This window comes from Rhodopirellula baltica SH 1, from assembly GCF_000196115.1.
GTDB classification, from domain to species: Bacteria; Planctomycetota; Planctomycetia; order Pirellulales; family Pirellulaceae; genus Rhodopirellula; species Rhodopirellula baltica.
This window is the reverse complement of record NC_005027.1, coordinates 403,701-461,371: the sequence shown is the minus strand read 5'-3', so window position 1 is coordinate 461,371 and position 57,671 is coordinate 403,701. Positions and strand designations below refer to the sequence as shown.

Below are 57,671 nucleotides of genomic sequence, written 5' to 3'. Positions count from 1 at the left end.
TGAAGTTGTTACTGCAACTCATGCGTCGGGCAGCTTCACGTGCAGCTTGGACGGCTGGCAGAAGCAGCCCCACCAAGACGCCAATGATGGCGATCACCACGAGAAGCTCGACCAGCGTAAAGCCGGTACGAGATTTAGAACGATTCGACATAAAACAAGTCTCCGATTCGGAACAAGAAAACAACAAAAAAGTATTGAAGAGTGACAAGGAACGACGCTGGGCGGCTCTAAGCGTCTCGGTTCGAAGAACCGAAACGCAATGATCAATAAATAAAACGATCGATGAACGCCGACGCCATGATCAGCGACTAGTTCCCCATTTGTTGGGCCATCTCTTTGTCATATTCGGCTTGCTCCTCAGGAGTCAGCTCGACAGGTTCCTCAGCCGCGGTCGGTTCAACGACTTCCGCCTTGTCGCAACCAGAAAACGCGAGGGTGAGGCATGCAAACAAAAGAGTGAGCGAAAACAAGTGCTTCATCGGTGGGTAAATCCTTACCGGATAGGGACAGCGATCATGTCGCAAAAATTAACTCCATCTCTCTAGAACGCGTCATGGCAAACCAGAACGCGCACCAGTCATCCATAACATACCAGGTGCGGTGCCCTCGTTCACCGTAAATTATTCGCCTGGGACCCCGATTGCGGCAAATAATTCGCCATCAAAACGATTTCCCTAAGAAATATTTCCCCACCATCAGGGCGTCGACTGAGCGTGCCATGCACGACACAAACGGCGATTTGTTACAGAACGCTACCCAGGACCCGGGATCTGAACCGTCTCAGGCTTCGGGTGATGGTTTTCGCGGATGCAACAAATTGACGTGGATCACCTACGCGAAATTTCTGCAACAATTGAATGGAGCGTGTCGCTTTGAAAGCAGCGTCCGCCCATCAGGTGATCGCGCGGCGATCCGCCTTCCCGATTACCAGCCGACTTGCTGAGAATGCGAGTTTCATCGCCGGCCAAGAGGGGCAGCCGGTAAGAAACCAACTGCCGCTATGAGATCACTATCACCAACCGGCGACGCTGATCAGCATGTCGGTCAGTGCACTGACGGGAGCGGAAGGCTCGGCGTAGCTCCACATGTTGCGAACCAAGTCGGTCATCAACATGCCGCCCAAACTCATCACGCTGAGGATCAGTAGCAATCCGATCGTTTGCAGCAGGGTGAACGGAACCTCGTAACCGCCTCGAACACCAGCCCCCGCCGAAGCGACCGCCGCGTTTTCGTCGATCAAACCGTCGCCGTCCATTGGATCGTCCAGTGCATCGACTTCCGCAACGTCATCATCCATTGCGAAACCGCTGTCGCCAGCTTCATCGAAGGCGTCCACCTGGTCGGCACCGTCGAAATCAACTTCTTCGATGTCGACCGATTCCGAATCGACAACTTCGATCACTTGAGAGGCACTTTCTTCGTTGCCATCGATCTGAATTCCCGAAGCGGACAATTGGAATTCATCGTCACCTTTGAAATCGATTCCCGATCCCATTTCACTGGCGGGAACCAAGCCACTCCCATCGTGACCGCTTCCGGTGCCCGAACCTTCGTTTAGCTCTGCACCCAAGTCGAGGGCGGAGATGCTGCTGCCTGCCAAATCCAGAGGCTCACTTTCCAGGGAAAGGCCACTGTCGGACGGGCTCATCAAGTTGATACCGCTGTCTCCGGCGATTGAGATATCGCTTCCCGCACCGCTGACCACCAAGTCGTCGTCATCGTCCGCAATGATCAAGTCGTCATCGTCGGCCAGTGCATCATCCACTCCGGATGAGCCGCCAGATTCAGCCGACATCAATGAACTGCCCAGCAAGTCACCACTTCCGGAAAGCAATCCGCTTCCCGCCGCGTCACCGGCCAACAAATCGAGTTCACTCAGCACATCGCTGCCCGCGTGACTCTTTGATTCAATCGCTGATGGACTGCTGTCCAGATCCAGATCGCCCATCAATTCCAGGCTGCTGGCTTGCTCGTCCGAGCTGATATCGCCCAAATCCAATTGGCCGTCGCTGTCTTCTCCGCCCAAACCGGACAAATCCGATTGGCTTTTGGCACCTTCGACGGGCGCGGTCCCTTTGACTGGTTCCAGCGTCAGGTCATCTGAATCGCTGTCCAAGCCCAAGGAGCTTCCGAGATTGAACTCGTCGCTGTCGCTGTTCGATTGTGGGCCCGGCGTGGGTGATTCCAATTCCAAATCGCCACTGTCGTGTGAGATTGCCGATCCCGAAAGATTGAGGTCATCCAGGTCAATCTTCAGCGGTGCGTCGCTGTCCGCTTTCGCACCGGGAACGATCGTCACGTCGCTGCCGTCACCGGAGTCGCTGGCGATGAGGTTGACGTCGCTGCCGCCAGTGAGCGAATCAATATCCAAATCCAAACCGCTGTCGTCGCTGGCCGGATTATCGCCGCCGATCACGGATCCGATTTTTGATCCACCGCCATCGGCAGCCAAAATTCCGGAACCCAATCCGGACATATTTGGAAGTTCGTCTTTTAGACGCTCGATCTCTGCCTCAGGAAACTTCCAGCTGGAACCATCACGAAAACCCCGGACCTGACCTTGGCTGCGAAGATCAATCAGTTTGTCGGCGGGAATTCCGAGTTGTTTGGCGGCGTCTTCGAGAGACAAATAAGAGGCCATGGCAACGCTGAGATAAGGATAGAGGGCGTCAGAAGGTGTCGTTATGATGTAGCTTCCCTGCCATCCCCATCTTAATGACCGTTCCGGCGAATCGCCAACAGAAACGGGCCGTTCAGATGCAGAATTGCCGCCTCAACGTGGCTTCGTCTTCCCTTGCATTCGACGAATGTCGTCGGGCAATGGCGCCGTCGCGTTGAGTTCCAATGAAAAATCGGCATCGATAGCGCGGCTGCTCACCAGTCGGATCTCGCCATCGGGACCCACATGATACACAGCCATCCACAGTTTTCCTGTGTTTACCAAACTAATTACTTGCGTTCCTGACTCATCCACATGGGAAAATCCGATTATTTCGCCTGATGCCCCCACGTCTCGGCCCGGTCGAGCCTGTATCAGCGTGGGGGTACCGTCGAGTGAATGCGGGACGCCCGCCAGCGATTCTGGTTGGCGGATGGCGGGTGAGTCTTGTGCAAAAACGTGATCGGCCGAATCCAAAGACAGGCATAGCCCGATCAACACGCCGAATCCAACGCAAACCATTGAGGCGACCAGGTTCGTACGCATGGTGATTTCTCCGGAAAAAAGACGAAAACAAGCGAATCGCCGAGGCATTGGCCAAGATCATGACGATCGACTCCGTCACTCTAGATGAGCAGCTCGGTCCCGGTCCAGATCGCTCCGCCGCAACCCCAGATCGATCTTCCTGGCGAGGCTTCCATCCGCCTACTCTCTGCGGTTCACCACAAGCAGTTCCGCTTCGATCCGGCCGTCGTCACAACCGAATGTCAAAAAGTGCGGATTAGATGAAGTCCGCCGGTTGTAACGGTCGATCCTAGCGATGTGGCGTGTGCGATCGGCTGTGCCTTTCCGCGCCATGAATCGCCGTTCCGTCCGGAAGGAGTCCGATGAAGCCTCACGATTTCAACGCCAACGACACCGTTTCCCCCGCCGATCATTGGGGAGAACCCGTCGAGCCATTGACGAAATTGCAGGCCACCACCCCGGCCAGCACCGGCGAGCCATCCGCATCGACATCTGCGAATCAACCAACTGATCTGGTCGATTCACCTTCCATGTTGTCGAAGATCGTCGCATCCGTCGGTCCGATCGGCTTGGGTTTGGTTTTGTCGGCGGTGTTTTACGGCGTCGTCTTCGGAGTCAATTGGGGTCCGCTGAACCGGTACTTCCTTGGTCACCCGGTCGCTGTCGCCGCGGCAATTTTGTTCTGTGTCGCCATCGCGATTCTTGCTGTCCGTGCGGTGCAAGTCGCTCGCGATCGGCACCAATTGGAATTGCTTCGCGACGAAGACCTGATGGCACATGCGACCGGTGCCACATCAGATTCGCCCGCGCAACGTTGGTTGCAACAAAACGATGCCGGCGCGATCGCTCGCACCTGGCGTAAATCGTTGCGTTCGCTTCCAAGCTCGACAAGAAACTCGCTGCTGGTACGTCGCCTGAACGAAGTGTTGGGACGACAATCACATCGCACCGGAACCGGCGACCTTCCACAAGATTTGCGGGAGATGTCGGAACGCGACGCCGATGCGGCTCACGATTCGTTCGGCTTGATTCGCATCATCGTGTGGGCCATCCCGATGCTTGGTTTCTTAGGCACGGTCATTGGTATCACGCAAACGCTCGGCGGGCTGGACTTCACCGACGGAACCGCAGCGGTCGATCGATTGAAGAGCGGTTTGTACGTCGCCTTCGACACAACCGCTTTGGGTTTGGTGTTGTCGGTGCTAGCGATCTTTTTGCAGTTCCCTGTTGAACGGTCCCAACAGAGTTTGCTGGCAAGCGTTGACCAACGAGTTCGCGACTTGGTTTCAGAAGCTCTGCCGAGTGACGATGCCGGGGACAGCCAAACCGCTTTGGTCACTCAACTGTGCGATGGCATTCGAGTCGCCGTGCAAGAATCATTGGCCACACAAGCAAAGCTGTGGCGGGAGACGATCGAAGAAGCTCAGGCGTCATGGCGAACCCAACACAATGAAGGTTCCGAGCAGTTCCGCAAACTGATGCAAGCATCGTTGCAACCGGCCCTGACCAGTCACGCCGATCGCATCGAAGCGACCGTGTCTCGATTGGACATGATCGGCAGCGGCGTCAGCCAAACGCTGCAAGATCAAACCAAAGCATGGAACGACGCGATGCACACGACCGCCGTCGAAGTGCAAACCCATCGCCGCACATTGATGACTCACACCGAAGCGATGACGGAACTGGCGGCTCAGCAAAGCATGCGAAACCAGACCGAGGCTCCGGTCGTTGAACTGGATCCCGTGATGGGTGAAGCAATGCGAACATTGGCTCGCGCCGTTGATACCTTGTCGCAACGATTGCCGGCCGCAAAAACGACCGGTGGTCGAGATGACTCCACCAGCAAAAGGCGTGCGGCATGAGTCGGCGACGCGCCTCGCTGTCTCCCTCGTTGTTCCCGTTTCTAGCGGTGCTGGTCTGCACGCTGGGTACCTTGATCCTGTTGCTGGCTCTCGTGGCCGAGAAAGCTCAGGATACTTCGGTCCCGCAAGTTGCTCAGCATTCCGAAGCGGTTGCACCGACACCCGATTCATCGGATGACGAAGCACCGTCGACCGACAACCCTGCCGATACGTTGGTGGACACGGACGTGCCGCCGGCGATGACTGCTGCGTCCGCCATCCAGTTGCTAGAAGAAGAACAATTTCGCGTTGAGCAATTGGTTTTGCATCGGGAAAAGCAAACCAGCAAAGTGGAATGTCGCCGCGATGAGCTGACCCTAGTCCAAACCGCCACAAAGAAGTTGCGAGATCGGTTGAAGCAACTCAGCGACGAAGTGGACGCAGCGATCGCTCCTGAAGACGCAACCAAGATCGACGAGCAAGCCATCGTGATGATGCGTGAAGAGATGGAAACGTTGCGTCGCGAAATCGCGGAATTGGAAGAAGTCAAATCAGGCGACAAACCCCGCGTGGTCATTGTCCCTCACCGCGGTCCCAACGGAACGGCTCGTCGCCCCGTGTATGTCGAATGCACTGAGAACGGCGTGACGATTTGGCCGGAGGACACACGCATCACTCACACGCAATTGCTCGCCGGCGTTCAATCCGGATCTCCTAGTCGGAACCCGCTCGATGCTGCCCTTCGAGTCTTTCGACAACACGCAGTTCAAAACTACGGCGATGGCGCTCCGCCCTACCCATTGTTGATCGTCCGTCCCGACGGCATCGAAACGTTCGTGACCGCTCGTGCGGCAATGCAAGATTGGGATGACCAATATGGATACGAGTTGGTCCCCGCGGAGGTCGACCTCGCATTTCCGAAACCGGACCGGGTCTTGAAACCCAAGATGGAATTGGCGGTTCACGAAGCAGCCAGCCGCAACATCCAGCAATATATCGGCGACGCCCGCGGTGGTGCCGGCGGCAACGGAAGCGGAACGCGGAACATGGGCGGCACCATGTTGGGCGGTGCCGCTTCGCTTCCATCCGGCAACGGCTTCGCCAATGCAGACGCATTCAGTGCGAAACCATCAAGCGAAACGCTAGCCAGCGGCGGAACCGGCAACAACGGCGGTCCCACCGACAATCCCTATACCGGGCAAGCCGGTGGTGCCACGTCTCAGCTAGGCGGTGCAACGGGCTCGCCGATGCAACCCGCCGAAAAACCGCTGCCCGTTTTGTCAGCTCGCTCACTCGATCGCCAAGCACGGGCGAACGGTTTCATGCCATCGCGTGACATGGGGCCTCCGCTTCCAGCCGGCGGACTGGCCGAACCCATTCCAGGTTCCAGCCAATCCAGTTTCGGGGCGGTTGAAACACGGTCCGAAGCTTTGAATGACTACTTGGCACAAAAAGACAATCCGTTGCTTGCTGATTCACAAAGTGACACCAACCAGACTCCCTCGGCAAACTCAAATTGGATGAACGATCCATCAGCCGATGGAACGGACGGCGAGTCGGATGCCGACCAAACCGACCCAAACTTTCGTGGTGCCAGCTCCAAGGTCAACGGTGAACAAATTGCTGGCATGCAGCAGGCCAGCGGTGGCCAATCTGCTTCCGCCTCAGTCTCTCAATCGTCGGCCGCTCCACCGTCGTCAAGCCAAGCACCCGACTCGGCCAATCAACCACCGCCGAGCACCAACATGCAGGCTCCACAACAGCCAACCAAGACGGTGCGTCGCGAGGGCCGAGATTGGGCGCTGCCGCGTTCGATGGCTGGCATCAATGGCACCCAAGTGGTCCGTCCGATCGCGATGGTTTGTCATCACGACCGATACGAGTTGGTTCAAAACAACGTCGTTGTTGAGACGTTCCCTTTTGAAAACAATTCGATCTACAACGCAACCATGGAATTGGCCACCGCCGTGCGTGATCGAGTGGACGGCTGGGGAGCCACGCTTCCCGGAGGCCGCTGGCAACCTCGGCTAGATGTGCTCGTCGCACCACACGCTGATCAACGCTTTCATGAATTGCAAACGTTGATGAACGGCAGCGGTGTGGAAATCACGAGGAGGATTCGATGAGTCGACGCCGACGCACGACGCTAGAACTTGGACACGATGCCTTTTTGGACATCGTCGCCAACCTCGTTGGGATCCTCATCATCCTGGTGGTGGTTCTCGGAACGCAAACGCAACGCATCACCCGTGCGCTCACATCGCCTGACGAAATCGCTCAAAAACCCGGCGAGTTGGTTTCACCAGAGGGACTGCCAACGCCCGAACCCAAGCTGGCCACCGATTCACAGTTGTCAGAGCTTGCACAAACAGCCATGCGAGCAGCCGCGGCACAGCGTGAATCAATGCGACTGGAGAATATGGTCAAACGCTACGACATGGAATTGGAACAAGCCAAACGTGAACGTGGTGCATTGCTCGATCTGCTAACGCTCGCCGAAGAAGCTTGGGAGCAGAAGCAAAAACAACTCGATCAGGACAAAGTGCGCGCCGCAAAACTCGGCAGCGAAATGCGTGAAGTCAGCGCGGAGTTGGCGACTCTGGCCGGCACCAAGGAACGGCTCGAAAGCCAAGAGTCACCCGTCGTCGCAGTCGAACACTTGCCCACACCGATGGCCAAAACCGTTTTCGGCGACGAAATTCATTTGCGACTGAAGAGCGATCGATTGTCAGTCGTGCCCATCGAGCCGCTCCTGAAAGCCATCAAAGAAGATTTCGGCCGCGTCATTCGTGGATCACGTGATGGACGTTCATCATCCGCTGTCGGTCCCATTCGAGGATACGTCGCACACTATGCGATGGACAAATCAACCGGCCGAGTCTCTCAAGGCGGCAAGACTTCCATGGGCACCCGGGTTCAACTAGCCGGCATGGTGATCGAACCACTGGAAGAACCTCATGGTCAACCGATCGATCAAGTGCTCACAACCAGCCGTTTGCTGGACGTGGAATTGGCCGGGCGAGATCCATCCAAAACGACCATCACGGTCTGGGTCTATCCCGAAAGCTTTGCAGCATTTCGAATGCTGAAAGAGCATTTGTACAAACGCGGATTCGCGACCGCCGCTCGCCCACTTCCATTCGACCGGCCAATCTCGGGCGGCCCCGGTGGCTCGCGTTCGCAAGCTCAATAGTTTTGGCTGACTGGCTCACTGTCCGGCTTCCATCTCCACCAACGTTTGCTTGACGACCTCGGCCGAGTTGCGAAACGCGGCCTCCTCGTCTTCTGACAAAGTTGGATGCAGAATCCGAGTGACTCCTTCGCGGCCGATGACCGCAGGCAGGGAAAGACAAACGTCTTCGACGCCCAAGTACCCATCAACCAGCACACTGACCGGCATTGTGTGGCGAAGGTCATACGCGATGCTATCCAGAATGGTGATGGTCGCCATCGCAATGCCATACGACGTGTGCCCTTTCAGACGGAACACCTCGTATCCCATCGCTTTGGTTTCTTCGAACATTCGCCGTGACGTGTCGCTGGGATAAAATCGTTCGCCGCCGGTCATCGCAATCGACGAAGCGGCGAACTGCGTGTCACCATGTTCGCCCAGGATATACGCCCGGATGTCTTGCGCGTGAATTTTCAGTTCCGTCGACAACAAAGCTCGGTAGCGAATGCTGTCAACCAAAGTGCCGGTGCCAATCACGCGTTTGGGGTCAAATCCGGTCAAACGGATCGTTTCATACGCGAGCGCATCGACCGGGTTGCTGACCATCACAACAATCGCGTTGGGGCTCGCCTTCGCCAAACCTGGCATCCAGTCGCGCAGGATCGGCATGTTGTCGATCCCCATCTCCAATCGCGTTTGGTTTGGGTATCGAAACGGAACCGACGCGGTGAAAATGATCACGTCGGAGTCTTTTGAATCCGCGATCTCACCCGAGGAGATTTTGATATTGCTGTCAACGAGCGCCGCCGCATGCGTCAGATCCAACGCATCGCCTTCGGCCTTCTCTCGCGAGCGATTGAGCAACAACAACTCGCTGGCCAGAGGATTGATTGTCAATGCAAAAGCAATCGCCGATCCGACTCGTCCGGTTCCGACCAATGTGATCTTCATGCTATCCCTCCGTCGCTGTGTCGGGTTGGTTTCATTCTAACGCTTCCGCTTGGCGTATCCGAACGAAGCGTGACTCATTCAGCAATGCCCCCGATGTGGGTCGCAAAGGAATGGAGTGAATCACAGGATTCGTCACCCACACGGGAAGGTCAACAAACCTTGCAAAACTCCAGCGTATTGAACCAGCAACAACGAGCAGGGGAAAAGTCACAAATAAGAGACACAAATGCACCGATCTTCTGCGAGCCGCTCAGGATCAGCCAACGGAGAGGTCGATCAAAGCGATCGATCAGTCAGCATGAGTTTGTCGCTTCACCGAGAAACGAAAAAAGGCCAGCAACCCGAAGATTGCTGGCCTCATTCGAACTCACGCGAACGTGAGAGATCGTTCTAATTCGACGAGTTGTCGAAAACCGTTATTCAGCAGCCACAGCCCGATGCGACTGGTGCGGCCGAACCGCATCCGCTGCATCCGCCGTTACCAGCAGCCGATCCGCATCCGCTCGAAACGGGAACTTCAACCGTTTGAGGAACCATGATCGTCTTAGTGACTTCGACTTCTTTTTGAACTTGGACAGGCACGCAAACGGTGTAGTCTTCGGTCTTTTCTTCTTCGACTTGATCCATCACGGTGACCGTGTAAGGAACTTCTTCGGTGACGGTATCACACTCGGTGACGGTGTACTCACGAGTCTTGGTTTCAGGAACCATGACGGTGACTTCACGAGTGCGAGCTTCGGTCGTCATAGTCGTTTGAGGAACCATGCGAGTACGAGTTTCGGCAACCATCGTGCAAACTTCTTTCGAACGAGTGCGAGTTTCGCTGGTGTAGCTGGTGCGTTGCTCTTTACGAACGCGTTGCTCAGTGCGGCACTTGGTGACTTGGTACTCTTGCGTGCGTTGCTCTTGACGGCAACGGCGAACAGCAACCTGACGGGTGCGAACTTCACGTGTCATACGAGTCACTGGAACCGTACGAGTACGAGTTTCCATACGGCACTTGGTAACGTTGACCATACGGGTTTTCGTTTCGTTGCGGTACTTGCAAACGGTCACGGGACGAGTGCGAGTTTCAGCGCGGCACTTGGTAACGGTGTAGGTGTAAGGAACTTCCGAACGCTCGCTCACATACTCGGTGTAAGGAACTTCTTCGCTGACCAAGTTTGGAACCCAAACGCGTTTGGTGATCGTTTGAGCACATCCGCCACAGCTGCTGCCACATCCACATGCGTCGGAGCATCCGCCACATGAACCGCATCCGCCACAGCTCGATCCACAACCATTGCTGGCAGGAACTTCTTCTGTCACGCACTGGTAGCTACCCAAGTCTTTGCAGACCGTACGGGTCTTCGTGACTGGAACGCGTTTGCACACGGTACGCGAAGCGGTCAAAGTTTCTGTGTAAGGAACTTGAACGGTGTAGGTTTGCTCGACGGTTTCGGTGTAAGGAACGCGAACCGTGTAGGTTTGAGCAACTTGTTCGGTGTAAGGAACACGAACGGTGTAGCTACGCTCGACGTGCTCAGTCACTGGAACGCAAACGGTGTAGTTCTTCGACACCATTTCGGTGTAAGGAACGTTGACGGTGTAGGTGCGAGTTGCGGTTTCGGTGTAAGGAACCTGAACCGAGTAAGGCACGTCGACTTCCGTCGTGACGGGAACTTGAACCGTGTAGGTTTCTTCGACGGTGCTCTTCTTTGGAACCATGACGGTGTAAGTCTGTTCGACTTCCGTCGTCACGGGAACTTGCACGCTGTACTCTTCCGTCTTGGTCGACGGGACCATCACGGTGTATTCCTCAGTCTTGACAACTTGACGAGGAACTTGCTTGGTGACAGTGCGAGTGCGAGTCTCAGTGCGAGGAACCGACTTCACAACGGTGTAGTTACGCTGACGCGTTTCTTGTTTCATTTCGGTCACGGTGACCGTTTGCATCTCGGTGACCTGTTGAGGCACCATGATCGTTTGAGTCGTCATGGCTGGGCCACAACCTTCAGCAACAGCTGCGGGAGCTGCCGATGCATCAGCAGCAGGAGCACCTTCGGCTGGCGATGCAGAAACAACTGCGCCACATCCGCCACAGGCAGGTGCAGGAACAGGTGCGCCACAACATTGTGCGTTGGCGGTCGTGCCATAAGCCATTGCGGTCAAAGCAATCGCGAAAGAGTAAAACAACTTCTTCACTGGGGTTACCTCAAAGGGTTCGAAAAGAGCGAGGGCCATTGCAATGTTGTGCCCCTCTACCTGGACTGTTGGTTTTGCCGGAGCTCGAGTCGAACTCCACGTCGCAACTTATATAACTCGCACCCGGGGGGATCGAAGTTGTTTCCTTTCGGGTAATTCGAATCAAGTTGGGAAAGCTAGCCGATCGCGTCATCCCTGCCGGTTGTGACGATTGTTCACAAACCAAAGGTGATCATTGAGGTGTACATCACGAAAAAACCCCGTCGGTTTAAACCGACGGGGCTTTCGTCATTTAGTCGTTTGAAATCTAACTCAGCTGTTGCCGAGGATCATATCAATCGCGTCTCGGAAAGCGGGGTATTCGCTTTCAATCAAATCTTCGAGGCTGGCGTCGAAATCGAAATCATCCACGCCGCCGAGCAACTGGACGGATGTGCCGCTTCGGTTCACTCGCAAGTGATCACCGTCGACCTGAGCGGTACGGACGTCGCCGTCTTCTTCGATGATCGTGAGCAAGGCTGCATCATTGTTGCGGTTCATCGCCAATTCAGCGTAAGCCACTCCGTCGAACCCGCTACCGGCCAAGAACATTGTCTGTGCACCGTCGACCAGATTGATGAATCCACCTTCGCCTGGATCAACGCCGCTTGGCAAACCGTTGCCGCCGTTGGTATTGGTCGACAAGATGGAACTGTTGCCTTGCCCGGCATCACCCAATGTCGCAAAGGCGAACGATCCGACGGGTGACGCTCCGCCATCGGAACCGATTTCGATTGGAATGATTCCGTCGGCTGCTTCACCGGCGGCGACAGCATTGTTGGGCAAGTTGTAAATCACTTGGTAGCTGCCCGGTGCAACGTCTTCGAAGGTGTATTCACCGTCCAAATTTGTCAGCACCACTTGATCGATATCGACGCCCAATTCATTTTGCGAAGCGGCCGACACCAAACGGACTGCGACGCCACCAAGAGCGGTCTCACCCGGATCGCGAACACCGTTGCGGACCGGATCGGCACCGTTGTCGATCACATCGCGGATGTTCATGATCCCGTCGACGAACAGCTGACCGGAGATCACCGATGGGCTGAAATCGTTGACGGTGACTTCCACGGTCGCAGTGTCGGTTAAATCACCATCGCTGAGCTGATAAGTGATCGTCGCGGTGCCAACAAAGTCCGTCGCTGGCGTGAAGACCAGTTCGTTGTTGGCATTGACCGTGACCGTTCCGTTGGCCGGTTGAGTAGGCACGGTAACCGTCGCGGTTTGATTCTCGTTGGCTGGTCCAAGTGAATCGTTTGAAAGCACGTCGATCGTAACCGCTCGGTTGCGAACCGTGGTCGCGGTGTCGTTGCCCGCGACTGGAGCATCGTTCACACCAGCCACTGAGATACTGATGGTGCCGGTATCGGTCGCACCTTGCGAGTTGGTGACCGTGTAGACCAGCGAATCACTTCCGAAGTAATCAGCACTTGGCGTGTAGGACAGCGTCGAATTGGTCAAATCGCCTGAAGTGCCACTGACATTCGCTGTGCCGTTGGTGGGTGCTGTGGTGATCGTGACGGTTGCCGAGTCACCCGAGTCCAGGTTGATCAACGTCGACAGATCCAACGTCACGGCTCCCGCATCTTCGGTAGCCGACAACGAACCGTTGTTAGCAACCGGTGGCGATACCACGTCGGTCACATTGACCGTGACCGTCGCGGTCGCGGTCAAGTTGCCATCGGTGACTTGGTAGGTGAACGAATCCTGGCCGTTGAAGTCAGCAACTGGCGTGTAGCGAATCTGGCCGTTGCCGATCGCAGTTGCCGTTCCGTTGCCCGGATTCGACGCAACGGTGATGACCAAACCAGTGCTATCGATGTCAGCGACATTGCCATTCAGGTCAATGTCGATGCTGTTGTCTTCCAACACCGTAACGGTGCGGTTCGTGGCTGTGGGTGCATCGTTGACTGGTGTCACGCTGATCGTGAGAGTGCCCTCATCGGACAACTGCGACCCTTGCGTGCTGGTCGCACGATAAACGATTGTTGCAGTGCCGTTAGCGTTCAGAACAGGATTGAAGGTCAATGTCCCGTTCGCTGCGACAGTCGATGTTCCGATTGCGTCGGTGCCGCTGACTTTGCTGAAGGTGACCGAGTCGGTTCCTTCGAGCGTGACCAAATCGTTCAGGTTGAACGTGAACGTTCCGGAGTCTTCATCGATGGTTTCCGATCCGTTGCCAGCAATCGGAGCATCCAAGACGTCTTGGATGTCGATGTTCACGACGGCCGTTGAGGTGCCACCTTGGCCATCACTGATGGTGTAGGTGAACGAGTCATCGCCATCGGCTGCTGAACCGGTCGAGGTGTAACTGATTCGCGTGCCGTTCTGGGTGATTGTCGCAGTTCCGAAATTCGGAGTGCCCACCGCAGTGATCGTCAAAACGCCCGATTCGCCTGGACCATCGAAATCGTTCGCCAGCACATCCAAAGTAACCGTTGCACCTTCGTTGACACTGAAGTCATCCGCTGTGGCGGTCAGGTCCGTGTTGTCGGCCGTGATGTTGACGGTGATGACGCCTGTGTCACTGCCGCCTTCCGTACCGTCATTGCTGGCGGTGTAAGTGATCGTCGTGGTACCGAAATCGTCTTGAGCCGGAGTGAAGAAGATCTGGTCACCGTCGATCCGGACGCTGCCATTTCCTGATGTGATGACCGCATCGTCCAGGGTGATAGTGGTACCACCGGTATTGATCGTGATCAGATTGTCATCGCTGAGGTCGGCGACCAAAACTTCGCTTGTGACTCCACCACCGTTGTCCTCATCAATGGTGACGGTCTTGTTGGCCGCGTTGATGCCGGTTTGGCTGTTCGTGACCGTGACGACCACGTTCGCGGTTGCCGTCAACGCACCGTCAGCAACGGTGTAAGTGAACGAATCCGAACCAGAGAACCCAGCCGGTGCGGTGTAGCTAATTTGTCCGTTGGCGATGATGGCCGAACCACCATTTGCCGTGGTGATCGCCGTCGCCGGGCTTTGAAGCACCAAGTCAGCGTTGTTTTCGCCTGGGCCAGCACTATCGTTGGCCAGCACATCGATCTGAGCAGTTTCGCCCTGTTCAACGGTTGCGGTGTCGTCGACCAACGTTGGTGGATCATTCACACCCGCGATCGTGACAGCAATCGTGCCGGTGACGGTGTCAGTTCCGTCCGTCGCAGTGTAAACCAGTTGATCGCCATTGCCGAATGCATCGGCATCTGGTGTGTAGGTAACGACGCTGCCATTGAGAGCGAAGTCACCCAAGTTTTCAGTCGTCGATGAGATCGCGTAGGTCGTTCCGGCTGGGTTACCTGAGTTCAGCGTCGCCAAATCGATCGTCGTGGCAGAATCGTCTTCGGTCAAACTCAGCGTGCTATTCGCAGCAGTCAAACCGGTGCTGACACCGGAAACATTCAGAATGAATCGCGATGAAGCGTCCAACTGAATCATGTTGTCAGGCACGCTCTCTTTTCCGACTTCGGTGCCGTAAATCAGAACCTTGTCACCTTCATCGGGAGCATCCAAGCTCACGCTGACGCCAGTCGCCGGCACAACGGCACGGACTGGAATGCTGAAGGCATCATAAGCCAAATTTGGATTGTACTCAGAGCCCAACTCCTGAGCCAAACTTTTGTCGCCAGGGCCGAGCACGCCAATTTCATCGAAGAGATCGACCAAACCGCTTCCCAAGTCCTCGCCGAGCTCAAACGAGCCAAACGAACGGGTCTGCCCATAGACGCCGGCATTTCCTGCATTCCGCGTGTTCAATTCCAACGCACGAAGGATTGGGGTGCTATTGAAAGAACCGTCCGGATTCTGAACGTTGATCTGCGACAGATTGACTGGTTGGGCGGTTCCGTTGACCTCTAAGACAGCCTGCAATTGAGGCATGTTTACGTTGATCAAGTCAGGACCGCTGTAGTTGATCTCCATCGTGTAGGAGCCACCACCACTTGGACCACCCGCACTCGTGTTGATGCTCGATTGCACGTCGACATCATCAGCTGATCCGACCAGAGGACTTAGCTGAGCAATGATCTCTTCGAGATTGTTCGAACCATTGCCAAGGCTGCCGCCAATGAAGTCGTTCAAAGACCGCGTCACGGTAACGGACGGATTGTCCGCAAACGAGAACGTGATATTGCCTTCGAGCGGAGAGTTTAGGACCGTGTTGTCAAAGACGATGCTTTGAACTTCGCCAACGGCTGGCTCGAGCACATCGGATTGATCAATGATGATGTCGGTGACAGCTCGGAAGACACCCGTGGCACTGAACCCACGCAGATCCTTGACGCCGACTTCCAACTTGAAGACTTCGTTGACGTCGACGTTGTAGGTCAGTTCGACATTGTCGTCAGGAAGGACATCGGTTGCGCCGGTCGTGTTGTCGACCAGCGTGTCATCCAGGTTGCGGGCTGCCAGCACAAACTCAACCAACGGCATGTCGGCTTCGCCTTCACCGCGATTCAGAGCATTGATGACACTCAGAGCGTCCAAGGCCGTCACTCGATTGTCACCGGTCACATCGACGAAACCAGTGAACTCATCGGATCCCGACAGGGGCTCGCCTTCGCCATGACTGTTGAGGTGATTGATCACCATCAACGCGTCCAGTGCCGTCACATATTTGTTGTTGTCAACGTCGTAGGCTCGCCAGTAGTTGTGAGCGACAGCGTATGTGGCTTCGCCTTCCGGAGCAGCATCGACCACCGAGGGGACGTCACCAGCCAGCAATTGTCGAGTTTCAAGCGATTCGCTTAGCAGACGACGCTTGTTCGAACGGTTAGAGCGCGACCGGTCTTCGCTTCGCTTTCGTGATGACGACGGGCTCACGCTGCGAAGCAGTTGACGCAGATTTTTCATCTGTTTTCTCGGCAATTCGAATGGTTGGGCTGGGTCGATGTGATGGGTCTTCGCGTTCGTCAAAATGCCCCGATATCGACGGGCATCTCAGCGTCCGCGCAAAGTTAGAACGGGCTCCCGCAAACCGCTTCCACGGCCGGGACCGCCAGCGTAATCCAAAAACTTTGGGCGGGTGCGAAAATTTGAAAAGCAAGGCCATCTTACCTAGACCACCGCCTTTATCAATCTTTGGTTGGTCCGAGCGAACAAAAACGATGGGTTGGTCGCGGTTGGACGGATTGTGAGGGCAAAAAGTTCCAAATGGGCTCATCAAAAACCAAAAAATTGACGACAGCCGGTTCGGTTCACCCTCTTTGCCCAATCCACACAGCTCGAAAATTCGCTTGGAACGCAGCGAAGGTGCACGACTCACTATTCGCCCCCCGGCTCTCGGGTGCCGGCAACGTTCTGTGACCTACCTTTGAAAAACATTTCTGCGCCAGCCAAATCGAACCGACCCACCCGATGTCCAATTCATCTCATTCGCCATCGAATCCAAACTTGACGGATTCTGACGCCCTGGAATTGCCATCGCCGGCAATCCAGCCCTGCGAAGAACGATTGGCTCTCTCTGCGTCTTTGATGGGAGCTTGGTTGGCCGAATGGGCGGATCCGACCCAACCATTGCCAGCTTGCCCAGCCGATGTGCTGCCGATCCCGGCCACCGGAACGGCGGCCCCCGCCTCCATTCCTGTCGCCCCCGCAATCACACCACTGCCCGGCGCAACCGCTGCGGACGCCTTTCCCGTCGGCCCGCTGTTTCCCGGCACTTCAAACGGCGGTTTGCCGAGCCATTCCGACACAGACACCTCCGTCGACGGTCCATCCGGCCTGAATTTCGACAGCATTGTCGACGGGCAATCATCAGGATCACTGTTCGATCAAGCTCAATCGCTGAGGCAAGAAGGCGGGGCACTCGCTGGGGACGCTGAAACGGGAGCACTGGATGGGAGCGGTCAAACCATCGCGGTCATCGACAGCGGCATCGCCTATGACCATGTCGCACTGGGAGGTGGCTACGGGCCCGGCTACCGAGTCGTCGGCGGCTACGACTTCGCTGAAAACGACGACAATCCATACGACGATGCTCCAGCCGGATACCACGGATCACACGTGGCTGGGATAATCGGCGGAGACGGCTACTTGGATTCTGGCCAAGCCTTCCAAGGCCTCGCTCCCGGAGCCGATTTGGTCGGACTGAGGGTTTTTGACGATGCGGGAAACGGCAACCTTCAGTGGATCGAATCCGCTTTACAGTGGGTGATCGAAAACCACGACACGTTCGAAAACCCAATCACGACAGTAAATATGTCGCTGGGAACCGAGCTCACCGACGCCAATCGATTCGACGCGATGGCGATGCTCGAAGACGAACTGCAAACGCTGTATGAAAACAACATCATGGTCTTCGCTGCGGCAGGCAACTCCTACGCGACGATGGATCATCAGAACGCTGACGCGTTGATGTACCCGGCATCCAGCCAATATGTCGTCGGCGTTGGATCAGTGGATCCGAACAATATGCTCAGTGATTTCTCACAACGCGAAGACGGCATTTTGACCACTGGTGGACAGGCCGTTCGCAGCAGCGTTCCCGAACATGTTTACGGCGCAGACGGGTTTGCGAACGACTACGCATTGCTCAGTGGCACGAGCATGGCCAGCCCACAAATCGCTGGGGCTTCTGTGCTGGTTCGCCAAGCCATGACGGATGCGGGAATGTCACCAACCGTCGATTCCATCCTGGCTCGACTCAACGAAACCGCGGATCAACACACCGATCCGGTCACCGGGATTCAGTACAAAACATTGAACTTGGAAGCCGCTCTCGCGTTCAGCGTGTCCGAACCGGATCCTGTCCCCACGCCGGATCCAACGCCGCCAACGAATCCCAGCCCAACTCCGACGCCCGAACCAACTCCGGATCCATCACCCAACCCAACGCCGGATCCCGCCCCGCCCGCCAATTCGCTGGTCAGCGAATACCAGGGCACCTCCGGATCCGACGAAGTTGTCTTGGACCTGCGAGGCCTCACGTCTTCCGTTGGCGGTGGAATCAATGGCGAAACGCTTCTCTCCGATGCGAGCGGCAGTTACACGCTCGACACAACCGAACCGATTGTCATCAACGGTGGCGAGGGCGGTGACGTGCTTCGAATCATGGGATCCGCGGAAGCTGAAAGTCTGCTTCTTCGTCCACCCAGCAGCGGAGACGGAGTCAGTCGCCTGACATTCCTCGGCGGTGTGATCGAAATCCGCGGCTTCGAAAACATCTCCTTCGTTGGAGGAGGCGGACTCGATCATGCAACAATGTACGACAGCACCGGCGACGACGTGCTCACCGCGTCCAGCCAAACGGCTCGCATGTCCGGTGTCGGCTTTGAGTTCCGCGTGGACAACGTTCCCAAACTATTCGCCCACGCAACCTCCGGCGGCGAAGACTCGGCACACCTCAACGATTCAGCCGGCGATGATCGCTTGGTCATCCGGCCACAATTCAGCTCGCTTCGCAGCGACACGCAGACACAAGCCGTGTTCGGGTTCGAACGAGTCTATGCCTACGCTGAAGCCGGCGGCCATGACTCCGCCGACCTTGGTGACTCCGCCGCAGATGACGTGATGTCGATCTCGCAAACGCAAGCAACCATCAGCAGCAGTGGCTACCGAGCCACAGCGGTTGGATTCGACGATGTCACGGCCAAAGCCTCCGCCGGCGGCGAAGACACGGTTCGCATCTATGTCACACAACCTGGCGGCACTTGGCATACGACTGACTCGCTGACCCAGTGGAACGGATCCGACGGGACCTCACGTATCGCCCGTGGCTTCGAACACAGCGAAACGTTCGAGCGATTCGAAACGTCCGGCCAATCCATCGAGACCAAGTCAACCGATTCTCCACAACCGCTGGCCAACCCGTTCGACGAAGAAGCCCACCGCGACGCACTTCGACGGATGTTCGAAGCCCTCTGAGCGGATCGTTTGAATCAGCCAAACGCGCCAACTTTCAAATGGTGAGCCGATTCCTTCCAGGAACACTCTTTGAGCACGCAGATGTTGGTGGATCGACGGACTTGGAAGTCCATCGTACGGTTAGTTATTCAACAAATCTCGCTTCGAAGCGAACCTCTTGGTCATCTCACAATCCACCGCGAACCCGGGCGGCAGCAATTCGCTCCAATCCAGTGACGAGAGCACGAGTGCCCAAAGCCCAGAACCTAGTTCCTAGAACTTGATTCCCGCTGCTTAGTTACCAAAGCCCATCGACCGAGGCTTCAGCGACAATTTGACCAATTGGCGGCTGAGCCAAATCTGCTCGATTGACCGCTTGGGGCTTCTTGCGGCAGTCGGCACGCCCTAAACGCGTGTTCTGTGGCAGCGTCGTGCCTCGATTCAATTCGATACGCAAACAGACTTGAGATCGCGGATGTCTCTTCGCAAAGTGTTTCGCTCATCATTCAGCCAAAACTCGGCCGCGATTTATCTCGATTCAAACACTTGTTTAAAACGCATGTTTGAACCATGATTGCAGGGTAAATCTCGTCCGTCAGCACGATTTGATCCGTTCATGGCAGATCCTCCCGAAACCTCAGTGACCGATCCGACCCAACGATTGTTGGCTGCGGCGGGGCCTGTCTTTGCCGAGCGAGGTTTCGATCGCGCGACCGTCCGAGAGATTGCCAACATCGCCGACGTCAACGTTGCCGCAGTCAGCTACTACTTCGGCGACAAAATGGGTTTGTACCGAGCCGTCATCACCGCGATCCGCGAAAAACGCGAACGTGCCTACCCGACTCCGGTGGTTGGCAAAGAAACGCCGCAACAGGATCTCGAACTGCTGATTCGCACCTTGCTCTCGCGAATGCTTGCTGCCGACGAAACCGGTTGGGAAGCCATGCTGATGATGCGTGAGATGCAACATCCAACGCCCGCATTCGAAGGCATGATTCGCGGCTACTTCCGACCGCTCTACGACGCGTTGTGCAAAACCATCGAATCGCTGCTTCCACCGCTGGACGCAAAATCCAGCTGGCAAACCGACGCCCTTGTGCCTCAGCTAGCACTCGGCGTCGTTGGGCAATGCCTTCACTATCGAATTGGCCGCCCCGTGATGGCTCATTTGATTTCACCGGAAGTGATTGAAACACACTACGGATTGGATTCTTTGTGTCGTCAGATCACCGCGTCCACCTTGGCAGCGTGTGGCGACCAAAACGTGATCGATCAACACAAGCTTCTCAAACCATCGCCGCTCAACGAGCCTCAAGATGTCTCTTGTCAACAATAATGAGCCGACAACCACGATGACCGAAGACGAACAATCCGCGGAGGCCAAAGCGTCCCCGGTGTCGACGACGACCGCGCCATCGTCTGCCGAACCGACTCGATCGCCCTATGAACATGGCATCGAAGTCGATTCGCCCGCGACGGAAACAAACACGGTTCAGTTAATCGATTCGTCCAACGTGTTTTCGTGGCTGATGTTCAACATTGGCGTTCCATTGTTGTTGCTCTGTGCAGCGACTGCGTTGGTTGTCTATCTCGGGGCCGTCCAACCATCCACGCGACCTGCCGCTGATACATCTCTGGCCGGTCGGCTGCAAGCATTGCCCGCCGTCGATGTCGTCCCGACTCAGTCACTCGCGGACAGCGGTAAAACATTGCATCTGAACACCGACGGCACGGTTGTTCCCTTTCGGGAAGTCGTTTTGGCGACTGAAGTTGCCGGACGAATTATCGAGAAGTCACCTCAATGCGAAGCCGGTCAGTATGTCACCGCCGGCACGGTGCTGATGCGAATCGATCCGACCGACTATGAACTCACGGTTCGTCGGCTGGAACAAACCCAGCAATCTGAATACGAATCGATCAACGAGATCGACCAGGAATTGATCAACGCCAGTCGCCTGTTGGAGATCGCCGACGCTGACATTGAACTTCAAAGCCGAGAAGTCAAGCGGCTTGATTCGTTGCCCGAAGACTTCGCCGCACGCCGTGACGTTGACGCCGCCCGCCGCGCTGTCCTGCAAGCCGAACAACAAAAGGTGACGTACCAGAATCAAATCGATTTGCTGAAGAAACGACGTGCCCGATTGGAACTCGCTGAGCAACTTGCCGCGACGCAACTGAAACAAGCTCGAATCGATCTGGAACGCACTGAGATACGAGCTCCGATCGACGGTGTCATCGCCAGCGAACAAGCCGAGCTGAACACGTTCGTCGCTCGCGGAAACCCGGTCGTCACGATGGAAGACACATCCAAAGTCGAAGTCGCGACCAGCTTGCGAACCGATCAACTGTATTGGGTGCTGAACCAGAAGACATCGCAATCGCCCATCGAAGAACTCAACGCACCCGCCAACGGTGCTCACCGCGGTTACAAATTGCCGCCGACCGAAGTGAAGGTCCAGTACCAATTGTCTGGCCGAGACGATGTGACTTATGTCTGGGATGGACAATTGGTCGGTTACGACGGAATCGGATTGGACGAACAAACTCGCACCGTCCCCGTTCGTGTTGTGGTCGATCATCCTCAAATGTTCGAGATCCAGCGTCGTGGCGATGAGGAATCGACGAAGCGTCCCACCGACGAGAGCGTCATCTCGACCGGTCCAACCGCACTGGTTCGCGGCATGTTCGTTCGCTTGCAATTGCAACTTCAACCTGCCGTGCCACTGGTCATCTTGCCTTCCGAAGCCCTCAAACCTGGCAACCGAGTTTGGGAATTCATTCCGGATGATTCGGTGCTGGACGTCGCTGAAGAGGACGCCAAAGCGGAAGACTCAGATGCGGTGGCCAAAACCGACACCGATGACAGCGTCGCAAAAGAAGACGATGCGCAGTCGACCGATAACGAATCCGACACAGAAGCTGAGGCCGAACCGGAAGTTGCCTTCGTTCCGGATGAATGGTCGCCGGGCCGTTTGGTGATTCGCCAAGACATTCGCCCGATCGATTTGCTTTCCTCCATCGGCGGAAGCTCTGATTTTTGGATCTGCGAAGTACCCGATCAATCCATCAACGGTGACAGCTTTGTCGTTGTCTCACCGCTCGGCAGCATCGAAGCGGACACATTCCCGGTCCGTGCAAAGAAGTCGAACTTGACCGATCCGATCGAGATCAATTTGGATTCGCCCTCCCCCGAAGCAATCACTGATTTGTGACAGCAATGAAGTCACAACCATCGTGACTTTCGCGAACAAAGACAACTGAGCCGTTTGGGCGTTGCCCTCAAGTTATCGTGCTCAAACCCTGGCCAGCGATGAACGACACAAACGCGACCAGACGTCGCCGGTTCCGCTTGGCGAACAAACTCAACACGCGAATAAGCTCAACACATTGTTCCTTCCTTTTCAATCAAAGAACCTTCGATGAAACGTGTCCTCGCCTGGGCCATCGAAAACGCACCCGGCATGAACGTGGTCATGCTGGCGTTGGTGATCATCGGTGCTGCCGCATTCGTTGGTATGCGTCGGGAGGTCTTCCCCGAATTCGAACTCGAAGTCGTGATGGTCTCGGTGCCCTATCCAGGTGCCACGCCTCAAGATGCGGAAGAAGCGATCTGTCAAAAGATCGAAGAAGCGATTCGGTCCATCGACGGAATCAAAAAGGTGACCTCCATCGCGATGGAAGGCCGCGGGTATGTCCTTGCCGAGATGCAAAGTGACATCCAAGACGTTCAAAAGGTGATGTCGGAAATCGATCGTGAAGTCAATCGCATCCCAAGTTTTCCCGACTTGGCTGAAGACCCAGAGATCGAACAAATCACGTTCCGCGACACGGCCATTCGCTTGGGAATCATCGGCCCCGATGACCGAACACGTCGAGGCGAGTTGAAACTTCGCGAGGTCGCTGAGTCGGTGCGAGATGATTTGTTGATGCTGCCCAGCGTCACGGTGGCCGAGTTGATGGGCACACGGAACTACCAGATCGACGTGGAAATCCCTGAGGCCACACTGCGATCCTATGGAATGACGCTAGACCAAGTCGCGTCGGAAATCCGACAACACAATGTCGAATTGCCCGGCGGCCAACTCAAATCGTCCGGCCAAGAAATCTTGTTGCGGGCGAAAAACAAAGGTCGCGTCGGCCCCGAGATCGAACGCATCCCGCTGATCACTCGCCAAGACGGTGTGGTGCTGACGGTTGGCGACCTTGGCAACGTTCGCGATGAATTCGAGGACGTCACCGCAACGGCGGAAATCAATGGCGAACCCGCCATGGTCATCAACGTGCAACGAACGAAATCCGAGGACTTGCTGAACCTCGTCGATGACGTCCGCGGTTATGTCGCACGAACAGAAGCTCCACCTGGGTATCGGTTCGTCCTCTGGGGCGACACGTCGGTGGACGTCCGAGACCGGATGGCGTTGCTGCTACGAAATGGCGTCCAAGGTTTGGGATTGGTCTTCCTCGTCCTCGCATTGTTCCTGGAAGTCCGCTTGGCATTCTGGGTCGCGCTCGGAATCCCGATCTCCATCATGGGCGCGGGTGCTGCACTCGCTTGGGGCGACCAAACACTCAACATGCTTTCCTTGTTCTCCTTCCTGATCGCGTTGGGAATCGTCGTTGATGACGCGATCGTGATTGGCGAGAACGTTTACGCTCACCGTCAAATGGGCAAATCGCTGCACGACGCCGCTGTCGACGGTGCAACGGAAGTCCTCCCCAGTGTCGCGGCGTCGATCACCACCACCGTCATCGCATTCGCTCCGATGTTTTTTGTGTCCGGCGTCATGGGCAAATTCATGGCGGTGATTCCGTTCGCCGTGATCGCCATGCTGCTCGTGTCGCTGTGGGAAAGCACGTTCGTGTTGCCTTGTCACTTGGCCCACAGCCATTCGGGATTCTTCCGAGTCGCCACGATTGTGACCTATCCACTTCGCCCCTTCATGCTGTTGTTGTTTTGGCTCAATTCCAAAGCCAGCATCGCGATGGAATGGTTCGCGGAAAAGGTTTATGTGCCGTCGCTTCATTTCTGCTTGCTCAACCCCGTCCTGCCCATCGCCGTGGCAATTGCATTGTTCGTCGGCACGGCCGGTATGATTCGTGGTGGCGTTGTGACCACGGTTCTGTTCCCGAAATCCGACAACAACTACTTGCAAGCATCTGTTGTCTTTCCCAACGGCACCCCTGCCAGTGCGACCGAGGCCGCCACGAAGCGGATGGAACGTGCCCTGCAAAAAGTCAGCCGAGAAATCGCTCTGGAACGCGCCGCCGAAACCCGCCAACCCGTCGAGTCGCTCTACCCACCACCGGAGGCCGACTACCTTGGCCCCGTGCGTTTTGCCTATCGCGAAGTCGGTTCAATCACCAACACCGCTGGCCCCATGGGCGGGCAAGGTTCCAGCGGCAGCAACGCGGGTCAGATCTTTGCCGAACTTCACGGCACCGAAATCCGCGAGGTTCACAGCGATCAACTGATCGCCCGTTGGCGACGCGAAGTGGGTGAGATCGCTGGCGTCGAGCGGATCATTTACGGCAGCATCGGAACCGGCCCAGCAGGAACGCCGATCGAGTTCAAATTGCTCGCCTCCAGCGAACACGTCGACGAACTGCTGGCGGCCACGGAAGTCATGAAACAAAAGGTCGGCACGTTCGCCGGCGTCTTTGACATCAGCGACGACAACACTCCCGGCAAATGGGAATTCCAATTTCGCGTCAAAGACAAAGCCCTCGCGACCGGTGTCACCCCGACGGACCTCGGACAAACCGTTCGCAACACATACTTCGGTGCCGAAGTCATGCGTTTGCAACGTGGACGTCACGAGGTGAAGTTGATGGTTCGCTACCCTCCCGAAGAACGCACGTCTCTCGTCAACTTCCGAGAAATTCGCGTCGGAGGCGCCGATGGCACACAACGACCGATCAATGAACTGGCAGAGATCAATTTGGAACGTGGCTTTTCGGAGATCAACCGCGTCGATCAACAACGCAGCATCACAATCTCCGCCGATTTGGACGAAACGACCGCCAACGCTGATCTGATCATCGCTAGCCTTCAGAAACAAATGGACGGTTTCATAGCCCAGTTCCCAAACGTTTCCATTCGCTGGGAAGGCCAGCAAGAACAAAGCCGTGAATCGGTCGGCAGTTTGATGGTCGGATTCGCGGTCGCGATCCTGTGCATGTTTGTGCTGTTGGTCCTTCAGTTCCGATCCTACATGCAGCCACTCCTCATTCTGGCCATCATCCCCTTTGGCATGATCGGTGCGGTTTGGGGACACGCCTTCCTCGACCTTCCGTTGACCTTGTTCAGCATGTTCGGCTTGGTTGCGTTGGCCGGAGTGGTCGTCAACGACTCGATCGTTCTGATCGATTTCATCAATTCGCGTGTTCGAGCAGGCGACGAACCCATCCAAGCGTTGTTGGAATCGGGCCGACGACGTTTCCGTCCCATCATGTTGACCAGCATGACGACCATCGCAGGTTTGATTCCGTTGTTAACCGAAAAATCCTTCCAAGCTCAATTGCTGATCCCGATGGCCAGCAGTCTTGCGTTTGGTTTGATGCTCGCGACTGCCTTGGTGCTGCTGTTGATTCCCGTCTTGTACATGCTCTATCTGCTCACCCTTCAATCGTTGAACATCCCGTTCGTCGAAGTCGAAGAATAGACGACAAGAACAACGCCTATCACGTAGGCCGGATCAAGCCGCTTCGGCGCAGCTCCGGCAGAACAGCCAAACCGCAACACCAACCCATTGCCGGATGGGCGTCGCGATACGTCATTCACCTTGCGTCCGCAGACGTCACCATCTCACTACCAGAATCGCCATAGATTCTCTTTGAGCCACTCCGTGAAGCTGTCACCGCGGACATAGCCAATGGTCATCCCGAGAACTCCACCCAAAACGCCGCCAGCAAAGAACGCCACGACGGCCCATCCTGTGAAAGCCAGCGAGACCGAGAATCCCAGCCCCGCACCGCCGACGGCCCCCAGCAACCCGCCCGCAATCAAGTTGACGATCGCATCGTTCGCTCTCTCTTCCATCGGTTCGACATCCGCCTTCTGGTCTGGAGCCGCCTGAGTCTGGCGTGAATCGGGTTCAATCATCTTGCGCTCCTTCCACCGCTGGTATTCCGCCGCGACGCAACCGCGACGATCCCACAATCGTCAGCACAGATCCGATCAGCGAACACGCAACAGAAGACATGAACGAAACATTCAATGCTGACCACGGTGAGTCGGATTCCCGCTTCAGAGCCATCAAGTCGCTGCTGACAGAGTCCAACCGATTCCCTAGCTGACGGATTTCTTGGGCTGTCATCGTGTCTGACTCAGCCCGCGCAACGAAGGCTTCCAAGACGTCAATCCGATCTTGGACACTGTCTCTCGCATTCCTGGACTGCTGGCCTTGCCAAGCATTCATCAAGAGCAGAAGCGATCCAAGCATAAACACTCCGATTCCAAACCACTGCAGTCGGTTTCCATGCTTTCTTCGCATTCATCGCACTTTCAATTTGCTGAGCTGCCAATGTTAGCAATCAGAGACTACGACGCAGACGACTCGCGTGCTTCGCTCGGCTTCAAGACGTACACACGATCGTCGATTCTCTGGCTGCTGCCACGCCAATCCTGAACCTCGATCACCACCTCAAAATCTGCATCAGACTCACTCATGCAAATTTGGTAGACCAAGCCTTCACCAGGTTGAACTTGTTTGAAACCCCGATCCTCTGCCCAAACAAAAACCCGATTGGTTCTCACGCCGCCAACAAAATGTCCGATCGCTGATGATGCAAAAGGCTCTGAATTGTCCGGCAACCAAATGGCATGTCCACCAGCGTTCACCACCGAGACTTCGTAAATTTTGGCACCGTGGTAGTAACCGTGATATCGATCTAGATCAACAGGATCGTAAATTCGCACTTGAGGATCAAACGGGCGCAGCACCACGAACGCACCAGCGCACAGCGCAGTGAAAATGAGCAACGTTGAAATCCGAAACCGCTTCACAACCACCTGCAACCTTTATCATCTACGTCACTCATTCGATCAGTTCAGAAACGATTCAGGAGAAATCAGAATATCACCCAAATCATTCTCACCGGGATCAAGCAAAACTGAAAACCGAGCACGCCGCCATTGAACTTCCTGCCCTTCAATGGTTACTTGATCGATTTTGCCCACTTCATGACGAACTCGAAAGACGAGCTCTCGGCCAACAGGCAGGCCTTCGATCTTCAACCGGCCGTCGGAATCACTGGCCGCAACATACGGATGGTCGACAACAACCACGAACCCTCGCATCCACGGATTTCGGATCAACGCATCTTTCGATCACATAGAACGCGAAGTAGTAGGCTCGGCAGAATGACCAGATCGCAACGGCGAGCAACACAATCGTTTGCACGCTCGGAGAATTCGCGATCAGAACCAGCGAAGCCAGCACTCCCGTCACAACGAACAATCCGCCTTTGAACCAAATCCATCTTGGGTCTTTCAAATTTGCCATCTCATCATCCTTCTTGAAGGATTAATCATCGAAGACACACCACTTTACAAACCAAATGATGAGCGGTGCCAGCATGATGGCGGCAATCTTGATCATCGAATTCTTCCTCCTTTAAAATGTTCATGGTGACACAACGTGACCCTCGGACCGCTACGATGGCAACCCTGAGCGTCTCATCATACCAATAATTGCTGGCTAACAATTCCAGCAGTCGCGTAGGCCGGATCAAGCCGCTTCGGCGCCGATCCGGCAGATCAGCCGAACCGAAACCTTCGTGCTCTCTGTGCCCTTCGTGGTGAAGAATATTTACCGGCAAATGCACCACGAAGGACGCGAAGAGCACGAAGGTTCAGTGTGGAGCGAACATGTTGCCAACGAATAAGGAACATCATCCTTCGTGTCCGCTACGTTTCTTCGTGGTGGAAAGAAGATCTGCAATCGACTCTTGTCCCACATGGAGCCGGCAGCATCAGATTCAAAGCACAAAGCGACGGAGCCCGTCTTTGAGCCGTGTCACGTTGAAATTGATTAAGAGCCCCGTCCGGATTCCCGCCAGCTTCATGTAAGTAAGCAATTGAGCCTCGTGAATCCCCTTCAATTTGGTCCATCTGGGAACTCTGTGGGTCGGTATAGGGGTAGGGAAGTCCGGTTGAGCCGGACTCCCCTCCCTCAGAACCGTACGTGCGGTTCTCCCGCATACGGCTCGCCAGTCAGTGGGTCCCGTCGAGGGATTGAACGTAAGCTGAGTGGGCTAAACGCAGACTTCGATAGCCTCGCTCGCTGAAGTAGGCATTGGGCCAACGATGCGTGCGACACAGCCGCTGAGGATTGCGTCGATGACGCTTCAAGAGCTGACGCCGCAGTCGTTTGCGAACCATCCCGTCGTACTTGTCAAAGATGTTCCACGTACAGTGACGAAAGTAACTGAACCAACCCACCGTCACGCGATTGATCTGGACGATCGTCGCTTCCAGCGATTGGCCGCTCTTTCGGGGCGTTAACCGTCGAATCGTGTCGACCATCTTCTGGTGACTTTTCGCTCGCGGAAATCGAAGCTTCCCGCGGAACGAATAGCCTAGAAAGTCAAAACTATTGACCCGACTGTCAACGATGTGCGTCTTCTCGGGGTGCAGCGTCAAACCGGCTTCACAGACGAAACGTTTGACTTCCTCAAGGGCCAACTCCGCTTGCTCCTGACTACGACACAGGATCACAAAGTCGTCGGCGTAGCGAACCATTTCGTAGCCCAGATCGGCCATCCGGTGGTCCAGCTCGTTGAGGTACAGATTGGATAACAGCGGGGAAAGCACAGCCCCTTGCGGTACGCCACTCTCAGGCGTCCACTCGCGAAGTTCCTCCAGGATCGATTGGTCCAAGAATCGCTTCACCAGATCCAATACCCGGCGATCCGAAATCTTCTCGCTGACCAACGCCAGCAAGCGGTCTTTCGGAATCGTGTCGAAGTAACCTTGCAGGTCAGCATCGACCACAAAGACATGATCGGTCTCCAGTAGCTCTTCGACCACTCGCAGTGCATCATGACAGCTGCGGCCATGGCGGAAGCCGAAGCTTCGTTCATGGAACTCGTTGTCGAAGATCGGTTCGATGACGTTGACCAACGCCGTTTGCACGACGCGGTCGCGAACCGTTGGAATTCCCAAAGGCCGCGTTTGTTTGCTGCCCGGTTTGGGAATTTGCACCCGACGTACCGCCTGTGGGCGATAGGTGCCGGTTCGCAGCTGTTCATACAGTTGCTTGATCTCAGCGATTTCCTTTTCACTGAAATCCTCGGTGCTTTGCCGATCCACTCCCGCTGCTCCCTTCTTGCCGACAACCTTGCGGGCCGACACGAACAGGTTCAGCTCACGGTACACCTTGTCAATCAAGGCATGCCATTTACCTCCTCGCACTCCTACTGAGAGTGCGTTCAACATACGATCTGTCCATACGACACGATTCGCCCACGAAGAAATCTCAATTGCTGACTTCTTCTCAGGTTCTCCAGCACGGCTAGCCTTGGCCGACGGGGATTCCGCCGAAAACGGCACTGTCACCGGGATGTAGTCTTTCGATTTACGTTTCGCTGGCATGGTCTTCTCGTATCCACTTCCCTGCCTCCCTTCGCTTGCACCGGGTTTGGTTCCCGGTGGTCGACACTACTATGGAGGCTCTGACTTCTCGGCTGAGCTTCAGTGGTCTGCTGCTCGCCGAGATCTCCCTGCTTCTCTCGATTGAACTTCCGAACATTCCGTCTCCAACCACCGCATCGCCATTTCGCCACGCTCGATTTCTCACGTTACCGAGTTCATTCATCGTCGTGGCTGCTGCACCGACCGCCCGCACAGTCGTCGGGCTGACCTGGATCGGTCATCGCTTGGCCGATTGCGTGCAGTCAAGGGTTCGCTCATTCCTAGGAGGCTCCCCGACAGGCTTGGCCGAATCGAGTTCACAATACAGTTACGGACTGCTCATTCGCTTTTGGTTGCTCTCCACCCTTTCTGTTGAAAACGCAGTGAGGTGGCCTGGGTTTTGGGGGCCACGCGTCCTCTTCTTTTAGCAGGGGACGGTTGATTCGAATCGGGTCGGCGAGAGATAGCCGAGCGATGAATGAAGACGCGATGTGTTGTAGTAGGCAATGAACTCAGTCAGTTCACTCAATGCCTCGCGATAGTTCTCATATTCGGTCATCTGCAGCTCCGTCTTGATCGTTCCAAAGCAAGATTCCATAAACGCGTTGTCGTAGCAGTCACCAGCTCGGCTCATGCTTTGACGCATTGAACTGCGCTGGATGATCGCACGATATTTCTTGCTGGCGTACTGTCCGCCGCGATCAGTGTGGTGGATGAGATTTCTTGAAGGCTGTCGACTTCGAATCGCCTTTTGAAGCGTTTTGATCACCAGGCTCTCGGTCATATCCATTTCCAAGGACCAGCCGATGATCCGCCGGGAAAAGCGATCCATGAGGGTCGCCATGTAAGCGAATCCGGTTCGTACGATAGGAATGTAGGTGATGTCACCTACCCATAAACGATTCACACTCGTTGGCTCAGGCTGTTTGAGCAATAGGTTCTCGTTGTAGCCCAGCGTGTGCCGACTTTCGGTCGTTCGCGGCTTGAACGATTTCGGCTGCAACGCCGATAGCCAAGCGATTCGCAGCAGTTTGGCGACCCTTTCACGTCCGATCGCAACTCCTTGTAGCTTCAGGTCTGCAGCGATCCGTCGGGCACCGTAGCGTCTGCGGTGTCGATGAAACGTGGTGATCACCATTGGCAAGACATCCATGTCGCTCTGTTCTCTTCGGCTTGAAGGTTCGCTTTGAAATCGCTGAAACGCAGACCGTGAGAAACCAAGGATCTCACCGACTGCTCGTTGCGATGCCGTGCCATCGCGAATAATGCTGGCCGCTGCGGAATAGAGCTGGCTCACTCGTTTCGGCCGAAAATGATCAAAGCTTTTTTTAAAACATCGCGTTCACGCTCGACTCGTCGCAGTTCCGCCTCGAGTTCGGCAACGCGGCTATCGAGCACCTCGCCAACCGGTCCGGCCGACTCGACTTGCTGCTTCTTCCAGCGGTAAAGCAGGTTCGTTTCAGAGATTCCCAATCGCTCAACAATCGATGTCGCTGAGTGACCGTCGAGCAGCATAGCAACTGCATCACGTTTGAATTCGTCTGTATAGGTGCGTCGTTCAGGATTAGCTGAAGGCTTGGTCTTTCGTGGCATCTGGGGTTCCTTGAGTTCCTTTCAGTTTAAGGACTCGCGTGGCCCCCAAAACCCAGGCCACCTCACAGTGCGGACCATCGTTCGAGTGTTCAGACATGGTGTCGCCAGGGAATTGGTTCCAGTGACAGTTCTGAATGCGCTCGAGGCATTGAGCTCCAGGGCAGCGTCACTTTATGGTGTTGCGACGAAGTAGAGCCAGCGAACCTTCCGGACAGATGTCCCCGCATCGATCACCAAGGTGTTTCGCGAGCCTACTTGCCCTTCTCCCCTGTCGGCGATCACGGCAGCGTTCCATCGCGTTTAGCTTCCTCACATTCAAATTTTCGAGTAGTGTTTCTAGAACGGCTTGCCTGATTGTCATTGCAGCGACAAACCACAGTCCGTGTTTCTAAGCGAACCATTCAGTTTCCAAAAATTCACGCGGAAGATTCGTTTTCCGATGGAAGCGAAAGAACTATGTTTGCTATCGCTTTGGACTCAAGCTATTCAAGTGTTGGATGGCCAACACCTTTGGGACAGGAAGCCACAACCTCTGTCGGAAGCGAGTGTGCTTTGCTAGGAACCATTGGCGTTCCCTGTATTCTCGGTTTCGCGAAATATTTGGTTTTGTGCGAACCCTCAAGAGGCCAACGCGTCTATCTCTCAGAACACACAAGTCACATTCAACAGACGAGCGAGTAAAGAGCTTTCTGATGTCAACGAATATTGAATCCAGTCGACTCGAACAGAAACACGAAGGCAGTCTTTTCGCCTCGCTGGCAATCCATTGCGAGCCGTCGAATAGCAATGCCCCGGCGTATCCACGGCGATCGCATCAAATTTCGGAAGAAGTATTCGATTGCCGGTTGTCTTGGTGAAGACCTGTTGCGAAAGATTGCGTGAACTCGTTTGATTCATGCCCTGCTATGGAGACGGCAATGCTTTCGCAAATCGATGTGTTTCACGACTGCTTTGATCAGGTCGAAGACCCTCGCGTTCCCGGACGAACCACGCATCCGTTGAACTCCATTTTGTTCCTAGTGGTTGCTGCGACGATCGCCGATGCCGACGGTCCCGAAGAGATCGAGTGTTTTGGAAATGAACGACTCGATTGGCTCAGTCGCTTTGCAGATTTCCCTCACGGCATCCCCTCGCACGACACCATCGGTCGAGTCCTGTCACTGATCAAACCAGAGCAGTTTCAGCAAGCTTTGCTAGACTGGCACACACAACTTTGTCAGCAATATCGCGACGCCGAAGACAAGCTTGATCGTGATGAAGAGCAGTCTCTGCCCATTCATGTTGCGATTGATGGCAAGACCGCACGCGGCTCTTACACCAACGCTGAGAAATCAAACGCAATTCACTTTGTATCCGCTTGGGCTTCCAAACATGGAGTCACTCTTGGGCAAACCGAAGTGGATTCAAAAACCAACGAAATCACAGCAATTGATGAGCTTTTAGACTTCATTGATGTCCGTGGCACCATTATCACGCTCGATGCAATCGGAGCCCAGAAGTCGATTGCTGAGAAGATTCATCGTAATGGCGGCGACTACATTTTCGCGATCAAAGACAACCATCCCAAGTTGGCCAATGCCATCCGTGAACACTTCGAGTTGGTTCACGAAGAAGGGCTGAAAGCCAATGGAGTGAAGTCGAAGAAGACGGTGGGAAAAAAGAGTGGCCGACAGGAAGAACGATTCTACGCTGTTTGCCCGATACCACCTGAGATGAAAGCCATGACAGATCTCTGGGCAGGTGCGACGAGCATCGGCCAAGCCATCACGCAAACGGAGCGAAATGGAGAGTGCCATGTCGAGGTTCGTTATTTCCTGCTCAGTCGACCTGCCCGGGTAGGAGAGTTCGCAATCAGTGTCCGGAGTCACTGGAGCGTGGAGTCCATGCACTGGGTGTTGGATGTCGTGTTCCACGACGATGCCAGCCGCATTCGGACCAAGAACGCGACGGCGAATTTCACGTTCATCCGTCGTTATGTGACGACGCTTCTCAAGCAGGACACTACCAAGCGAAGTCTCAAGCAGAAGCGAAAAAAAGCGGGCTGGAATACCGACTTCCTCGAGAAACTCATGTTCTCAGCATGATTTTGATGCGATCGCCGTGCCGGCGTATCCACGTCTGATGTGACACTCGCTTTCCAAAGCGAACGACTTCTTCATGAAGGCTCGGTGTCATACGGACAGCGAGCCTTTTTTCGTGTCCGCATCGAACGGGCAAACCCAACAACGCACCCAACATGGGCTGGTAGCTGAGACGCCGGCTTGCCCTATTGGCTGACGCGGGCGGCGGTCTGAAGAACCGCAGACGAGGATTCGAGCGCCTTCCGGCCCACTGACAAGGAAGAGATGCGCCGACGGAACCATCCGCGGCGATCGAAGCAACAAAACATCGGATACAGGTGCAGATGGAAGCACGTCCGCTTTGGGAGCGGAAGGGTCTCGGTTCGACTCCGAGGTGTCCGACTTTTGAAACGACAGATGGTAGTCGAGGGCTGGTTGTCCAGGCCTTGCTGATAACGAGGTTGTGCCGAGTTCGATCCTCGGGGCTACCACTTACGACAACGACACGAAAGGAAACAACATGCTGTCTGCACTGCGATTGAAACGCATAGCCGCGACTGAAAAAGCGGGGCTGTGGTGTAACTGGCAGCATGACGGACTTTGCTGTAACGCCTGCAAAGGGCGTTCGGTGAGGGGCGAGCTCCCTTCGGCCCCATCGCTACACATCGGCGTGTAGCTCAAGGGTGAGAGCGGCGTCCTTATAAAGCGACCGTTGCGGGTTCGATTCCCGCCACGCCGACTGAAACGAAACAACGACGACACATGGGATTGTGGCAGACAAGGTAATGCATCGGACTCTTAATCCGAGCGATGTGAGTTCGATTCTCACCGATCCCACTTGAAGAAAGCGATTAGCAATTAGCTGTTAGCGACTAGCTCAAACCAAAAAGCTAACTGCTAATAGCTAACCGCTAGAAGCTATTTCGATCTTTGACAATTTGGTAGTGATGCATTTCTGCGCCCATGATGTAGCGGTAGCCTGCTGCCTTGCCATGGCGGAAGTGTGGGTTCGACTCCCACTGGGCGCTTTGCAGAATCCGGTGTGGCCCAATGGTAAGGCGGCTCCCTGTTAAGGAGACGAGTGATGGTTCGAGTCCATCCGCCGGAGCTTTGAAGCGAGATGGGGAGAAGGGGAGTCAGGGAGAGCGGAAGATAAGTGATTCAAGTCTGAGGTCTCCCATTCTCCCCATCTCCCAGACTCCCCCTCTCATTCTCCGGCGCGTAGTCGCGACGTGAGCCTTTGAAGCTCGCAGGTCGGGTTCAATTCCCGGACGGAGTGCTGATGTATTGAAGACCAAACGCCGGAGTAGCAGTTGTTGGTCGCTGCACCTCGCTCTGAACGAGGAGTCCATTGGTTCAATTCCTGTCCTCGGCCCTGTGGCCGTCCTGCATTGGTTTCAGGAACTTCGCTGTGAACGAAGTCCATGTCGGTTCAATTCCGATCGGTCACACTGTGAACATATTCGGTGGCGATTTCCTCTGGGAAGGAAGCTTGATTGTCTATCAAGTCGCTGCGGGTTCGACTCCCGTTGCCATCGCTTTTAATTCGCCGCATTCGACTACTGGCTAGGTCGGCTGCTTCTCAGGCAGCAGGAAGGAGATCGAAACTCCTATGCGGTACTCGCTTCGACCGAAGCAACAAAACGGCGTGGTAGATTCTGTTGGCAGAATCGTCTGGTTTTCATCCAGGAGTCCGCGGGTTCGATTCCCGCTCACGTCACTTGGTTAGCTCATTAGCTGTTAGCCAATTAGCGATTAGCTTTTTGGGGTCGGGTTTTGCTAACGGCTAACCCGGTAAAAGCTAACACGCTATTCCTGGAAGTCACCCGGCCGGATGAGGACACTGTCTTGAAAACAGCTGCGGTCAAAAACCGTTGTGGGTTCGAGTCCCACGGCTTCCGCTTGATGAATGGTCCATGGGAGCGTTGGGTCGACGGTTGGGTGGTCGAAAGCGTCGGTGACGTATTTGTCGAAGACGACCAACTTCCTGACTCGCACAAGGCGATCAAAAAACATCGCAAGTCGACAGGCGACAGTGCTCCGCGACTGCATGCGTAGCACGGAAGGAAGCTTCAAGAGTGAAACTCCCGAGGCGAACCATTTTCGTTGTCCACTCATCACTCTTCTTGCTTCATTCATGGGGCGCTCGTCCAACGGGAAGACGTCTGTTTTGCACGCAGAAAATCGGGGTTCGATTCCCCGGTGCTCCACTCTCTTTTGAGAAACGCTGAGGTAGGCCAACGGCGAGCCGCTTGTCTTAGGAACAAGTGCTTGCGGGTTCGACTCCCGCCCTCAGTACTTGGCTATGATGCGACGCTGGTTGAAGTCTGTTCGTTTCACGACAACCCGCTGGCCCATCACCTGATACGGAGCGATTGCTGGTTTATCGGTCCGAAAAAGAGCCATTGAAAGTCATGATGCTGTTGGCTTCGGATTCGTCTGACACGATAACGGTGGACCAGATCGTCCCGAACGAAAATTATTCGAAGTCGGGCAAGCTGACGACGTTCATGATGGGACAACGCTACATGCCCTGCGAACGATTGCTAGTTGCGAAGGTGACGCATGAATTGGATCAGGCCGAGTAAGCGTGCGGCCTTGCTGACGCGGCTGGTTGTGACTTTGCTTCTTCGACCTCATTCCGAACTCTTCCAAATGGAAGCGGTTGTCCAGTTTTTACTTCGCTTCTTTGGGAGGTGCGGACCGCTTCGGAAGAGAATGGTTCCACCCCGATCCAGAACGTGCAGTCTGATCGAAGCTGATGTCGTCGTCACGCGATGTTGGTGGATCGGCCGCATTAGACGAATTGTCTGCTGAGAGAATCGCGGGTGATGAAGTAGACGCCAGAGTTCGGCGACGTTCAGGCTTCCGATTTGGGTGAAGAGCGGGATGTTCGCAACGCGATGGTTCAAGGTGGTTCTACGACGTCCGCAAGCTGACTAGATGCTGGCCACCGGTACTTGCAATTTCCGTGCGCACTTCTAGCCCCGGCGTGAGACGCGAGAGTCGATCAACGAGCCACTTGGCCACCGCATCGGCATCCTCGCGGGTTGGGCAACGAGCCATCGCTTCGCGGCCACCTTTTCGCTGCAATCGTTCAGCCGCAGCGATGATCGGAGCTGGATCGACAACAATGAGATGATCGGGCCAAGGCACCACCGGGTCATTCGACCCTTTGCCGGAGTTGCAACTCTTGTGAGCGAGTCGCTCGGTTGGCATATCGCCCTTTTCCTGTTTCTTTTTCTTTGCCCGGCCCTTGCTGATACGAGTGTCCAAACTTGCGCCGCGCGGATCGTTAGGTGACATGTCAGGGTCGACCGGTTCGTCGCAAAGCCAGCACCGCCAACCATCTGCCTCACCCACATCTTGAAGTTGTCCCATCTGCTTTGGTCTCTCTGAATTGTCGTTTGAGTTCGGTTTGGAATTTCACCCAAGGTAACTCGCCCCGCAGCACAGAGAAGGGCGAAGCCACGGGGCTTCTTTCGCGGGGTTCCCCGTGGGTAGCGATGTCCGTTTTCCACATGTCCGCTTCCCATTGGTCGTTGGAACAAGGCAATCGAGGCCGTGCCAGGGCCCGGTGAATCAGCGAGAAAGATCATTCAGCCTCGCATCGAAGAACGGTCAGTTGGTAGCGGCAGAGGTCTTGTCATCCTTTTCTTCCGCATACCTTCGCATCATCAGCGAGGCAACATTGCTGTGGATCACGATGGAAAGCGTGATTGTGGTGAGAACGATTCCAGCGAGTCGATTGGCGATGGGATCTTCCAGTCCGTGGCTGATCGCGTAGCTGAGGTAGTAGAGCGAGCCGATTCCGCGAATGCCGAAAAGAGAGATCAAGATCTTTTGTGAGAAGCGAATGTCCTTCACCGCCAATGCGAGCAGCACACCGATTGGTCGGAACAGGAAGAACACGAGCATGGCGATCCACCAATCGCTCGCCATTGTCCAGTAGGAGGTCGCGAGAGCGCCCACCAGCACGACAACGGCGACTTCGACGATGTGACCGAATTGGTCGTTCACTTCCGTCACCGTGTGCATCAGTTTGTCGGGCTGCTCGTCGTCGGATTGTCTTTCCGCGTACCGCCGCATCGCGACACCCGCGGCAAAGACAGCCAGAAACCCATAGGCGTGAAGCAGGAGTGCCGCACCATAACTCAGTCCGATCAGCCCCAAGGTCAAAGCCTCTTCACAGGCGGCGGGCGAGTTGGTTTGACGTTTGATCCACACCGCCACACGGCTGACCGAGTAGCCGCTCAACCAACCGATACCGAGTCCTGCCGTGGTTGCCCACAAAAGATCAACAGTGATCCACCGCCAGCCATATTCGCCGAGCTGGTGATGACCGAGCAATCCCAGTCCAAGCATGATGAACGGAAAAGCGGCACCATCGTTCAGGCCGGCTTCACCGGTGAGTGCGTATCGCAATCGATCAGTGTCATCGTGATGTTTGACTTGCACGTCACTGGCCAGCACCGGATCCGTCGGTGCAAGAACCGCTCCCAGCAAAATCGCGGCTCCCAAGGGCAAGTCCAAGAGCATCGTTCCGACCATGGCAACTCCGGCGATCGTGACGACCATCGTCACAGACGCCAGTGGAATGGGGGCTCTTAGGTAGTGATGCCATCGTGGCTTGAGTTGCAATCCGGCAGTCAGCAAGCTGATCAGGACGGCGACTTCTGTCACTGATTCCACCACTTTGACATGTTTGATCAACTGGAAATCGAGCAACCTCAGTCCCCACGGTCCGATCGCGGCACCGATCAGCAGATAGATCGCGGGCATGGATACCGGCCAACGTCTCATTGGCCCACGTCCCAACGCCGCGAGCAGAAAGATCAGACCGGATAAGAGAGCCCAGGCGGTCACCGGTTCCATGCTCATGGTTGCTTCCTTGTCATCAGGCACTGGTTTGGTGGGCCAGTTGCGGTGGGCACTGTCGTAAAGAGAAGGTAGCCGATTTCGTCCAATAGGCACTCAGGAAGCCGGCGTGAAGTTCTTCAGGGCGTTCATTGTTTGCATTGGCTTTCACCCATGCGTGTAATTGGGGCAATGCGTCGGCTGCCGGGGTCTGTCTAGTCTTGTCTGCGTTCCCAAGTGCTCCGGTCGTCGTCGGTGTAGGTGGATGATTGCTTGACGAGCAGTAAACCCTTGTGCAATGGGGATTGTTAGCTCGATGAGCAGATTAGGTTGCTCAAGAGCCGGTGCTTCCAGTGACAGAGGAGCAAACGCCGGACCGATCGTAATCGTGGCTTATCTTCCCCACGGAGGATCACTGGTATGTCGCCGAAGCGACCATCGGGCCTCCGTTAGCGGTGGGCTACCGCAATCGATTATTCCGAGTTCAACCAAGTTGTGATTGCCCTCAACGCGGCTTCGGGTGAATGGCACTTACTTCACCCTCCCTCTGGGCATTGGTGTCTACACATCTGCTTGACTTTGGTACGAGTCGCTGGATGGGATAAAAATAGCGTTGGAAACGCGTTTGCAGAAGCAATATCACGCTCAGGTGAAGTCGCATATGAAAGCCTCCACGAGGACTAGCCATGGGCCTCGTTGCTCGCTGGACGTGGAGAAATCCACCTCAGCAAGCCAAAACCTCTGGCGATTCCTCAAAACGAACGAGTTTCGCTCCTAAAGCTCATCGAGCCGCTGCGACAGCTCGGTCGAGACGGCTGCGCGGGCAGTAAGTCGGATTTCGTGCTGCTGGCACATGATTGGTGCAAGCTAGCGTACGGTTCGCAGACCAAACGCAAGAAAGATCTGCTGCAGCTCACTCACGAGACGGATATCGGTTACGACCTCACGACCTCGCTGCTGATCGAAGCCGACACGGGCGTCACTTTGGCACCAATGCAGGTCCACGTCAAAACCGGCGATGCCGTCCATAGCACCGCCGAGCATCCGCCAGCCCACGATGATCACCACCTCGATCAACTCGAGCCGACAATGGATGAGGTCGCACAGTGGGAGTTGCCTCGGCGTGTCGTTCATGTGATCGATCGCGAAGCCGACTCACTGGGCCGACTGCGAAGCTGGCACGCCAAAGGGCACTTGTTTCTGGTCCGCTGTGATGATCGCCGAGTCCGCTGTGAAGGCCGATCGGTTCTGTTGTCAGAACTCAATGACGAGCTCGACAGTCAGTGCGAATACGCCGATGCTGGCAAAGCTCTCTATCATGGAAAGAAGGTTCAGCGTCAGGTTGCCGAGAAAACCGTCACGCTTTACCGTCCTCATAGCGAGGTGATTGACGGCGAGAAGAAGGCTGTCACTGGCGAGCCTATCGAAGTGCGAACGGTGTTTGTCCGCTTAGTCGACGCGGACGGCTGGATCCTTGCCGAGTGGACTTTGCTTACAAACGTGCCCGCTGATCAAGCGAATGCATCGGACGTGGGCCGTTGGTACTACTTTCGTTGGCGGATTGAAAGCTTTTTCAAACTGCTCAAGAGTCACGGCCAGGAGCTGGAATACTGGCAGCAGGAATCTGGTGAGGCGATTACCAAGCGTTTGCTGATGGCGTCGATGGCATGCGTGCTAGTGAAACAACTCGAAGCGAGCGAGAGTGAATCAACAATCAAATTCCGCCGCCATTTAATACGTCTCAGCGGACGCCGGATGAAACGGGGCGTCAAGTTCACCGGTCCGGCGTTGCTTGCTGGCTATGGAATCCACTTGACGATGCTCGACTTCCTGATCGAAACGGAAATGACCACCGACGAACTGAGGCAACTCGAAAAAGACGCGCTCAGTGAGGTTCGGCTTGTGTAGACACCAATGCCCTCTGGGAGGGTCGGCCCGCTTCAGGCCGGGGAGGGCGAACCTAAAACCCGGTGTGTAGCCCTCCCCTCGCTTCGCTCGACCCTCCCAGGGGGAGGGTGAATTTGTAAAGTAAGTGCCATTCGGCTTCGGGTGTTCGGTCGGTCAAAGGAAAGTCACCGTAGAAAGCCCGCAATCTTCGCTCGCGTTGGCTTCTAGGCAGGGATCGGCATCAATGACCAGCTCACGCGTGTTCCTCGTCCTCATGATCATCTCGACACGGCTGATGACCGTGATTGTTCCGTGATCGGGATGGGGCCACAGGTTTTGGAATCGGAGGTATCTAAGTTTTTCGCAGGCCGTCTGATTTTGGTTGATTGGCTGTTTGCGAACTAGCCGATATCGTTTATCGTGAATAAACGATTGGGCGTTGGGCCGAGAAACGATTGGCTTCGAGTTCTTACGGGCCGGCTCGGGCCGATTGATCGAAGCCGGTTCTTTCAAAGGCTCGTTGCATGGTCGCGGCGGCTTTTTTTGCGTTGTTTAAACGTTTATCGCCGATTGACGAAAAAAACAAGGGATGGAAACGTGAGTGAACAGCAAGTCTGCCCCACAGATGAAAAGGGCATTGGTTTCTTTGAGCGATATCTCACTGTCTGGGTGGGGCTTTGCATCCTCGCCGGGATTGCTTTGGGCAAGGTTGCTCCTGGGATTGCCAAGTCGCTCGACGGGATGGCGATCTATGTGAACGAGGCGCCGGTGATATCGATTCCAATCGCCATATGTTTGTTCTTCATGATGTACCCGATCATGGTCAAGATCGACTTTGGCGAAGTGGTCAAAGCCGGTAAGTCGATTCGCCCGGTCGGTTTGACGTTGTTCATCAACTGGGCGATCAAGCCGTTCACGATGTATGCGATCGCGAGTTTCTTTCTGGGCACATTGTTTCTTGGCTTCATTGGTCCGGACGCGGTCGATCATGTGAAAGCTCCTTTGGGAAGCAATCTCGAAGTGGGGGCAACCTATGGATCCGGGGAAGTGGTGCTGGTCGATGGCGTGAAGATGCTGCAGGTTCCACTCTGGCGTAGCTATTTGGCGGGATGCATCTTGCTCGGCATTGCGCCATGCACAGCGATGGTTCTGGTTTGGGGTTTTTTGGCGAAAGGCAATGATGGACATACGCTCGTGATGGTTGCGATCAACTCGCTCACGATGCTCGTTCTTTACGGTGTCTTGGGTGGGCTTCTACTCGGGGTTGGGCAGCTACCGGTTCCATGGCAGGCCTTGCTTCTATCGATCGGTGTTTACGTCGCGTTGCCGTTGATCGCTGGTTATCTGTCACGCAAGTGGTTGATCGCAGCGAAGGGCGAAGTTTGGTTCCGTGATCAGTTCTTGCACTACCTCACACCTATCACGATCACCGCTCTATTAGCAACGCTAGTACTCTTGTTTTCATTCAAGGGGGAAACAATTGTCGAAAACCCGCTCACGATTCTTTGGATCGCGATCCCGTTAACGATTCAAACGTTGGTCATCTTTGCACTCGGATATGTAATTAGCAAAGTGATGGGCTTCACTTACGAATCAGCCGCACCGACGGCGATGATTGGCGCGTCGAATCACTTTGAGGTTGCCATCGCAACGTCGACCATGTTGTACGGATTGTCATCCGGTGCAGCGCTTGCAACGGTCGTGGGTGTGTTGATTGAAGTTCCGTTGATGTTGGCCCTGGTCAAGTTCTGTCTCAAGACACGTGGTTGGTTTGTTTCAGAAGCGACAAACGCTGACCATAAAACACTTCCCGTTCATACCGGATAAGGAGGCAAGGCAATGGATGCGATGAAACACAAAGCATGCTTCGGAACCATGTTTCCCGATTCAATCAATGTCGGCGAGTGTGTCGGAAAGGTATTCACGGTACGCATCGATCATCCAGCGGGCATGATGCGTTCACGACCAAACATCGAGACCGATATCAAAGAATGGGATGATTGCCGGCAGTGTTCTGAATACGAGAGTTGTTATCAGCTTTGCATGGCGAGGATTGCTCTCGATGGAACCGTAGCGGCAAAGCATTGAGCGGTTGCTAGTTGAGGATGAACCAGACGCTGGCCGCATGGCGGTTGATGGGGGCGGAGCGGCGAATTGGGTTCTTGGTAGTTCGCTCGCCCGGGCGCCGTGCAGGTTCGGGCCGGCCAGAGTGGATTGGTCAACAAATAGCGGTGTTTTAGACGATTTGCGATTTGTAACATTTTTGGAGATTTCTACTCCTCAGACTGACAGGTCATCGCTAATCTTCCATTTGGGCATCGATTTTGCTTCCCATTTTCATTTTGTTTCTTAGGAGAGTCTTACATGCAAAAAACTCATCGTGCGCGACCAGGTTTCACTCTGGTGGAGCTGTTGGTCGTGATCGCGATCATTGGCGTTCTCGTCGGCCTGTTGTTGCCAGCCGTTCAAGCCGCCCGTGAGGCAGCACGACGAATGTCGTGCAGCAATAATTTCAAACAGATCGGACTTGCGATTCACAACTACCACAGCGCGTTCAATCAAGTGCCACAGTCCGGCACCGGAACGAAGCAAGAAATCAGCATGACCGACGGCACCAACCAAAGTAACCGGCTGTTCCTCAGCTGGCTGGTTCCGGTTTTGCCTTACATCGAGCAGCAAGGTTTGTGGGAACAGATTTCAAACCCCAGCACATTGGTGACTGCGGGGCAAGCGTTGCCCGGTAGCGTCAACGGAGCATGGCCTGCGATGGGACCTTGTCCTTGGCAGACAACTTATGTGCCTTGGGTCACTCAAATCCCTGCCTACCGTTGCCCAAGCGATAGTGGCCAGGCGAACGGTCCCGGACAGTTGGCGCGTACGAATTACGCTTGCTCTGTCGGCGACGCGGTTGACCGAGGCAACAACGGTGGCGTCAATGACTTTGGATTCTTTGGCAACCTGAACAATCGCGACGAAGACTGGGCCGTGACGCGTGCACGTGCTGCACAGCGTGGCTTTTTCTGGAACCGCAACAAGGTCCAGTTTCGCGATGTTCTCGATGGACTTTCCAACACCGTCGCGGCGGGTGAAGTCGTCACGTCAGGTGGCAAACGCGAGGTCAGTGCGGACTTCGTTCGCAACATCACTTCGATGCTGGGACCAAACGAAACGATTTTGATTCCCGCGCGTTGTGCAACAGGTGCCCACATCGATCCGTCGCGTCCGCAGTTTTATGATCCGACCGCGAACGTGAGCGATAACTTGTCACAAGCCAAGCATGCACGTTGGGCTGACTCGCGTCCTTACTACACCGCGTTCCACACAATCTTAGCACCGAACAGTGCCAACTGCGTGCACGATGGTGGTGACGGGAACCACTCCGGTGTGATCTCATCAGCAGGTAGTCGCCACGCGGGCGGTGCTCACGTGTTGATGGGTGACGGTGCGGTGAAGTTTATCACTGAGAGCATCGATACCGGCAACTTGGAACAGAACACTGTTTGTCGTGACTTGCCAGGGCTGCGTCCCGGCTCACCCAGCCCATACGGGGTTTGGGGATCTCTCGGTACTCGTGATTCGAAAGAAGTGATCAGTGAAGAGTTCTGATCTGTCGCTGACATAGACTGACATCGGTTTGAAACCTCGCCCGTTCATTGCGGGCGAGGTTTTTTGTTTGCACACGCGTCGTTTTGCTTGCGTTGATGCGTGGCGTGATAGAAGCAATGTGCTAGCCGGGCATTCGCCGCGCCGTGGAATGCGAGAATCAGTCGAAGGCCCCGGCGATTTGATCCTGGACGACTCGATCTATTCCACGTCAGTGAAGACCATATTCATTCCGTCATCGGTGAAGCTGACATCCTGGACGATGCATCCAATTTTGTTGATGACGCGATCCCGGTCGAGGAGGATTGAGTCGAACACGATGGGCGTGGGGTCGATGATCGTCGAGTTCTGCTTTTCTCGACTGGCGATCACCGGCACATTCGGAAATTTTTTCGGCGTCAATTCAACGCTCGTTACTCTTGGGCTGACGTAGGTCGTCGGTTCAAATTGTTGGTAGTAGTTGCGAAACGCCGTGCTACTGGCATGACCGGGGACGATGATGTCCATCGAAATGTCCGGCATGCAGATCAAACGCAACGTCTCGAAATCAGTATTGAGCATGTCGCAGCCAGCATAGGTGGAGCCTGATCCATCGCCCATCAACAGATCTGTTCCGATTCCTCCGACGAAGAACACTTGGTTGGCATTGACGCTGGTCAGTGTGTCATCGCCTTCATCACCGTAGAGCAGGAAGATTGCCCGATTTCGAATGTCAGTTGAGGGATCGTCTGAAGGCTCGATCTCGAGCGAGATGTCATCATTGCCGGATCCACCAGAGACAATGATGTTGAGCGGCATCTCCAGTTCGGACGGCGAGTCCTCATCTTCGTCTTGAGGGCGATTGGGTAGATCATCCAGGTCGATCCGACCTACGGAACGGCCATCGACGTGGAAGCGAATTCTTTCGTCGTCGACCACAACGGATATTTTGTCGTCGTCACCCGTCCCGACGAGCACGACCGTGTTGGCCATCCAATCTTCATCGAGGTCGATGTCTCTCACCCGTTCCGGCATTGTCGGCAAGACATCACTCAGTATGGGAAAGTCGTTGCCAAACGCGTCCGCCGATCCGACGGTCGCTAAGAGAAGCAGCGTTCCGGCAACGATTGGCGAGAAGCGGGATTTCACGTTGACGCACATCGGTTGGTCCTTTGTCTGGCAGGAGCATGGCTAAGAACTTGTCTCTGCCTGACAAAGCGTTCACGAATTCAATTTGTTACACCGATTCTCGTGATGTTTTTGCTACCGAGAAAGCAGCCCCGGACTGAACACTGGGAAACAGTCGGGATCACCGCCACCGAAGATGATTTCTACTTCGCAATCGCTGGTTGAGACGGTTGTTCGACCAGCCAGATGTTTCGGAATTTCACTTTCGAGCCATGTTCCTGCAGCACGATTGGCGAGGTTGGTTCCTCGGGAAATGCAGCGTACTTATTCCGGCGAAGCGACAGTTTGAAGTCATCGTGAATCAACGTTCCATTGAGTCGCACGGTGACACGAGCAGCACCGTTTTCCGTCATGAACCCGTTCTTACCGATCTGGGCCGCTTGATATTCCAGGTCCACCGTTTGCCATTGGCCCGGCCCCAGTGCTGCGTTCACGTCGGGGGCCCGGATTTGGTAGATCGCACCGCAGTCGCCCAGTCCAGGACGATCTTTGCCCGCGGTGTTGAGGATTTGCAGTTCGTACATCGGCCCGAAGAAGATCCCGCTGTTGCCGCTATCGCCATCGGGAAGTTGAAATTCCAAATGCAATTGATAGTCGCCAAACGTTTGCTTGGTGCAAAGAAACTGCTTTCGGCGTTTGCCTTCGATTTCAAACGCGATCTCCATCGCCTCGCCGTCCACGATCTTCCATTGCACTTCTTGCTGGTCGTCGTTGGGATTGATCCACTGCCACGAAAACGGTTTCCAGGCATCCAGCCCCGAGCCGTCAAACAAAACGGCGGCATCCTCAGGCGGTTGCTGACCAAGTGTCGATGCAACCGTGTTGTCCGATGCGAACGCCGGGTTCACCGATGCAGAGACGAACATGCAAAGGAGTAGCGAGCGAAGTGGCAGGTTTCTGAGGATCATCGTTCTCTCTCTCGATGGGTTGGGCAGCCGTTGCTTCGGCCGGTTCACTTGGTCACGCGTGGCTCGTTGAGCCAGTCCTTGAGTTGAGCACTCAGGGACGCGACCAGTTCAGGATGCTCGGCCAGCACATTTCGTTTCTCGTTGGGGTCCGCCCCCACGTCAAACAGCTCGACCGGTTTGCCCTTGAACGCGAGCAACTTCCAGTTTCCCCGCATCACCACTTCGGTCGCGTAGGGCTTGGGTTTGGGATAGTGGCGTTGAAGACTCTTGTAGAGATCCAACTGCCAGAACACCGTCCCGCGTTCTACCTGGCTCGGTGGAGTCCCGCCCTTCCAATGCGATAGCAAACTCAATCCATCCAAAGGCAAATCGCTCGGGAGCTGGACGGAGGCGGCGTCGCAAAAGGTTGGCAACAAATCGTTCGTGTGGCTAAACGTCTGCGATGTTTGACCCGCTGGAATGGCATCTGGCCAGCGAACGATCATCGGCACGCGAATTCCGCCATCGTGCAGTTCCGTCTTTCCGCCCTTCAAATCATGAATGAAACCTTCAAACGCCGCGCCGTTGTCGCTGGTGAAGAGGACCAGCGTGTTGTCGGCGATTTTTAGTTCATCGAGCTTTCGCAGGATCGCACCGACCTTGGCGTCCATGTGCTGCACCATCGAGCGGAAGCGATGTTGATCGTCGGTGATGTCGTCTGCGGCGGTGTCGGACCAATGCGGCTCGGGAGCAGGCTCATAGGGTTTGTGAGGAACGAGCCACCACATGTTGATGAAGAAAGGATCTTCCTCGCTTGACAACTTTTCGATCATTTCGACCGCGAAGTCTCCGTTGGCATCCGTGAAGTGTTTGTGATAGTACGGGTCGTCTTGGCTGATCCGTTGGTCGTTTCGAAGAAGGACCGTTCCACCTTTTCGGAACAGGGTTTTGTCACGCCCCATCTGACCTCGAAGAGGCTGCTGCTCGATCTGCGTTTGATAGAAATCGAACCCGTGTTGGCGGGGGCCGGGCTGGTTGGTCAGTCGCTTGCCAGGTTCGTCCACATGCAGTCCACCGAGATGCCACTTGCCGATGTGCGCCGTGTTGTAACCCGCGTCTTTCAAAAGTTCGGCCACCGTCGTCGCTGATTCGGGCAGCCATCCGTTCCGGTCATTGAAGTGCTTGGTGATTCCAAACCGAAGGGGATAGCGCCCGGTCAACACGGAGGCTCGCGTCGGAGAACAAACAGCCGAACCTGCGTAAAAGCGATTGCACTTCAATCCTTCACTGGCAAGGCGGTCCAAGTGAGGCGTTTTGACAGCGGGGCTTCCAAAGCAGGACAGGTCTCCATAACCAAGGTCATCCGCAAGCAACAGAATGATATTGGGACGATCGTCAGCGTGGGCTTCCGTAAAACTGCCTAGAAAGACAACGGCAACAATGGCGATGGCCAACGAATCAATGCAGTGTTTCATGTTTGGCGTGTGAGGATGGAATGTGGCGTGTGTGAGCGACAGCGTCAGCGATTCATTTGTTCGAATGTGAAGGCTGACCCTTGCGTGCGGGAGGAGCTGGGACGGGCGGTTTTGTCGGGCGAACATCCAGTGGATCGAAGAACCGCATGTTCTCTCCGACTCGATCGTAATCGCCCAGGTCATCTCGCATTGATTCGGCCAGGCCGAGCAGTCTTTCAACGACCTCTGGATTCTCCGCTGCCACGTTCGTGGTTTCGCCCAAATCGTTGTCCAGGTCAACCAAGAAAGGTTGCTTGAAGCCTATTCGATCTTTCGGAGCGATGTGGGCGTTGCGACCGAACGGAGCGGCTCCGACAGGCTCTTTCTCGCGAGGCAAGTGGAGTTTCCATTTGCCTTGGCGAACGGCCTGCAGGTGGACTCGCAAGTAGTAGAAGAAAGCTTTGTCAGGATCGGCTTTGTCAAATTCACCGTGGAAGAGATGCCGAATGTCTTCCCCATCGATCACTCGGTCGGTTGGGATTTCGGCACCGGCGAGAGCGGCCAAAGTTGGCATCACATCCATGGTCGTCGCGATGGAATCGCAAACGGTTCCCGCGGGGACCTTGCCCGGTGCCCAAAGAATCGCGGGGACACGAACACCGCCTTCAAAGGTTGATACCTTGCCGCTTCGAAGTGGACCGGCGGATCCACCGTGGTCACCTAGTCGATGCCCGTCCGCGTGACCTTTGTTCTTGACCAACCAAGGGCCGTTGTCGCTGGTGAACAGCACATAGGTGTTGTCAGCGAGATTCAATTCGTTGAGCGAGTCCAGGATCCTGCCAACGTTGAAGTCAATTTCTTCGATGACGTCGCCGTACAGGCCACGCTTGCTTTTGCCTTTGAAATCTTTGGATGCATCCAGCCGCGTGTGTGGCATCGTGTGAGGGATGTAAACAAAGAATGGCTGGTTCTGATTCTTTTCGATGAACGAGATGGCTTCGTCGGTGTAGCGCCGAGTCAACGTGGCCATGTCGGATTCCGGTTCGATTAGCTCTTCGTTGCGATAGAGGTTCGCCACACGGTCGTTGCTGGTGGGCGTTCCGTAGAAGTAGTCGAATCCCTGGCCGGTTGGCAGCAAGTCCGAGAAGAAGCCAGACTGTGCGTGTTTGGCGAGGTCCCATTTTCCAAAGCAAGCGGAGGCGTAGCCCTTTGTTTTCAGCACTTCCGCGATGGTGACTTCGTCTTCGTGCAGAATCGGATGGATCTGCTTGGTGTGACCTCGTTCCGCCACCCGCATCGGATAGCATCCGGTCATCAAAGCGGCTCGCGATGGTCCGCAGATCGGTTGAGCATAGAAGCTGGTGAACTTCATGCCCCCCTTTGCCATCGCATCCAAACGCGGCGTCCGGATGTCGGGCGAGCCAAAGCACCCGACGTCCTCGTAGCCTTGGTCATCGGTGAAGATGACAACGAAGTTAGGTGGAGCGGCGACACAGAATCCCTGCATCAAACAAACGCACATCAGGACTTGGAGGCGGAGCTTCATGGAAGATCAATCGGTGTTGCTGGGCGAGCAGGAATGTTTGGGGATCGCTGCGTTGGATGTTTGGGTGCACGGGTGTATGCGTGTTCGGGGCCTTCGTGCGATCACAGGCTGGAAGCCAATGCCACTCACTTGAGCACCGGCCCTGCGATTTCTTCCCCGTTGGTGGTGAGGATTTGGAAGTTGTGGATGCCAACCTTTTGTCCGTCGCTGTAGGTCCACACCACTTCTTTGTCTCGGGTCACTTCAAACAGTTTTGGGGCATTCACATCCGCTCGCCCGCCGGCGTAGCTGGTGATGACAAGGTTGCCATTGGGAAGCAGTTGAGCTCCACAAGGATCTTGCAGCCATTTGCCGGGAAGGTCCTCGTTGGTCAACGTCCAGACCACGTTGCCGTCTGAGTCAAAGTCGATCACTCGATTGCCATGAGTGCAACAGACGAGTGTCTGTCCCTCGCCATGGCGAATCGCAGTGAACGGCCAAGTGTGAATTTCGTGATCGCTGTCGCCTGGAACGGTGGTGTCCAATTTGCCCAGGACCTCACCTTCAGGCGAATAGTGGAACACGGCAAAGTCAAAAAGGTGCGGGGCAAGATAGGTGCCATCGGCAAGTTTGCGAGCCATGCGTGTTTGCATGTGATGATTTTTCTTTTGACACGCGAGCGGGAATTCGAGAATCACCTTTCCGGTGCTGCTGATCTCGAGCAGTCTGGGGTTGTCGCCCGCTTCCGTGATGACAAACGTTCCGTCGGCGGTTGGGTGGGCACTGTTGACTTCGCTTTGGGTGCCTTTCCAAATCAATGTCTCCTTTCCATCGGGAGCGATGCGAACGACGGCTCCTCCACGATGACGTTTGGATTTGTTCAACGTCAAAATGATTGTGCCGTCGTCGAGCACGTAACCATCGCGAGTGGCGGACGGATATGTCCAGCTTGCTTCCCCATCGGCCCCCATGATGTATGTCTTCTGGCCGCACGCCAGAAAACTGTGAGTGACGTCTTGCGCCACCACCATGTTGGCGGTGAAGCAAAGTAGGGAAGTTACAAGAACGAGTTGTGGTTTCATGTCGTCGCGATCGGTGTTGGGGAAGTTTGCGTAGGGCGAGAAACGTATTGCGGATGTCGACTCGGTCGAGTCAGTTTGATTCCGTAAGGCGGTCGATCCATTCCGCATGTTGTTTCTTAATGGAATTCATCGATGGGTCATTCGCCAAATTGTGCCACTCGTTTGGATCGACGTCGTGATCATAGAGTTCTTCCGATCCATCGATGTAACGAATGTAACGCCAACGGTCGGAGCGAACCGTGTGGTTGCCCGCTTTGGTGGACGTCAGTGCGGGGCGATCCCAGGGGCCGTCTGGATTGTCGAGCAGCTTTCGGAAGCTCAGTCCTTGCAGCCCGTCAGGAGGCGATAATTCGCAGAGTTCTGCGAGGGTTGGGTAGATGTCGATCAAGCCGACAGTTCGCTGGCAGACCTGTCCTGATCCAGCCGCGTCAGGAGTTCGCACGATCAAAAGACTGCGGGTTGATTCTTCCCAGGGCATCCATTTACGCCAGTGATTCTTTTCACCGAGATGCCAACCGTGATCTGAACACAGGACAACGATCGTGTTGTTTGCGTAGGGGCTGTTGTCTAATTTGCGGAGCACTTGGCCAATGCAGTCGTCGATCAATGCGACACAGGCATGGTAAGCGTGAACAAGTTCTCGTCGGTAGGTTGGGCTGTATTGTTTGACCGCCTCTTCCGCGATTAGTTTGCTGCGGTCGAGCACCCAGCGGCGTCCGATTTCCGGCACATCATCTAAGTCGTTCTCCAATACGTTCGGCAGAGTCAGGCTATCTCGATCGAATTGTTCGAAATAACGTTTGGGAGCCGTCATCGGCGTGTGTGGCTTGTAAAAACCGAGCGACAGAAAGAAAGGCTGATCGTATTCTTGGTCTAGTTTTTCTATTCCCCAAGCCGCGATTTGTTCATCGGGCATGCCGCCCTTTTCGATGTCCAACGCCGCCCAAGCCAAGGAGTCTTGAGCGTCTTTGCCGAAACGTTTTGTAAATTGTCGACCGTTTGGAGGTTCCGGTCCCCAACGCAACGTCTTTGGTCCGATCTCATCCCAATAGGCTTTCTTACCATGGTCGTTGTGGTAGATCTTTCCCATGCACATTGTTCGGTAACCAGACTCGCCAAACCATACGGGCATCTGTTTCGCTCGGTGGTAAGCGTCACGGGCGGACTTCGACGAGTTGTTGTAGATGCCGGTTTTCGAAGCGTACATTCCGGTCATGAACGATGCTCGCGACGCGTAACAGAGTGCAACTTGGCAATGTGCGTTGTTGAACAAAACACTTTGCTGAGCGAAGCGATCCAAATTGGGAGTTTGCGCGTCAGGATTGCCTCCGAGACAACCGACCCAGTCGTTTAGATCGTCCACAGTGATGAACAAGACATTGGGGCGGTCTGTTCGTTGCTGCACCGAGGTCGATGAACCGGTAGCCGGTATGGGAGCCGGCAGTTCACTCATGGCAACTGCGTATCGTTCTCCCAACAACAGTTGGCTGCGGGCGTCGAAGTGCGTGCCGGGATCCCAGGTGGTGGTGCCCTCTGACGAGACAAGTCCCACCGTGGAACTGGCCGCGGCGACCGCCTGAATTGCGGTGCGGACATTGTCGCGTTTGCCATTGTCGAAGACTTCACCAACGACGACGGGCAGGTCCGGTACACCTACGTCTTCGCGAATTCGCACGATCAATTCTTCCAATCGTCGTCGGTACCGTTCGGTGCTGGATTTCGAATCTGATTCGCCTTGATGCCACAGCAGCCCGCGGATGGTGAACTGGTCGCCGCGATCGCTCAGTTGCTTTGTTGCCATGCGTATGGTTTCAATGAAGTCGCGATAGCGTGGGCCTTGGCTTTTGGGGTCTCCTTGCACGCCAGGTTTCCAATCGGCTCGCAAACTGGTGCCACCTTTGGAACCTTTGATCAACGCTAGTTTTTGATTTGGATTGGCGTTTGACATCGACCGCGCGAAACCAATCTCTGGTCCGAACGTCGGCGATGGCAGATCTCCCTTGTACTTCGGAGGCACGCTGAAACCGGGGGCTAACGTTTGCCAACCGTCGCTCTCACGAGGGACACTACGATAGAAGATGATTGCATCGCCCGTTGATTGTTTCTGCTCCTCTGACAGGTCGCTGACCTGACCTCGTCCATCCATGTTGGACTGACCGGCAAGTAAGTAGACGTCATGATGATCGGCGAGGCCGACGGCATGCGTCGACAAGCATGCGAGCATCACCGCTGCACGGAATGAAATTGCGGAAAGAGACGAAGGCATTTCAGTCGCTTTGGGTTGGACGGTTTCAATACTGCCCAGCATTCGGTCTCATCCGATAGCTGGTTGGCATCTGTAAAATTTTTGGTTGGAGGCAGGAAACTGTTGTCTCCACGACGGCCTGGATACGTTTCTCAATACCGGTAGTCGCCACCGTCGCGGCTTCGTTGGCAACTTGCCTGAAGTTCCTCGAGTTGCTTGCGAAGTTGCTCGGTTTGCTCAGGCATTTCCTCGGAGAGGTCTTGAGTCTCGAACGGATCTTTCGAAAGATCATACAGCCGCAACCGTCCATTTTTCTTGGCTTCCTGAAGCAGTTTCCAGTCGCCGGAAATGATCGATTGCCCATCGATTCCCTGGTACAATCGTCGATAGCCAAAGAATAGATCTCGGTCTCGATCTTTTGCTTCGCCACGGATCAACGGCATCAGGTCGATGCCATCGATCGGCCGGGTTGCTTTTTGCACCATCGAGTCACCAACGATGGAGGCAACCGTTGGCAGGAAATCGACCGTACTGCATCGCACTTCGGTGGAGGTTCCCGCTGGGATCGTGCCTGGCCACTCCGCACATGCGGGTACCAACAGCCCGCCTTCGTACATCGTGTGTTTATGCCCTTTGAAAGGTCCGGCGGATGCAACGCCCTTCTTGGCCAATCCGTCCGACGGTCCATTGTCACTGCAGAAGAAAACAACCGTGTTTTTCTCGATGCCCAGTTCACGCAGCTTGGCACGCAGGCGGCCGACTTGTTGGTCCATTGCCGTGATGCATCCGTAGTAGTTCTTCCGTTTGCTGCCCGCTTTGGGATACAGCTTTTTGAACTCTTCGCCCGCGACGACGGGTTCGTGAGGAGCATGGAACCAGACCGTGGCAAAAAATGGTTTGGCTTGGTTGGCTTCGATGAATGGGATGACGCGATCCATGATGACGCGGCTGTCGTCGCCCGAAAGATTTTCTTTTGCCTCGCGTCCGTTGTGAACGTAGGGGAAACCACCTTTCCAGGGTTCGCCCGGTCCGTTACCCCAGCTGTCCCAGTCTTGTGGTGTGATCGTTGGATCCCACGTTGGCACCGCGCTGGTTGTAGCAAAGTATTCATCAAAACCATGATGTGATGGAGGTGAATAGAAACCGCGTGTGCTGACTTCGTCGGGCTTCACCCATCCGATGTGCCATTTGCCGAACATGCCAGTCGCATAGCCTCGCTTTTGGAGCATTTCAGCGATCGTGATTTCTCCCACACGCATGCCGCCGGTGTGGGCGGCTAGGATTCCAAAGCGAAATGGGTAGCGTCCGGTCAGGCAGCTGCCTCGGGTGGGTGAGCAAAGCGGAGCGGCGGCGTAGAAGCGATCGAAACGCACCCCGGCTGAGGCCATTGCATCCAAGTTTGGTGTCTGCACGACCTCGTTGCCGTTGAACCCGACATCGCCCCATCCTTGATCGTCGCTCATCAACAAAATGACGTTGGGCGAATTCGTGTCAGTGGTTTCCGCGATCAATTGCGTCGCCGGAACCGCGAGAGTGAAAGCGAAACAAAGAAACGAAATTCGCGATGGGAGGTTCATTGTCGGCTTGAGTGAGCGTCACAGGCGGGATGAAGGGGAGTGTGTCGCCCGCATGATACTTTGGAATCCGCCTCGACGCTGCTCAACGCGGCGAGTGCGAGATCGAACAAATGTGTGCCGATCGAATATGTCATCGTTTTCGTGATGAAACCGTTTTCAACACGTGGCAATGAATACCGAAGTGAGTCTCAAGAACGATTACGCCGAGAGATTCCGCTCGGCGTTTTGCTTCGAGCCTCGTGTCAAGCGTTCAGTTGAGTGGATGGCGGACGGCGGTCGGCTCAGATGAAACATCGACGATCATTGTCGATTGGCAGCGTCCCTTGACATAGCGAAAGCTTTCGCCTTAATGTAGCGAAAGACTTCGCTATTCGATGACGCTTCCCGGATCTGAGATGACTCGTTCTGCCGTTCCTTCACCGACCGACGTCGAACTGCAAATTTTGCGGATCTTGTGGGCAAACGGATCCTGCGGCGTTGGCGTCATTCACGAACATCTACATCGTGAAAAGGGCACCAACTATTCGACCACGATGAAGATGCTGTCGGTCATGCTGGGGAAGGGATTGGTCAAGCGTAACGAGACACAACGTCCTCACCTTTACCGAGCGGCTTGGAGTCGTGAGCGAATGGGCAAGGGCTTGCTAAAAGATCTGGCTACCAAGGTGTTCGAGGGCTCCGTGTCGAGTTTGGTTCTCAACGCACTTTCGAACAGCAAGGCAAGCCAAAGCGATATCGAAGAGATTCGTCAGATCCTCACTGAAATGGAGAACCGCAGCGATGAATAGTTGGATGGAATCCACTTGGGCAACGCAACTGGGATGGGTGTTGCTCAACAGCGTTTGGCAATTTTCAATCATCGCAATTGGCGTCGCCGCGATCCGTTCTTTGCTGCGGGTTTCAGCGAGGCAACGTCATCGTTTGGCTTGTGTGGGAATGCTGGCGATGGGACTGTGTCCGATGACCACATGGTTCATGCTCTCGAGGTCAGCCGATCCTGCGACCAGGATGAGCAACCTACCAATCCGTTTGAGCTTCGAGACGGGTTGGCATTTGCAGGCGTTGGTAATCGGTTGGCTAACTGGGATGGCGATCTTTTCGATTCGACCGATCTTGGGTTGGTGGTCGCAGAGAAAACTGTTGCGAGATGCAACCGGTGAGATCCCGGATCATTTGGCAGAATCGATTGAGCGAGCATTGAAACGAGTCGGCGTGCGACGCGTTGTTCGATTCAAGCTGGTCTCATCTCACAGCAGCCCGATGGTAACGGGATGGCTTCGGCCGATCGTGTTGGTGCCGGTTTCGATGCTAACAACGTTGTCCCCTCAGGAATTGGATCTGTTGATCGTTCATGAGTTGTTGCACGTGCGACGTCACGATTGTTTCGTCAATGCAATCCAGGTTCTGATGGAGACCGTCTTCTTCTACCACCCGGCGGTTTGGTGGCTGTCGCGAGAGATCCATGTTTCCCGAGAATTTTGCTGTGATGACAGCGTCAGTGAATCACGCGAAGAACGTTTGAACTACTGCCGGGCTCTGTTGAAATTGGAAACTTCGCGCCCACCGAAGCCGGCATTTACTTTGGCGGCTCAGGACGGGGATTTGCTGCGGCGGATTCGCCGGTTGTCGCTCGACGTGGAGCCCTCCTTGGGTTGCTCGCCCGTGGCCTCACTTGCGTCCGGGGCTTTGGTCGCTGCGATTGCTTTCGTCTTGTTGCTCGCACCAGCGATGGTCGAAAATCCGGCTTCCGTTGCCGTTGCGATTGAGCCGCCAGTGGCTCCGCCGCCCGAAGCAGTCTCTGTATTGGAATCGACGGAAGAAACAGAGGACGCGGGCACGACCGTTTCATATCTCGAACAGGAACGCTGGAAGCTCAAGCTGGATGAGTGCATCTCGATCGCGATTCAGAATCGGTTCGAGCAGAACCCAGACCTGACCAAGTTGGATGACGTTTCGCGTGAGGTCCTCGTGCGAAATTTGGCACGCGACATCGAGAACGCATACTGGGACTTGTACGCAGCCCATCAGGTGTCAGCGGCCATCTTGAAAGGACGTGAAGAAGCGAACCTTATCGCGGAAGACATCGAACAACGTGTGGAGCGTGGGATTTGCACACTTCAAGAGCTCTCACAGGCCGAAGGCTTCGCGAAGAAACTTCAAACAAAGCTCGACGAATCCATCTCAGGAACAAACGAAGCGGGATCGGAGCGGGCAGGGCTGCTGGGGCAAGAGAAAATGCTCCGAGAGTTGATGGGCGTGGCTTCCTCGGATGACACGGTGATTGATCCGATCGACGATCCGATACGGGAGCCAACGCAATATGAGTTTGCTGCCAGTGTTCGAAAGATGATGGAAACCATTCCCGAACTGCGCAACACACGCACGCGAATCGAGCGACAGGAGGCGGAAGTGGCGGCGGCGATAGCGGAGTTAGCGAAAGACGTCGACGTCGAAGTCATTGAACGCTTTCTCACACCAGTTGGTAGCGGTGATGCCCTCGAGCAAGTCAAAGAAAGTCATGCTCGATCCGAGTCAACAATCATCGAACGAGAAAATTCCAAGACGCCATTTAGATCGAGACGGGAACTGGCAAGAATTCGAAACGCTGCGTTTCGTATCGCTCGAGAAAATTCGAAGCTAGAGGAAGATAAGCGATTGTTGACAAGCAGGCTGAGTGAGGCGATCAGAAAAACGAATCAGCAGTACCAGCTCTACGAAGCCAATCGTGAACAGTGTGTGGCAATCCACAACGAAACGAGTGTCAGGACGGCGGAGTTTGCAGAGGGATATACACCGGCCAACGTGGTCCTGCAATGCCGAGAGAAATACGTGCTTTGTGAAATTGATTTCTGGCGAGCGATCGCGGAATACAATAAAGCCGAACGCTATGTTTCTTACTTGGACGGAACCCTGTTGGATGAAGTTCGTTCGATTTGGAACTGATCCATTCGGCTTTGCTCAGCTCCGTTTCAATGGCTGCCATCTTAGAACGGAGCGAAAAACAAGTGGCATAGGCTTCCAGCTTGTGATTGCGCGGAACACAGGCTAGAAGCCTTTTTATACCCCACATCTCGAAACACCAAAGATTAGTGTCCGATCAGAGTGGATTAGTGTTCTGCTAGAGCGGCCAAGGGAACACTGATCTCCGCTGATCGAACGCTAATGGTTCTTGGACAAGAGATGTTTGGCTTCAAAACGCCTGTGTTCCCAACGCAAGCGGCTCCCAAAAGATGTGGGGTACAAAAAGGCTAGAAGCCTATGCCACTCCTTCTGTCCGACACTGATTATTTACTCATTGCGAGAACGGAGCGAATTCGAGTTCGCCGTCAACATCCGCATCGCTCGCTTCAACTTGCGAGTCTTGAGTGTTGAGGTAGTCACTCAAGCTCGCGTCTTGGTCACTCACGTTGTTCTCGGGTTCCATCAGTCCGCCCGGTTGCGTGGCATCAATCGACAGGCGTGTCCAACCGACGCTTCCCGGGGGAATCATGGCGTTGTGAACCATGGCCATGGGTTTGGCGGTAACGTACTCGGGGTTCCGGCAAGCACGATTGCATCCGGAACAACGTTCGCAAGGCCGGCTGCCTCGCCAAAACATCAGCTCATCCAAGCAGCTTCGCGACGCGACGAAAACGCGATCGCCGGGTTGCATTTGATAGTTCGTCGCGGTGTTTCCCATTTGCACGATTTCGCGGTAGCACACTGGCAGTGTGACGCGGCATTCGCAGGGATCGGTTGGTCGAGCCAGCAGGATTTGGCATGGATTGGCGCTGGACGTCAAACCGCCCGCCGACACGATCGCATCGAGCACGGTTTCTGAGCCGGACAGCGGATACGCACCCGGCGCGTTGACTTCGCCCAATACATAAAAGCGATCGACCGGTTCGAGAAGTCGAA

At 55.2% G+C, this 57,671-nt stretch carries 41 protein-coding genes and 13 tRNA genes (2 of these 54 cut by a window edge); 29 read left to right on the top strand and 25 right to left on the bottom strand.

The features are described from left to right. From RB_RS01795 to RB_RS01785, 4 genes are all read right to left on the bottom strand, one after another. Positions 1-151, bottom strand: the 5' portion of a protein-coding gene (locus RB_RS01795) for a DUF1559 domain-containing protein (RefSeq protein WP_164921353.1). 1,079 nt of this gene lie to the left of the window's left edge; only the first 151 of its 1,230 coding nucleotides appear in the window; the start codon lies at positions 149-151; its stop codon lies beyond the left edge, outside the window. A 157-nt stretch (positions 152-308) separates the two neighbouring features. Beyond that, entirely contained in the window at positions 309-479 is a 171-nt protein-coding gene (locus tag RB_RS27680) for a hypothetical protein (RefSeq protein WP_007331285.1), read from the bottom strand. A 533-nt stretch (positions 480-1,012) separates the two neighbouring features. Beyond that, positions 1,013-2,641, bottom strand: a complete 1,629-nt coding sequence (locus RB_RS01790; RefSeq protein WP_007324689.1) for a helix-turn-helix domain-containing protein — start codon at positions 2,639-2,641, stop codon at positions 1,013-1,015. 132 nt (positions 2,642-2,773) lie between these two features. Next, positions 2,774-3,205, bottom strand: coding sequence for a hypothetical protein (locus tag RB_RS01785; RefSeq protein ID WP_231846117.1), 432 nt, complete (start codon positions 3,203-3,205; stop codon positions 2,774-2,776). Between the two features lie 341 nt (positions 3,206-3,546). Between RB_RS01785 and RB_RS01775 the strand changes: the two genes are divergently transcribed. Genes RB_RS01775 through RB_RS01765 form a run of 3 tightly spaced genes read left to right on the top strand, consistent with a single transcriptional unit; the run spans position 3,547 to position 8,218 of the window. Next, complete coding sequence (locus tag RB_RS01775) at positions 3,547-5,046, top strand: MotA/TolQ/ExbB proton channel family protein (RefSeq protein WP_011118102.1); 1,500 nt, start codon at positions 3,547-3,549, stop codon at positions 5,044-5,046. Continuing rightward, a complete protein-coding gene (locus tag RB_RS01770) occupies positions 5,043-7,151 on the top strand; it encodes a hypothetical protein (protein WP_011118101.1) in 2,109 nt (702 codons plus the stop codon). The genes RB_RS01775 and RB_RS01770 overlap by 4 nt, the downstream gene beginning before the upstream one ends. Then, positions 7,148-8,218, top strand: a complete 1,071-nt coding sequence (locus tag RB_RS01765; protein WP_007324693.1) for a hypothetical protein — start codon at positions 7,148-7,150, stop codon at positions 8,216-8,218. Before RB_RS01770 ends, RB_RS01765 begins: the two co-directional genes overlap by 4 nt. Positions 8,219-8,233: 15 nt before the next feature. On the opposite strand, the gene RB_RS01760 is transcribed toward RB_RS01765, so the two are convergent. The 3 genes from RB_RS01760 to RB_RS01750 all read right to left on the bottom strand — a co-directional run bounded on the left by RB_RS01760 (position 8,234) and on the right by RB_RS01750 (position 16,276). Then, on the bottom strand, positions 8,234-9,148 hold the full coding sequence (locus tag RB_RS01760; protein ID WP_007324694.1) for a lactate/malate dehydrogenase family protein: 915 nt from the start codon (positions 9,146-9,148) through the stop codon (positions 8,234-8,236). Between the two features lie 420 nt (positions 9,149-9,568). Then, complete coding sequence (locus RB_RS01755) at positions 9,569-11,332, bottom strand: hypothetical protein (protein ID WP_164921352.1); 1,764 nt, start codon at positions 11,330-11,332, stop codon at positions 9,569-9,571. Positions 11,333-11,644: 312 nt separating this feature from the next. Then, positions 11,645-16,276, bottom strand: coding sequence for an Ig-like domain-containing protein (locus RB_RS01750; protein WP_011118098.1), 4,632 nt, complete (start codon positions 16,274-16,276; stop codon positions 11,645-11,647). Positions 16,277-16,717: 441 nt separating this feature from the next. Here RB_RS01750 and RB_RS01740 point away from each other — a divergent pair, with 441 nt between their 5' ends. The 4 genes from RB_RS01740 to RB_RS01725 all read left to right on the top strand — a co-directional run bounded on the left by RB_RS01740 (position 16,718) and on the right by RB_RS01725 (position 25,866). Beyond that, entirely contained in the window at positions 16,718-19,225 is a 2,508-nt protein-coding gene (locus RB_RS01740) for a S8 family peptidase (RefSeq protein ID WP_011118097.1), read from the top strand. Between the two features lie 595 nt (positions 19,226-19,820). Then, entirely contained in the window at positions 19,821-20,540 is a 720-nt protein-coding gene (locus RB_RS01735; protein ID WP_231846115.1) for a CerR family C-terminal domain-containing protein, read from the top strand. 16 nt (positions 20,541-20,556) lie between these two features. After that, positions 20,557-22,416 carry an HlyD family secretion protein gene (locus tag RB_RS01730; protein ID WP_164922663.1) on the top strand — a complete coding sequence of 620 codons (1,860 nt, stop codon included), beginning with the start codon at positions 20,557-20,559 and terminating at the stop codon, positions 22,414-22,416. A 207-nt stretch (positions 22,417-22,623) separates the two neighbouring features. Further along, complete coding sequence (locus RB_RS01725) at positions 22,624-25,866, top strand: efflux RND transporter permease subunit (protein ID WP_011118092.1); 3,243 nt, start codon at positions 22,624-22,626, stop codon at positions 25,864-25,866. A 146-nt stretch (positions 25,867-26,012) separates the two neighbouring features. On the opposite strand, the gene RB_RS01720 is transcribed toward RB_RS01725, so the two are convergent. The 8 genes from RB_RS01720 to RB_RS01680 all read right to left on the bottom strand — a co-directional run bounded on the left by RB_RS01720 (position 26,013) and on the right by RB_RS01680 (position 31,430). Beyond that, entirely contained in the window at positions 26,013-26,306 is a 294-nt protein-coding gene (locus tag RB_RS01720) for a hypothetical protein (protein ID WP_231846114.1), read from the bottom strand. Then, on the bottom strand, positions 26,299-26,697 hold the full coding sequence (locus RB_RS01715) for a hypothetical protein (RefSeq protein ID WP_011118090.1): 399 nt from the start codon (positions 26,695-26,697) through the stop codon (positions 26,299-26,301). The genes RB_RS01720 and RB_RS01715 overlap by 8 nt, the downstream gene beginning before the upstream one ends. A 47-nt stretch (positions 26,698-26,744) precedes the next feature. After that, on the bottom strand, positions 26,745-27,122 hold the full coding sequence (locus RB_RS01710) for a hypothetical protein (protein ID WP_231846113.1): 378 nt from the start codon (positions 27,120-27,122) through the stop codon (positions 26,745-26,747). Between the two features lie 331 nt (positions 27,123-27,453). Further along, entirely contained in the window at positions 27,454-27,708 is a 255-nt protein-coding gene (locus RB_RS01700; RefSeq protein ID WP_164921350.1) for a hypothetical protein, read from the bottom strand. A 475-nt stretch (positions 27,709-28,183) separates the two neighbouring features. Beyond that, a complete protein-coding gene (locus RB_RS01695; protein WP_261340187.1) occupies positions 28,184-28,306 on the bottom strand; it encodes a GxxExxY protein in 123 nt (40 codons plus the stop codon). Positions 28,307-28,418: 112 nt separating this feature from the next. Continuing rightward, positions 28,419-29,798 carry a group II intron reverse transcriptase/maturase gene (gene ltrA / locus RB_RS01690; protein ID WP_011118084.1) on the bottom strand — a complete coding sequence of 460 codons (1,380 nt, stop codon included), beginning with the start codon at positions 29,796-29,798 and terminating at the stop codon, positions 28,419-28,421. A gap of 463 nt (positions 29,799-30,261) precedes the next feature. Further along, positions 30,262-31,134 (bottom strand): IS3 family transposase, encoded by an 873-nt coding sequence (locus RB_RS01685; RefSeq protein WP_011118082.1) that lies wholly within the window; start codon positions 31,132-31,134, stop codon positions 30,262-30,264. Then, positions 31,131-31,430, bottom strand: coding sequence for a transposase (locus RB_RS01680; protein ID WP_011118081.1), 300 nt, complete (start codon positions 31,428-31,430; stop codon positions 31,131-31,133). Before RB_RS01680 ends, RB_RS01685 begins: the two co-directional genes overlap by 4 nt. Positions 31,431-32,335: 905 nt before the next feature. On the opposite strand from RB_RS01680, the gene RB_RS01670 reads away from it, so the two are divergent. The 16 genes from RB_RS01670 to RB_RS27675 all read left to right on the top strand — a co-directional run bounded on the left by RB_RS01670 (position 32,336) and on the right by RB_RS27675 (position 36,078). Then, complete coding sequence (locus tag RB_RS01670) at positions 32,336-33,514, top strand: ISAs1-like element ISRba7 family transposase (RefSeq protein ID WP_011118077.1); 1,179 nt, start codon at positions 32,336-32,338, stop codon at positions 33,512-33,514. A gap of 154 nt (positions 33,515-33,668) precedes the next feature. Further along, positions 33,669-33,761, top strand: a tRNA-Phe gene (locus RB_RS01665). 58 nt (positions 33,762-33,819) lie between these two features. Next, a tRNA-Pro gene (locus tag RB_RS01660) sits at positions 33,820-33,892 on the top strand. Between the two features lie 165 nt (positions 33,893-34,057). Next, positions 34,058-34,145, top strand: a tRNA-Cys gene (locus RB_RS01655). A gap of 11 nt (positions 34,146-34,156) precedes the next feature. Continuing rightward, a tRNA-Tyr gene (locus tag RB_RS01650) sits at positions 34,157-34,229 on the top strand. 25 nt (positions 34,230-34,254) lie between these two features. Further along, positions 34,255-34,327 (top strand) — tRNA-Lys (locus RB_RS01645). 120 nt (positions 34,328-34,447) lie between these two features. Further along, positions 34,448-34,518, top strand: a tRNA-Gly gene (locus RB_RS01640). Positions 34,519-34,526: 8 nt separating this feature from the next. Further along, a tRNA-Asn gene (locus RB_RS01635) sits at positions 34,527-34,598 on the top strand. Positions 34,599-34,790: 192 nt separating this feature from the next. Beyond that, positions 34,791-34,865, top strand: a tRNA-Gln gene (locus RB_RS01630). A gap of 90 nt (positions 34,866-34,955) precedes the next feature. Further along, a tRNA-Asp gene (locus RB_RS01625) sits at positions 34,956-35,028 on the top strand. 107 nt (positions 35,029-35,135) lie between these two features. Beyond that, positions 35,136-35,210, top strand: a tRNA-Glu gene (locus tag RB_RS01620). Positions 35,211-35,307: 97 nt separating this feature from the next. Continuing rightward, a tRNA-Ser gene (locus RB_RS01615) sits at positions 35,308-35,391 on the top strand. A gap of 4 nt (positions 35,392-35,395) precedes the next feature. Further along, a complete protein-coding gene (locus RB_RS01610) occupies positions 35,396-35,548 on the top strand; it encodes a hypothetical protein (protein ID WP_164921247.1) in 153 nt (50 codons plus the stop codon). Positions 35,549-35,629: 81 nt separating this feature from the next. Then, positions 35,630-35,700: transfer RNA gene (locus RB_RS01605), tRNA-Ala, on the top strand. A 16-nt stretch (positions 35,701-35,716) separates the two neighbouring features. Then, a tRNA-Leu gene (locus RB_RS01600) sits at positions 35,717-35,788 on the top strand. 116 nt (positions 35,789-35,904) lie between these two features. Beyond that, positions 35,905-36,078, top strand: a complete 174-nt coding sequence (locus RB_RS27675; protein WP_165447201.1) for a hypothetical protein — start codon at positions 35,905-35,907, stop codon at positions 36,076-36,078. A 331-nt stretch (positions 36,079-36,409) separates the two neighbouring features. On the opposite strand, the gene RB_RS01595 is transcribed toward RB_RS27675, so the two are convergent. Both RB_RS01595 and RB_RS01590 read right to left on the bottom strand, forming a co-directional pair. After that, positions 36,410-36,871 carry a hypothetical protein gene (locus RB_RS01595; RefSeq protein ID WP_011118072.1) on the bottom strand — a complete coding sequence of 154 codons (462 nt, stop codon included), beginning with the start codon at positions 36,869-36,871 and terminating at the stop codon, positions 36,410-36,412. A gap of 240 nt (positions 36,872-37,111) precedes the next feature. Further along, a complete protein-coding gene (locus RB_RS01590) occupies positions 37,112-38,371 on the bottom strand; it encodes a cation:proton antiporter (protein WP_231846112.1) in 1,260 nt (419 codons plus the stop codon). A 672-nt stretch (positions 38,372-39,043) separates the two neighbouring features. On the opposite strand from RB_RS01590, the gene RB_RS01585 reads away from it, so the two are divergent. From RB_RS01585 to RB_RS01570, 4 genes are all read left to right on the top strand, one after another. Next, positions 39,044-40,255 (top strand): IS4-like element ISRba2 family transposase, encoded by a 1,212-nt coding sequence (locus tag RB_RS01585; protein ID WP_011118068.1) that lies wholly within the window; start codon positions 39,044-39,046, stop codon positions 40,253-40,255. Between the two features lie 576 nt (positions 40,256-40,831). Beyond that, complete coding sequence (arsB, locus tag RB_RS01580) at positions 40,832-42,061, top strand: ACR3 family arsenite efflux transporter (protein ID WP_011118066.1); 1,230 nt, start codon at positions 40,832-40,834, stop codon at positions 42,059-42,061. Positions 42,062-42,082: 21 nt separating this feature from the next. Then, a complete protein-coding gene (locus RB_RS01575; RefSeq protein ID WP_231846111.1) occupies positions 42,083-42,322 on the top strand; it encodes a hypothetical protein in 240 nt (79 codons plus the stop codon). A gap of 276 nt (positions 42,323-42,598) precedes the next feature. Then, positions 42,599-43,840 (top strand): DUF1559 domain-containing protein, encoded by a 1,242-nt coding sequence (locus RB_RS01570; protein ID WP_011118064.1) that lies wholly within the window; start codon positions 42,599-42,601, stop codon positions 43,838-43,840. 198 nt (positions 43,841-44,038) lie between these two features. Here RB_RS01570 and RB_RS01565 read toward each other — a convergent pair whose 3' ends face one another. From RB_RS01565 to RB_RS01535, 7 genes are all read right to left on the bottom strand, one after another. Beyond that, a complete protein-coding gene (locus tag RB_RS01565; RefSeq protein WP_231846110.1) occupies positions 44,039-44,965 on the bottom strand; it encodes a hypothetical protein in 927 nt (308 codons plus the stop codon). Positions 44,966-45,147: 182 nt separating this feature from the next. Next, positions 45,148-45,870: a 3-keto-disaccharide hydrolase gene (locus RB_RS01560; RefSeq protein WP_164922660.1), complete on the bottom strand. Its 723-nt coding sequence runs from the start codon at positions 45,868-45,870 to the stop codon at positions 45,148-45,150. A gap of 86 nt (positions 45,871-45,956) precedes the next feature. Then, positions 45,957-47,366: a sulfatase family protein gene (locus tag RB_RS01555; protein WP_164921348.1), complete on the bottom strand. Its 1,410-nt coding sequence runs from the start codon at positions 47,364-47,366 to the stop codon at positions 45,957-45,959. A 52-nt stretch (positions 47,367-47,418) separates the two neighbouring features. After that, entirely contained in the window at positions 47,419-48,867 is a 1,449-nt protein-coding gene (locus RB_RS01550) for a sulfatase family protein (RefSeq protein WP_164922659.1), read from the bottom strand. Between the two features lie 149 nt (positions 48,868-49,016). Then, a complete protein-coding gene (locus tag RB_RS01545) occupies positions 49,017-49,952 on the bottom strand; it encodes an SMP-30/gluconolactonase/LRE family protein (RefSeq protein ID WP_011118058.1) in 936 nt (311 codons plus the stop codon). A gap of 70 nt (positions 49,953-50,022) precedes the next feature. Next, positions 50,023-52,260 (bottom strand): sulfatase-like hydrolase/transferase, encoded by a 2,238-nt coding sequence (locus tag RB_RS01540; RefSeq protein WP_011118057.1) that lies wholly within the window; start codon positions 52,258-52,260, stop codon positions 50,023-50,025. Between the two features lie 89 nt (positions 52,261-52,349). Further along, positions 52,350-53,774, bottom strand: coding sequence for a sulfatase-like hydrolase/transferase (locus RB_RS01535; protein ID WP_011118056.1), 1,425 nt, complete (start codon positions 53,772-53,774; stop codon positions 52,350-52,352). Positions 53,775-54,169: 395 nt separating this feature from the next. Here RB_RS01535 and RB_RS01530 point away from each other — a divergent pair, with 395 nt between their 5' ends. Together RB_RS01530 and RB_RS01525 are read left to right on the top strand one after the other, a co-directional pair. Then, positions 54,170-54,562 carry a BlaI/MecI/CopY family transcriptional regulator gene (locus RB_RS01530; RefSeq protein WP_231846109.1) on the top strand — a complete coding sequence of 131 codons (393 nt, stop codon included), beginning with the start codon at positions 54,170-54,172 and terminating at the stop codon, positions 54,560-54,562. Beyond that, a complete protein-coding gene (locus tag RB_RS01525; protein ID WP_011118053.1) occupies positions 54,555-56,717 on the top strand; it encodes a beta-lactam sensor/signal transducer in 2,163 nt (720 codons plus the stop codon). Before RB_RS01530 ends, RB_RS01525 begins: the two co-directional genes overlap by 8 nt. 349 nt (positions 56,718-57,066) lie before the next feature. On the opposite strand, the gene RB_RS01515 is transcribed toward RB_RS01525, so the two are convergent. Further along, positions 57,067-57,671 carry the 3' portion of a polysaccharide biosynthesis/export family protein gene (locus RB_RS01515; RefSeq protein WP_011118052.1) on the bottom strand. It continues 490 nt past the right edge of the window, so 605 of the gene's 1,095 nt are visible here — the last part of the coding sequence; its start codon lies beyond the right edge, outside the window; it ends in the stop codon at positions 57,067-57,069.

Coding starts and splice junctions, on each gene's coding strand:
- RB_RS01715 (WP_011118090.1), bottom strand. CDS start 26,697: ATGCGAAGAAAGCATGGAAACCGACTGCAGTGGTTTGGAATCGGAGTG.
- RB_RS01610 (WP_164921247.1), top strand. CDS start 35,396: ATGAATGGTCCATGGGAGCGTTGGGTCGACGGTTGGGTGGTCGAAAGC.
- ltrA (WP_011118084.1), bottom strand. CDS start 29,798: ATGCCAGCGAAACGTAAATCGAAAGACTACATCCCGGTGACAGTGCCG.
- RB_RS01775 (WP_011118102.1), top strand. CDS start 3,547: ATGAAGCCTCACGATTTCAACGCCAACGACACCGTTTCCCCCGCCGAT.
- RB_RS01760 (WP_007324694.1), bottom strand. CDS start 9,148: ATGAAGATCACATTGGTCGGAACCGGACGAGTCGGATCGGCGATTGCT.
- RB_RS27675 (WP_165447201.1), top strand. CDS start 35,905: ATGATGCTGTTGGCTTCGGATTCGTCTGACACGATAACGGTGGACCAG.
- RB_RS01590 (WP_231846112.1), bottom strand. CDS start 38,371: ATGAGCATGGAACCGGTGACCGCCTGGGCTCTCTTATCCGGTCTGATC.
- RB_RS01530 (WP_231846109.1), top strand. CDS start 54,170: ATGACTCGTTCTGCCGTTCCTTCACCGACCGACGTCGAACTGCAAATT.
- RB_RS01730 (WP_164922663.1), top strand. CDS start 20,557: ATGACCGAAGACGAACAATCCGCGGAGGCCAAAGCGTCCCCGGTGTCG.
- RB_RS27680 (WP_007331285.1), bottom strand. CDS start 479: ATGAAGCACTTGTTTTCGCTCACTCTTTTGTTTGCATGCCTCACCCTC.
- RB_RS01740 (WP_011118097.1), top strand. CDS start 16,718: ATGTCCAATTCATCTCATTCGCCATCGAATCCAAACTTGACGGATTCT.
- RB_RS01570 (WP_011118064.1), top strand. CDS start 42,599: ATGCAAAAAACTCATCGTGCGCGACCAGGTTTCACTCTGGTGGAGCTG.
- RB_RS01525 (WP_011118053.1), top strand. CDS start 54,555: ATGAATAGTTGGATGGAATCCACTTGGGCAACGCAACTGGGATGGGTG.
- RB_RS01680 (WP_011118081.1), bottom strand. CDS start 31,430: ATGCCACGAAAGACCAAGCCTTCAGCTAATCCTGAACGACGCACCTAT.
- RB_RS01725 (WP_011118092.1), top strand. CDS start 22,624: ATGAAACGTGTCCTCGCCTGGGCCATCGAAAACGCACCCGGCATGAAC.
- RB_RS01770 (WP_011118101.1), top strand. CDS start 5,043: ATGAGTCGGCGACGCGCCTCGCTGTCTCCCTCGTTGTTCCCGTTTCTA.
- RB_RS01540 (WP_011118057.1), bottom strand. CDS start 52,260: ATGCTGGGCAGTATTGAAACCGTCCAACCCAAAGCGACTGAAATGCCT.
- RB_RS01535 (WP_011118056.1), bottom strand. CDS start 53,774: ATGAACCTCCCATCGCGAATTTCGTTTCTTTGTTTCGCTTTCACTCTC.
- RB_RS01545 (WP_011118058.1), bottom strand. CDS start 49,952: ATGAAACCACAACTCGTTCTTGTAACTTCCCTACTTTGCTTCACCGCC.
- RB_RS01550 (WP_164922659.1), bottom strand. CDS start 48,867: ATGTGCGTTTGTTTGATGCAGGGATTCTGTGTCGCCGCTCCACCTAAC.
- RB_RS01790 (WP_007324689.1), bottom strand. CDS start 2,641: ATGGCCTCTTATTTGTCTCTCGAAGACGCCGCCAAACAACTCGGAATT.
- RB_RS01700 (WP_164921350.1), bottom strand. CDS start 27,708: ATGGCAAATTTGAAAGACCCAAGATGGATTTGGTTCAAAGGCGGATTG.
- RB_RS01560 (WP_164922660.1), bottom strand. CDS start 45,870: ATGTTCGTCTCTGCATCGGTGAACCCGGCGTTCGCATCGGACAACACG.
- RB_RS01670 (WP_011118077.1), top strand. CDS start 32,336: ATGGAGACGGCAATGCTTTCGCAAATCGATGTGTTTCACGACTGCTTT.
- RB_RS01555 (WP_164921348.1), bottom strand. CDS start 47,366: ATGAAACACTGCATTGATTCGTTGGCCATCGCCATTGTTGCCGTTGTC.
- RB_RS01595 (WP_011118072.1), bottom strand. CDS start 36,871: ATGGGACAACTTCAAGATGTGGGTGAGGCAGATGGTTGGCGGTGCTGG.
- RB_RS01785 (WP_231846117.1), bottom strand. CDS start 3,205: ATGCGTACGAACCTGGTCGCCTCAATGGTTTGCGTTGGATTCGGCGTG.
- RB_RS01735 (WP_231846115.1), top strand. CDS start 19,821: ATGGCAGATCCTCCCGAAACCTCAGTGACCGATCCGACCCAACGATTG.
- RB_RS01765 (WP_007324693.1), top strand. CDS start 7,148: ATGAGTCGACGCCGACGCACGACGCTAGAACTTGGACACGATGCCTTT.
- RB_RS01720 (WP_231846114.1), bottom strand. CDS start 26,306: ATGATTGAACCCGATTCACGCCAGACTCAGGCGGCTCCAGACCAGAAG.
- RB_RS01575 (WP_231846111.1), top strand. CDS start 42,083: ATGAAACACAAAGCATGCTTCGGAACCATGTTTCCCGATTCAATCAAT.